At 41.0% G+C, this 57,671-nt stretch carries 48 protein-coding genes (2 of these 48 cut by a window edge); 35 read left to right on the plus strand and 13 right to left on the minus strand.

Annotated elements, in window-relative coordinates; translation table 11 throughout:
- Nucleotides 1-595, minus strand: the 5' portion of a protein-coding gene (locus tag FN809_RS06090) for a DUF4301 family protein (protein ID WP_142532602.1). Its footprint begins 920 nt before the window's first position; only the first 595 of its 1,515 coding nucleotides appear in the window; it begins with the start codon at nt 593-595; the stop codon falls past the left edge of the window.
- 123 nt (nt 596-718) lie between these two features.
- Entirely contained in the window at nt 719-1,705 is a 987-nt protein-coding gene (locus FN809_RS06095) for a dihydroorotate dehydrogenase-like protein (RefSeq protein ID WP_142532603.1), read from the minus strand.
- 157 nt (nt 1,706-1,862) lie between these two features.
- Between FN809_RS06095 and FN809_RS06100 the strand changes: the two genes are divergently transcribed.
- The gene (locus tag FN809_RS06100; RefSeq protein WP_142532604.1) at nt 1,863-2,933 is read left to right on the plus strand and encodes an anhydro-N-acetylmuramic acid kinase; all 1,071 of its coding nucleotides are present in this window, start codon (nt 1,863-1,865) and stop codon (nt 2,931-2,933) included.
- Nucleotides 2,934-2,935: 2 nt separating this feature from the next.
- Here FN809_RS06100 and FN809_RS06105 read toward each other — a convergent pair whose 3' ends face one another.
- The 3 genes from FN809_RS06105 to FN809_RS06115 all read right to left on the minus strand — a co-directional run bounded on the left by FN809_RS06105 (nt 2,936) and on the right by FN809_RS06115 (nt 6,422).
- Nucleotides 2,936-4,171 (minus strand): bifunctional 3,4-dihydroxy-2-butanone-4-phosphate synthase/GTP cyclohydrolase II, encoded by a 1,236-nt coding sequence (locus FN809_RS06105; protein ID WP_142532605.1) that lies wholly within the window; start codon nt 4,169-4,171, stop codon nt 2,936-2,938.
- 235 nt (nt 4,172-4,406) lie between these two features.
- Nucleotides 4,407-5,918 carry an LptF/LptG family permease gene (locus FN809_RS06110; protein WP_142532606.1) on the minus strand — a complete coding sequence of 504 codons (1,512 nt, stop codon included), beginning with the start codon at nt 5,916-5,918 and terminating at the stop codon, nt 4,407-4,409.
- A 123-nt stretch (nt 5,919-6,041) separates the two neighbouring features.
- On the minus strand, nt 6,042-6,422 hold the full coding sequence (locus tag FN809_RS06115) for an START-like domain-containing protein (RefSeq protein ID WP_246095484.1): 381 nt from the start codon (nt 6,420-6,422) through the stop codon (nt 6,042-6,044).
- 166 nt (nt 6,423-6,588) lie between these two features.
- Here FN809_RS06115 and FN809_RS06120 point away from each other — a divergent pair, with 166 nt between their 5' ends.
- The 3 genes from FN809_RS06120 to recQ all read left to right on the plus strand — a co-directional run bounded on the left by FN809_RS06120 (nt 6,589) and on the right by recQ (nt 10,464).
- Entirely contained in the window at nt 6,589-7,380 is a 792-nt protein-coding gene (locus FN809_RS06120) for a phosphatase PAP2 family protein (RefSeq protein ID WP_142532608.1), read from the plus strand.
- Nucleotides 7,381-7,479: 99 nt separating this feature from the next.
- Nucleotides 7,480-8,640, plus strand: coding sequence for an alkaline phosphatase (locus FN809_RS06125; protein ID WP_142532609.1), 1,161 nt, complete (start codon nt 7,480-7,482; stop codon nt 8,638-8,640).
- A 6-nt stretch (nt 8,641-8,646) separates the two neighbouring features.
- Nucleotides 8,647-10,464 carry a DNA helicase RecQ gene (recQ, locus tag FN809_RS06130; protein ID WP_142532610.1) on the plus strand — a complete coding sequence of 606 codons (1,818 nt, stop codon included), beginning with the start codon at nt 8,647-8,649 and terminating at the stop codon, nt 10,462-10,464.
- 409 nt (nt 10,465-10,873) lie between these two features.
- Here the strand turns inward: recQ and FN809_RS06135 are convergent, their stop codons facing one another.
- The 3 genes from FN809_RS06135 to FN809_RS06145 form a co-directional block, all read right to left on the minus strand.
- A complete protein-coding gene (locus tag FN809_RS06135; RefSeq protein ID WP_142532611.1) occupies nt 10,874-12,436 on the minus strand; it encodes a tetratricopeptide repeat protein in 1,563 nt (520 codons plus the stop codon).
- 155 nt (nt 12,437-12,591) lie between these two features.
- Nucleotides 12,592-12,753, minus strand: coding sequence for a YqaE/Pmp3 family membrane protein (locus FN809_RS06140; protein WP_142532612.1), 162 nt, complete (start codon nt 12,751-12,753; stop codon nt 12,592-12,594).
- Nucleotides 12,754-13,039: 286 nt separating this feature from the next.
- Entirely contained in the window at nt 13,040-13,504 is a 465-nt protein-coding gene (locus FN809_RS06145; RefSeq protein ID WP_142532613.1) for a hemerythrin domain-containing protein, read from the minus strand.
- Nucleotides 13,505-13,732: 228 nt separating this feature from the next.
- Here FN809_RS06145 and FN809_RS06150 point away from each other — a divergent pair, with 228 nt between their 5' ends.
- Complete coding sequence (locus FN809_RS06150; protein WP_142532614.1) at nt 13,733-14,317, plus strand: phage tail protein; 585 nt, start codon at nt 13,733-13,735, stop codon at nt 14,315-14,317.
- Between the two features lie 11 nt (nt 14,318-14,328).
- Nucleotides 14,329-15,303: a T9SS type A sorting domain-containing protein gene (locus FN809_RS06155; protein WP_142532615.1), complete on the plus strand. Its 975-nt coding sequence runs from the start codon at nt 14,329-14,331 to the stop codon at nt 15,301-15,303.
- A 58-nt stretch (nt 15,304-15,361) separates the two neighbouring features.
- Here FN809_RS06155 and FN809_RS06160 read toward each other — a convergent pair whose 3' ends face one another.
- Nucleotides 15,362-16,312 (minus strand): glucosaminidase domain-containing protein, encoded by a 951-nt coding sequence (locus tag FN809_RS06160; protein ID WP_142532616.1) that lies wholly within the window; start codon nt 16,310-16,312, stop codon nt 15,362-15,364.
- A 148-nt stretch (nt 16,313-16,460) separates the two neighbouring features.
- Between FN809_RS06160 and FN809_RS06165 the strand changes: the two genes are divergently transcribed.
- Nucleotides 16,461-16,943, plus strand: coding sequence for a cytidine deaminase (locus FN809_RS06165; protein ID WP_142532617.1), 483 nt, complete (start codon nt 16,461-16,463; stop codon nt 16,941-16,943).
- Between the two features lie 266 nt (nt 16,944-17,209).
- Here FN809_RS06165 and FN809_RS06175 read toward each other — a convergent pair whose 3' ends face one another.
- A complete protein-coding gene (locus FN809_RS06175) occupies nt 17,210-17,887 on the minus strand; it encodes an RluA family pseudouridine synthase (RefSeq protein ID WP_142532618.1) in 678 nt (225 codons plus the stop codon).
- 198 nt (nt 17,888-18,085) lie between these two features.
- Between FN809_RS06175 and FN809_RS06180 the strand changes: the two genes are divergently transcribed.
- Complete coding sequence (locus FN809_RS06180) at nt 18,086-18,667, plus strand: peroxiredoxin-like family protein (protein WP_142532619.1); 582 nt, start codon at nt 18,086-18,088, stop codon at nt 18,665-18,667.
- 107 nt (nt 18,668-18,774) lie between these two features.
- Here FN809_RS06180 and FN809_RS06185 read toward each other — a convergent pair whose 3' ends face one another.
- Nucleotides 18,775-19,047, minus strand: coding sequence for a hypothetical protein (locus tag FN809_RS06185; protein WP_142532620.1), 273 nt, complete (start codon nt 19,045-19,047; stop codon nt 18,775-18,777).
- Nucleotides 19,048-19,726: 679 nt separating this feature from the next.
- On the opposite strand from FN809_RS06185, the gene sufB reads away from it, so the two are divergent.
- From sufB to glgP, 13 genes are all read left to right on the plus strand, one after another.
- Nucleotides 19,727-21,175 carry a Fe-S cluster assembly protein SufB gene (gene sufB / locus FN809_RS06190; RefSeq protein WP_142532621.1) on the plus strand — a complete coding sequence of 483 codons (1,449 nt, stop codon included), beginning with the start codon at nt 19,727-19,729 and terminating at the stop codon, nt 21,173-21,175.
- 209 nt (nt 21,176-21,384) lie between these two features.
- Nucleotides 21,385-22,137, plus strand: a complete 753-nt coding sequence (sufC, locus tag FN809_RS06195) for a Fe-S cluster assembly ATPase SufC (protein ID WP_142532622.1) — start codon at nt 21,385-21,387, stop codon at nt 22,135-22,137.
- A 90-nt stretch (nt 22,138-22,227) separates the two neighbouring features.
- Complete coding sequence (gene sufD / locus FN809_RS06200) at nt 22,228-23,628, plus strand: Fe-S cluster assembly protein SufD (RefSeq protein WP_142532623.1); 1,401 nt, start codon at nt 22,228-22,230, stop codon at nt 23,626-23,628.
- Between the two features lie 21 nt (nt 23,629-23,649).
- On the plus strand, nt 23,650-24,885 hold the full coding sequence (locus FN809_RS06205; protein ID WP_317131254.1) for an aminotransferase class V-fold PLP-dependent enzyme: 1,236 nt from the start codon (nt 23,650-23,652) through the stop codon (nt 24,883-24,885).
- A 98-nt stretch (nt 24,886-24,983) separates the two neighbouring features.
- Nucleotides 24,984-25,406, plus strand: coding sequence for a SufE family protein (locus FN809_RS06210; RefSeq protein WP_142532624.1), 423 nt, complete (start codon nt 24,984-24,986; stop codon nt 25,404-25,406).
- Between the two features lie 86 nt (nt 25,407-25,492).
- On the plus strand, nt 25,493-25,810 hold the full coding sequence (locus FN809_RS06215) for an SUF system Fe-S cluster assembly protein (RefSeq protein WP_142532625.1): 318 nt from the start codon (nt 25,493-25,495) through the stop codon (nt 25,808-25,810).
- 105 nt (nt 25,811-25,915) lie between these two features.
- Nucleotides 25,916-26,860: a tRNA epoxyqueuosine(34) reductase QueG gene (gene queG, locus FN809_RS06220; protein ID WP_142532626.1), complete on the plus strand. Its 945-nt coding sequence runs from the start codon at nt 25,916-25,918 to the stop codon at nt 26,858-26,860.
- Between the two features lie 137 nt (nt 26,861-26,997).
- Nucleotides 26,998-27,915 (plus strand): GSCFA domain-containing protein, encoded by a 918-nt coding sequence (locus tag FN809_RS06225; RefSeq protein WP_262709415.1) that lies wholly within the window; start codon nt 26,998-27,000, stop codon nt 27,913-27,915.
- A gap of 192 nt (nt 27,916-28,107) precedes the next feature.
- The gene (locus FN809_RS06230) at nt 28,108-30,036 is read left to right on the plus strand and encodes an amylo-alpha-1,6-glucosidase (protein WP_142532628.1); all 1,929 of its coding nucleotides are present in this window, start codon (nt 28,108-28,110) and stop codon (nt 30,034-30,036) included.
- Nucleotides 30,036-31,334 carry a glycosyltransferase gene (locus FN809_RS06235; RefSeq protein WP_142532629.1) on the plus strand — a complete coding sequence of 433 codons (1,299 nt, stop codon included), beginning with the start codon at nt 30,036-30,038 and terminating at the stop codon, nt 31,332-31,334. Before FN809_RS06230 ends, FN809_RS06235 begins: the two co-directional genes overlap by 1 nt.
- 19 nt (nt 31,335-31,353) lie before the next feature.
- Nucleotides 31,354-32,673 (plus strand): glycoside hydrolase family 57 protein, encoded by a 1,320-nt coding sequence (locus tag FN809_RS06240; protein WP_142532630.1) that lies wholly within the window; start codon nt 31,354-31,356, stop codon nt 32,671-32,673.
- A 70-nt stretch (nt 32,674-32,743) separates the two neighbouring features.
- Complete coding sequence (locus FN809_RS06245; RefSeq protein ID WP_142532631.1) at nt 32,744-33,055, plus strand: isoamylase early set domain-containing protein; 312 nt, start codon at nt 32,744-32,746, stop codon at nt 33,053-33,055.
- Nucleotides 33,056-33,298: 243 nt separating this feature from the next.
- A complete protein-coding gene (gene glgP / locus FN809_RS06250) occupies nt 33,299-37,531 on the plus strand; it encodes an alpha-glucan family phosphorylase (protein WP_142532632.1) in 4,233 nt (1,410 codons plus the stop codon).
- A gap of 432 nt (nt 37,532-37,963) precedes the next feature.
- Here glgP and FN809_RS06255 read toward each other — a convergent pair whose 3' ends face one another.
- Nucleotides 37,964-39,979, minus strand: coding sequence for an alpha-amylase family glycosyl hydrolase (locus FN809_RS06255; protein WP_142532633.1), 2,016 nt, complete (start codon nt 39,977-39,979; stop codon nt 37,964-37,966).
- 277 nt (nt 39,980-40,256) lie between these two features.
- Here FN809_RS06255 and FN809_RS06260 point away from each other — a divergent pair, with 277 nt between their 5' ends.
- From FN809_RS06260 to groL, 6 genes are all read left to right on the plus strand, one after another.
- On the plus strand, nt 40,257-41,507 hold the full coding sequence (locus tag FN809_RS06260) for a sigma-54 interaction domain-containing protein (protein ID WP_142532634.1): 1,251 nt from the start codon (nt 40,257-40,259) through the stop codon (nt 41,505-41,507).
- Between the two features lie 207 nt (nt 41,508-41,714).
- Nucleotides 41,715-42,215: an LptE family protein gene (locus tag FN809_RS06265; protein WP_142532635.1), complete on the plus strand. Its 501-nt coding sequence runs from the start codon at nt 41,715-41,717 to the stop codon at nt 42,213-42,215.
- Between the two features lie 4 nt (nt 42,216-42,219).
- Nucleotides 42,220-43,155 (plus strand): tetratricopeptide repeat protein, encoded by a 936-nt coding sequence (locus FN809_RS06270; protein WP_142532636.1) that lies wholly within the window; start codon nt 42,220-42,222, stop codon nt 43,153-43,155.
- A 22-nt stretch (nt 43,156-43,177) separates the two neighbouring features.
- On the plus strand, nt 43,178-43,519 hold the full coding sequence (gene secG / locus FN809_RS06275) for a preprotein translocase subunit SecG (protein ID WP_142532637.1): 342 nt from the start codon (nt 43,178-43,180) through the stop codon (nt 43,517-43,519).
- A 254-nt stretch (nt 43,520-43,773) separates the two neighbouring features.
- On the plus strand, nt 43,774-44,052 hold the full coding sequence (locus tag FN809_RS06280; protein WP_142532638.1) for a co-chaperone GroES: 279 nt from the start codon (nt 43,774-43,776) through the stop codon (nt 44,050-44,052).
- A 27-nt stretch (nt 44,053-44,079) separates the two neighbouring features.
- Entirely contained in the window at nt 44,080-45,720 is a 1,641-nt protein-coding gene (gene groL / locus FN809_RS06285; RefSeq protein ID WP_142532639.1) for a chaperonin GroEL, read from the plus strand.
- 238 nt (nt 45,721-45,958) lie between these two features.
- On the opposite strand, the gene FN809_RS06290 is transcribed toward groL, so the two are convergent.
- Nucleotides 45,959-46,873 carry a glutaminase gene (locus tag FN809_RS06290; RefSeq protein WP_142532640.1) on the minus strand — a complete coding sequence of 305 codons (915 nt, stop codon included), beginning with the start codon at nt 46,871-46,873 and terminating at the stop codon, nt 45,959-45,961.
- A gap of 136 nt (nt 46,874-47,009) precedes the next feature.
- On the opposite strand from FN809_RS06290, the gene FN809_RS06295 reads away from it, so the two are divergent.
- The 8 genes from FN809_RS06295 to FN809_RS06330 all read left to right on the plus strand — a co-directional run.
- The gene (locus FN809_RS06295; RefSeq protein ID WP_142532641.1) at nt 47,010-48,917 is read left to right on the plus strand and encodes a RecQ family ATP-dependent DNA helicase; all 1,908 of its coding nucleotides are present in this window, start codon (nt 47,010-47,012) and stop codon (nt 48,915-48,917) included.
- Between the two features lie 123 nt (nt 48,918-49,040).
- Nucleotides 49,041-49,667 (plus strand): DUF5063 domain-containing protein, encoded by a 627-nt coding sequence (locus FN809_RS06300; RefSeq protein ID WP_142532642.1) that lies wholly within the window; start codon nt 49,041-49,043, stop codon nt 49,665-49,667.
- The gene (locus FN809_RS06305) at nt 49,667-50,305 is read left to right on the plus strand and encodes a 3'-5' exonuclease (RefSeq protein WP_142532643.1); all 639 of its coding nucleotides are present in this window, start codon (nt 49,667-49,669) and stop codon (nt 50,303-50,305) included. Before FN809_RS06300 ends, FN809_RS06305 begins: the two co-directional genes overlap by 1 nt.
- A gap of 45 nt (nt 50,306-50,350) precedes the next feature.
- Complete coding sequence (locus FN809_RS06310; protein WP_142532644.1) at nt 50,351-51,535, plus strand: class I SAM-dependent rRNA methyltransferase; 1,185 nt, start codon at nt 50,351-50,353, stop codon at nt 51,533-51,535.
- Nucleotides 51,536-51,574: 39 nt separating this feature from the next.
- Complete coding sequence (locus FN809_RS06315) at nt 51,575-52,825, plus strand: DEAD/DEAH box helicase (RefSeq protein ID WP_142532645.1); 1,251 nt, start codon at nt 51,575-51,577, stop codon at nt 52,823-52,825.
- Between the two features lie 235 nt (nt 52,826-53,060).
- Entirely contained in the window at nt 53,061-55,190 is a 2,130-nt protein-coding gene (locus FN809_RS06320; protein WP_142532646.1) for a Tex family protein, read from the plus strand.
- A gap of 620 nt (nt 55,191-55,810) precedes the next feature.
- Nucleotides 55,811-57,541: an alanine/glycine:cation symporter family protein gene (locus FN809_RS06325; protein WP_142532647.1), complete on the plus strand. Its 1,731-nt coding sequence runs from the start codon at nt 55,811-55,813 to the stop codon at nt 57,539-57,541.
- A 52-nt stretch (nt 57,542-57,593) separates the two neighbouring features.
- A protein-coding gene (locus FN809_RS06330) for a tetratricopeptide repeat protein (RefSeq protein WP_142532648.1) crosses the window boundary here: on the plus strand, nt 57,594-57,671 show its start. 1,560 nt of this gene lie beyond the right edge of the window; the window shows 78 of its 1,638 coding nt (coding positions 1-78); it begins with the start codon at nt 57,594-57,596; its stop codon lies off the right edge, out of view.

A 57,671-nucleotide genomic window follows, 5' to 3' on the forward strand; every position in this document is an offset into this window, starting at 1 on the left:
CGTCAGAAACGGTAAAGTGCAGGCACACCTTATTTTCTGAATCGGAACAGTATTGCGCCCCTTCAATTAAATGCTCGTCAATGGCCTTGGTTGTTTGCCCATCGGCGTACTGATGAAATGTGAGCAAAGCTTTTGGCAAGCTGCCATAGTTTAGTCCTTTCTCATTCAGCAGTGTATCGATAACTTTTTTATCGCGGTTTTGTATTAAACGATCTTTTTCGTCGCCTAAAAGTGCAAAAAGTTCTCCGGCAAAGGCAAAATTATTAATGTGGTTAAAGAATAGTTTAATGTCTTCATCTTCTTTGTCCACCCTATCTTCCAGGTACTTGTATAGGCTCTTAAACATCCGGCTGGCAGCCCCTGAAGCAGGTACAAATTTTACCAGTTTTTTGGCGGATAGATGTGTGTGGTAAAAGTTGATATAATGATTAAGTGCGTCTTGCGAAAGTATTTTTATGCCCTTGTTTTCTGAAGCAATACTGCTTAATTTAATATCCGGAAAACCATTTTTAAATCTTTCCAATTGCAGCTCAACGTCTTCGGGTAAAATCCCAAGGGTTTTTATTTGAGCCAGATCTGTTGTAGTAAGTGTCATCTGTTATATAATTGACTTTAGGAAGCAATGATACAAAAACGTAGTATTAATGCAAAATGTTTCTTGAACAGGCCTGTTATGATATCAAATTACACATTTGCTAAGTTTTAATTTCTAACATTCTTATTTTTCGGCAAAATGCTTCATAAACTGTATTCGTAAATAACCGGCAGGCTGAATAGATTTAGATTGGCTTAGGATGCCTCGCATTTCATCCAGGTGCGAAAATTCTTTGCTCACCATCCAGTTTTTTAGCTCGTCGAGCATTGTTTGGAGGTGGGCAAAACCGTTTTTGTACAATGTTGAGGCTACCTGCACCGAGGCAGCACCTGCTAATAGCATTTTTATCAATGCAGCCCCGTTGTGGATGCCTGTTGTGGCCGATAGGTCGCAGTTAATGCGTTGGTTCATGATGGCTATCCAACGCAGAGGCAATACATATTCGCCAGGTGAGCTCAGTTTGGGCGCCGACACAATATCAAAACTTTCGATGTCAATATCAGGTGAGTAAAACCTGTTGAATAGTACAATGCCTTTGATGCCGGTATCGGCAAGCCGGGTGAGCGTACCAGCCAGGTTAGTGAAATAAGAACTTATTTTAATAGAAATGGGGATAGATACTTCCTTCTGAACGGCTTTAATAATATCGAAATATACTTTTTCCACTTCGGAACCGGATTGTTCCGGATCGTCGGGCAATATGGCGATATTAAGTTCCAGTGCATCGGCTCCTGCATCTTCGAGCGACTTGGCAAAATAAGGCCAGTTATGGGAGGTAACACAATGGATGCTGGCAATAATGGGTATTTTTACCTGCTGCTTGCATTCGGTAATCAACTTTAAATAATTAGTCAGGGTGTCCTCTACGTCATAATCTTCATAAAACTCCATGGTTTCGGGGTACAGATAACTTTCCGAGTGCATCTTGTTCATATCGTGATCCATGTCGGTAACAATTTCTTCCTCAAACAGCGATTTCAGCACCACTGCGCCGGCTCCATGTTTTTCAAGTTTAATAATATCCTCTAAAGAATTGGTAAGCCCCGATGCGGCTGCGATAATAGGGCTTTTTAATTTAAGGCCCATATACGAAGTAGATAAATCTGGCATAATGTTATATTTGAAAAGATTATTAAAAATGCTCATAAAAAACAAGCATAACGAATGCTTATCGTTTTAATGCTATCGAAATTTAAGCAATATTTTATAGATGGAGCACGATTAATGTCAGGTATTTTTATAGCATGTACGTAATCTATAACAATTGATGAAAGAAGAATATACATACAAAGCGGTAGGCGTAATGAGCGGAACCTCACTGGATGGCTTGGATTTGGTGTTATGCGAATTTACCTGCCAGCAAGGTGCGTGGCATTACGCATTTTTAAAAGGTACAACGGTGTTGTATCCGGATAAAATGAAAAATGAATTGGCCATGGCACACCAACTCAATGCGTACTCTTTTGTTGAGTTGCATAGGAATTATGGTAGATTTATTGGTGATGAGGTGGCGAAATTCAGGGGGGAGCATTGCGATATCGACCTGGTTGCATCGCATGGGCATACGGTTTTTCATGAGCCGGATAATAACGTTACCTTTCAGATTGGATGTGGTGCGCAGATTGCGGCAGCGTGTGGTATGCCGGTTGTTTCCGATTTTCGCACCCTGGACATTGCTTTGGGCGGACAAGGTGCTCCTTTGGTTCCCATTGGCGATAGTATGCTGTTTGGTAAATATGATGCCTGTGTAAACCTGGGCGGTTTTGCCAATATATCGTTTGGACGCAATGGAGAGCGCATTGCCTTTGATATTTGTGCGGTGAATATTGTTATCAACGAAATTGTACAAAAGGAATTTGGGGTTCTTTATGATGAAAGTGGTCAGCTGGGAGCCGGTGGAAAGGTGGACAGTAGTTTGCTGAAAGAATTAAATAGTTTGGACTTTTACGGATGGCCTGCACCAAAATCATTAGCACGGGAGTGGGTAGAAACTACTTTTATGCCCATTTTAAAAAGTTATGATAGTTTAGATAAAAAGGATATACTGGCTACCTGTTACCATCATTTTGCTTGGCAAATAGCTGCAGTTTTGAACCAGCAACAAGTAAAATCCTGCCTGTTTACCGGAGGCGGAACCTATAACCATTATTTGATGCAGCTCATTGGCGGGTATAGCAAAGCCGGGCTTATTATCCCCGATAAACAGGTAATTGATTTTAAGGAAGCAATTATATTTGCTTTTTTAGGTGTTTTGCGAATGAGCAAACAGGTTAATTGTTTGGCTTCAGTAACAGGTGCCAGTAAAAACAATATTGGCGGAAGTGTTTTTATCCACTAAGCCTATTTTTTATCGTACTTAAAAAAATGTAGATTATGGCCCATTTTCTCTTTTTTTGTTTTCATATAAAACTCGTTGTAAGGATTGGGTTTTACTTCGATGGGTATATTTTCAACAATTTGGAGGCCATATCCTTCTAAGCCAATTCTTTTAATGGGGTTGTTGCTGATGAGTCTCATTTTTGAAACACCCAGCTCCCTCAATATCTGAGCGCCTACACCATAATCTCTTTCGTCGGCATCAAAGCCCAGTTCAACATTGGCATCCACCGTATCCATGCCCTCTTCCTGAAGTTTGTAGGCTTTGATCTTGTTCATCAGACCAATGCCGCGTCCCTCCTGGCTCATGTAAACAATAACGCCTTTGCCATCGGCTTCGATGGTCTGCATTGCTTTGTGCAGCTGTTCGCCACACTCACATCTTTTAGAGTGGAATATATCGCCTGTGGCACATGAGGAGTGTACACGCACCAGAATAGGTTCGTCAGCCGTCCACTCGCCTTTTATTAGTGCCATGTGCTCCAGTCCGTTCGATTTTTGTTTAAAAGGGATAAACTGGAAGTCGCCGTATTGGGTGGGCATATGCACCTGAACGCCCTTGATTACCAGACTTTCTTTTTTTAGCCTGTAAGCAATTAAGTCTTTGATGGTAATTATTTTCAGGTCAAATTTTTTGGCAATCTTAAGCAGTTCGGGCAGGCGTGCCATGGTGCCATCTTCGTTCATAATTTCTACCAAAACACCAACTGGTGCCAGGCCGGCCAAGCGCGCCAAATCAACAGCTGCTTCGGTATGTCCCGCTCTGCGCAGCACACCTTTTTGCTTCGATTTTAATGGGAAAATATGTCCGGGACGTCCCAGGTCTTCGGGCTGGGTTTTTTTATCGCAAAGCGACAAAATGGTTTTGGCTCTGTCCGATGCGGAGATGCCCGTGGTGCATCCTTGTCCTATTAGATCCACCGAAACGGTAAAGGGCGTAGCATGCAGAGCCGTGTTTTTACCTACCATTAGCTCTAAGTCCAATTCTTCACAACGTTTTTCCGTAATGGGTGTGCAGATTAAACCCCTGCCATGAGTGGCCATAAAGTTTACTTTTTCGGGAGTAATTAGTTCGGCAGCAGCAATAAAATCGCCCTCGTTTTCTCTGTCTTCATCGTCAACTACAATGATTAATTCTCCTTTTTTTATAGCTTCAATAGCCTCTTCGATGGTGTTTAGCGGATATGATGTATCACTCATGGCAACAAGTATAATTTACTTTAGAGTTGTTTTTTTAGATGTGCAAAGTTAATTAAATATTTCCGCCTCAACAATCAAAAATATAAAAGTGATTTATTATCCTGCTGAAAGATGCCAAAAGCCATTCAATGAAAGCCAGTGTTAACTATTCTGTGGATAAAACACGTTTAATGCAATGGATTAATATCGTAACAATGCACGTTATGCTAGGAGAGAACAGGTTTTTAATTTCGGGTTATTTCTTTTTTTTAATACTACTCCATAGTTTCTGAAAAAAGATGATGTAGGCATCCGGGTTTAATATGGCCGAATCGGTGGCTGCTTTGTAGGTGAGAAAAACCCCGATTGGGAATAAAACAACCGATGAAAGCCACATGCCCATGTAAGGAGGCCATACCTCTTCTTTGCTCACTTTGAGCCCAAAGGTATCAATGATATAATAAACAATAAAAAACAATATGGAGATGACCACCGGCATTCCCAAGCCTCCCTTGCGAATAATTGCGCCCAGGGGAGCACCAATAAAAAAGAATATAAAACAGGCAAAGGGTAAGGTGAACTTGCGATGCCATTCAATTTTATGTCGCACCAACTGATAGTTAATCTTTTCTATTTCAATCATTTGCTGATCTATCTGGGATTTGGTGTTGCGTGCTTTCCTCACCGCACTTCCCAATACCATTACTTTAGTTTGTGTTTCAAAGCTGTTAAATACGCTATCTAAATTAAGTATCCCGTAGGCCTCAATGGGCTTTTCCTTATAGCTGTTTTGAATGCTTGAGTCTTTGGCAATTTTTATATCCAGATCGCGTTTAATCCTGCGATTCATCGATTTGGTCATTGTAAAGTAGTTCGATTCCACTCTTGGTTTCAGTATGCCAATTTCTTTGTCGCGTTGCCTTTGCAATGAGTCGGAATCGGTACTTAATTGTTTCAGGTTTTTCATCCTGTTGTGGCTTTTGAAAAGCCCTTCATCGTATCGGTTAAAGTCCATGCCCTGCATAGGCATCAGCGCCACCTGCTTTTTAAAATGGTCTATCCTAAACTGTTGTTTTTCTTTTCTTCGTACACTTCTTTTTTCCAGATTGGCCTTTTCATCATAGGTAACGCCATCCCAAAGGGTTAGTCGTAATGATTTCTTGTCTTCGGCAAACTCCAATTTCCCTGAGTCGGCAAGCGTAACGTTGCTGTTTCGGGCCATATTGTTTCTGTGATCGTAAATCATAATGTCATAAAGCATGTCATCTGTTTTTGACTTACGTTCTATTTTTATACTAAAATCGGTAAGGCCATCGTAAAACACTTTTTCTTTGATGTCGAACTCCGGGCTGGCCTGCCGTACAGACCACATTAAACTCCATAGCTTTAGGTTGGCAACAGGTAAAATATTATTCGAAAACTTAAAAGCACCAAAGCATACCACTATGGTAAGTATAATTAAGGGGCTCATAATGCGGGGGAGTGATATGCCGGCGGACTTAAGAGCTGTGAGTTCATAATTTTCGCCCAAATTACCAAACGACATGAGGGAGGCCAAAAGTATGGCCAAAGGCAGTGCCATGGGTACCACCTGCAATGATGCGTAAAAAATAAGTTCGGCCAAAACATGTACTTCCAATCCTTTGCCCACCATATCATCCACATACTTCCATAAAAACTGCATCACCAAAATAAAAAGCGAGATAAAAAAGGTCATCACAAGCGGACTCACATAGCTTTTTAGAATAAACAGGTGCAATTTCTTCATGGTTGTGTTTTACGGTTATATTGCCCGGTAACAGCACGAATAATGCCAAAAAAAAAGCATTCAGGCAACCAAAGGTTTTACAGAATGCAAAGTTAAATTAATATTTTAATGTAAAGCAATAAATTATGCCGATCCTAATACCTGTTTCAGTTGATCTATCTGCTGGTTCCATAGTTCTATTGAACTCTCTTTTTCATCAGCTTCAATAAAGTCTGTAACTAATAAAGCGGTTTCGCCGGTAAGCTCATCTACGTTTATTAAAAATTCAAAATAGGTATCCTTTTCTTCATCGTCGAGCCAATGAAAGCGGATGAATTTGTTTTCTTTTTTGGCAATCAGCTCGGCTTGCTGTTCGGCTCCGTCCCATACAAAAGTATAGATTTGGCCTTTTAAATTTACATCATCAGCAAACCATTCCGACAATCCGCTTGCCGACGACAAACGGTTGTACAATATGGCAGGTGATGTTCTTAAAATAAATTCAAGTTCTATTTTTTCTTTCATCTGTGACATTGTAGAATTCTGTTAAGGATTAAAAGTAGCGTTGACAAGATACTATAATTAACGATATTTACGAAACAACAAGGTTGAATTCAAAATACTTTACTTTAAACACAATTATTTATTGTGGCTAATAAGTTTATTTTTGCAGTAAATTTTGCCGTGGATTATGAGATTAGATAAAAAAAAGGATTTTAAAATTTTAGCGCTATTTTGTTCCGTTTCCATTTTATTGGTTGCCTTAACGTTTGTGTTACCTCTTAATGGAGCCGTATCATATAGTGAATATTGGGCACCTGTGTGGGTTGCTGTTACGCATACCGGAAGTGCCACAGGTGTTAGTGTTATTATATTGGTTTTTAGCATTTTATTTGGATTGCGCTATAAAAATATAAAGCAGGGCTTGTGGCCTGCAGTGCTTACTCTAGTACTTTTGGCAACCGCTGTTGGCGGAACGGCGCTATTTAATGAGTTTGTTTTTAAGGAGCGTTTGAAAGTGTACAGACCCAGTATTTTGCAACTCGAAAAGTACGATAATTTAGATGCTACTGAATTTTATGGGCAAAATGGAAAGGCCATGCGCAGAGCATTTTTAAAAAATCATTTGGATAATGCCCATGGCGAAAGAGTTTATTTGGATGGAAAGCCACTTACTGATGTTGTTTTGACAGAATGGGTGAGATCGGTAGGTTACTCCTTTCCGTCGGGTCATTCCGTATCGGCTTTTTTGTTGGTTACTTTGATAGCTTATTATTTGTTTATTCGGAATAGATTAAAAAAGATATGGATACCCGGTGCCCTCTATCTGTGGGCAGTTGTAATTGCCTATTCAAGGGTTTTAATTGGAGTGCATAGTCCAACAGATATTTCGCTAGGAGCCCTGTGGGGAAGTACAATTGCTTTCACATTGATAGCAACGGGATTATTGGATAAGCTCTGGAAGGATAGGCCAACTGTATAAGCATTTTATTGGTTATATAAATATTTAGTAACTTGCTGGCTTAACGCAACAGGAACGAATAATTACAGTTTTTTTAATAAACATTCATATTCTATCGTAATGAAAAATAGGTTTTTACAATTGATGGCATTGTTTTTTATTTTGCCATTGTGTGCTGTGTTCGCACAAGAAGATTATAAGGTTAAGGATGCCAAACTCACGTATCAGAATGAAGATTTTTACGATGTAGAGATTTACGATCATGAACAATTAAAATTTAAAAAGTATCCTAAAAATATCATCCTTTTAATAGGTGATGGCATGGGAGTTTCCCAAGTATTTGCCGGAATTACGGCCAACAAGGGGATATTGCACTTACAAAACATGAAAACCATTGGCTTTTCAAAAACGCAAAGCGCTTCTAATTACATCACCGATTCGGCAGCCGGAGGTACAGCACTGGCCTGTGGTAAAAAAACTTACAACGGAGCTATTGGCGTTGGACCTGACAAAGAGCCAATTGAATCGATACTGGAAATAGCCGAGTCGAACGGTTTGGCAACCGGTTTGGTTTCCACTTCATCTATAACGCATGCCACCCCGGCATCATTTATAGCCCATCAGCCCAAGCGTAGCATGTACGAGGAGATAGCAGCCGATTTTCTACTAACGGACATTGATGTATTTATCGGTGGTGGCGAATCCTTTTTTAATCAACGTAAAGATGGTCGCAACCTTACCGAAGAGCTCGAAGCAAAAGGGTATCAAATATTTAATAGTTTAGATGCCGCCAGTTCGGTTAACGAGGGCAAGCTGGGCGTTTTGACCGCACCTGCACATAATGATAAATTTTCGGAAAGAGGCGACATGTTATTACAAGCAACGGACAAGGCCGTAGAGATTTTGCAGAAAAATAAAAATGGTTTTTTCCTGATGGTAGAAGGATCCCAAATTGACTGGGGCGGACATGCCAACAATACTTCGTTTGTGGTAGGAGAAATGTTGGATTTTGATAAAGTGGTAGGTCAGGTGCTAAAATTTGCCGCAAGCAACCGCGAAACATTGGTTATTGTTACCGCCGATCACGAAACCGGCGGCATGGCACTGGAAGATAGTGATATAGCGGCCGGAAAAGTGCAGGCAAGTTATACCTCTACGGACCATACGGGCGTTATGGTGCCGGTATTCGCCTTTGGACCGGGTGCGGCAGAATTTATGGGTATCTACGAAAATACAGCAGTGTTTGATAAAATGTTAAAACTGTACCGTTTCGATAAATAATGCAGTATGCTGATAGATAGGGCCAAAGAAATACTGAAAAATGTTTTTGGCTATAGCAGTTTCCGCTCCACACAGCAAAAGGTGATTGAAGCCGCCTTGCAAAAGAAAGACTGCCTTGTATTGATGCCAACAGGCGGTGGTAAATCTATCTGTTTTCAGGTACCGGCCCTGTTGTTACCGGGGGTAAGCATTGTGGTTTCGCCGCTTATAGCCTTGATGAAGGATCAGGTGGAGGCTTTAAAGGTTAATGGGGTAAATGCTGAGTTTTTGAATAGCTCACTGACCGAGCAAAAACAGCAGGAAATTATCAAAGATACCTTGGATGGTAAGGTAAAGTTGCTGTACGTTTCGCCAGAAAAAATGAATACGGAAAGCTTTTATTATACCTTGCTGCAATGCGAGCTAAGTCTTATTGCAATAGACGAGGCGCACTGTATCTCATCCTGGGGACACGATTTTAGACCCGACTATAAAAAGTTAGGTTATCTGAAAAAACAATTTGCCGGTGTGCCACTCATGGCACTCACCGCCACCGCCGACCCATTGACACAAGATGATATTGTAGTTCAGTTAAAGTTAAACGAACCCATCGTATTTAAAGATTCGTTTAGCCGGCCCAATATTTTCCTGGAAGCACGACCGGCTTATAAACGCAAGGAAGCCATACTCAATTTCATTCAGCAAAGAGCGGAGGAGTCGGGTATTTTGTATTGTTTGAGCAAAAAGAATACCGAGGATATGTCGCGTTTTTTACGCAGTAACGGAGTGTCATCCCATTTTTATCATGCCGGGATGGATGCTGTGGTTCGTAATCGGGTACAGAATGACTTTATTAACGACAGGATAAAAGTGGTATGTGCCACCATTGCATTTGGCATGGGCATCGATAAATCGAATGTGCGCTGGGTAATACATCATAACCTGCCTAAAAATATAGAGGGTTATTATCAGGAGATAGGCAGAAGCGGACGGGACGGAATGCCGGCTCATGCCCTGCTTTTTTATGGGGCGCAGGATTATAATGTTTTGGCGGGTTTTAACGACCAATCGGAGCGAAAAGCAATTTTAAATGCCCGGCTCGATCGGATGTTGCATTTTGCCCGGTCGAACCATTGCAGGCGAAAACTGCTGCTTAACTACTTTGGGGAGTGGACACAGGACGACTGCGGGGCATGCGATAACTGTAAAGATAAACGAACTTTGTTCGACGGAACGGTGCTGGCGCAAAAAGCAATGTCGGCTGTAGCACGTTTGCAAGGCAGACTACCCGACAAATTATTGGCACACGTAATGGCGGGCAACAAAACATCCGAAGTGATGTCCGGAAAACTCAATACCATTAAAACCTTTGGTGCAGGAGCAGATATATCGATTGATGATTGGCAGCGGATAGTAAATCAATTGCTGAGTTTGGGATATTTAAAGGTGGAATACCACCTGGGTAGTGTATTGGCTTTAACCCCTTTAAGTCAAAATGTACTTTTTAATGGTGAGCGTGTAATGCTCCATCGCTTAGACGAGAAAATAAAAAGAACCCCAAAGCCCATGCCCAAAAAACGTACTGCTTCCACTACCTTTAGCCGGGAAACAGGCTTGTTTGAACGTTTGCGTCAGCTCAGGCGCACGATGGCTGTTGCCCAGGGCGTACCTCCGTATATATTATTTTCGGATGCCACCCTATCCGAAATGGTAGAGTACCGTCCCACCAATGAGTGGGAGATGAAGGGTATTTCGGGCGTGGGTAATACCAAATGGGAACGTTACGGACAGGCCTTTGTAGATGAGATTAAGAGTTTTACCGCGGGTAAAGCAAAGGAGAATTAGCTGTTAAAAAAAAGTAAAAATCAGCAAAGTCGTCTGCTGGATGCAGACAGGAAGTTAATCCAAACTATACTCATGTTTTTATATTTTCTTTCAATTGCCATTACCCGTCCCGCCCGGGAGGGATAGTCTGCCCCGGATTTATAATGGGGTAACCTCCCGGGTAAATTAAACCATTCCCCTCCCATTAAGCGGTACAGCTTCTGTGTGAAGCTTGTCTGAAGGCTTGCCTTGTTCTACGGGCTCGTTTCCTGTTTTTAAAAATTACAGGTATCGTTCAGGTTAAGCTGGGGAATCGTTGAGGGCTACATTTTACATGAGTAAAAACCAAATTGCTGTAAATCAAAACATACCATTTAGTGTTCTGCTTAAGCGCTCAAAACGTGCTTTCAAGACGCTCCTCATCTGAGGTTTAGCGAGGGCTTTGCACCTTAATTGTTGGCTTTTCCAGAGTGATGTCAAAAGTGTAATCTTTATCATCAGTTTGGCCGGAGGTTGAAAACTTAACTTTTTGATTTAAATAGCCTTCCGCGGCCACCAAAAAAACATAATCGGTATCGGGTTTTAGTTTTACTTTAAAGGCTCCGTCGGTAGGGGTGTTTATTTTCATGGTGGTACCATCGCTGCCAATCAATCTTAGATAAGCCCCTTGCACAATTTCGTTATTTACGTTTTTAATGATGCCATTAAGGCTAAAGTTGAGCTTGGGCAATACAAAGCTGTATAAGTTGTCTATCCCTTTGGAGCTTCCTCGCGACGAAGAAAAGATACCCTCCTCTTGCCGACCTTTAAAAACAATACCAAAGTCGTCACTGTTGCTATTAATGGGCGATCCCATATTGCTTACTACCCACTCTTTCTCCTGGTGGGGGATGGCTTTAAAAATGTCTAAGCCGCCAAAACCAATATGTGTGTCGGAACTAAAATAAAGCAGGCCGTCTTCGCGCACGTAAGGAAACATCTCATTGCCTTTGGTATTAATTGCGGAGCCTGCATTTACGGGTTCACCCCATGCACCATCCTGGTTTTTCTTTGATATCCAAATATCCAAACCACCAAAACCACCCTCACGATCGCTTACAAAAAATAAGGTTTCCCCATCGGGGTGTATGGCCGGATGCGCTGTTGTTAAGCTGTCGTTAGCAATGGCAACGGGAGTTGGTTCCACCCACTTACCGCCACTGCGAGAGCAGGCAAAGATTTCAGCACCCATGGGTTTTTCTTTATCGTAGCCGCAGCGTGTAAAATAAAGTGTTTTGCCATCAGCACTCACATTGGGTGCACCGTCGTCTGTGGCGTTGTTGTTGATGGGCTCTTCAAAAGCTTCCGGCGCCGACCATTCGCCCTTACTGTCTATTTTAGAATAATAAATGGAGGAGGTTCCCTGACCGGTTATTTTGTTTTTTTTTCGTTTCTTGGCCTCGGTACGCATTGACGAAAAGATTACATAATCGTAGGACTGACCGGCATAGGCAGGCGAAAAATCACTGTACTTGCTGTTCAGTTTTTTTATTTTTTCCACGATATAACGGTTGTCTTTGGGCTCTTTAAGCATCATCATAGCTGAAGCAAGCCCCTTTTGTGCCCGCACATCTGCCGGTACTTCCTCCAGATAAGCTTCGTACTCCGGTATGGCTTTATCTAATTTTCCGGTCTTGCGATAGCTTTCGGCCAGATAGAATTGAGCTTCGCGTACCGGGTAATCATATCTTACCGCTCTTGAATACGCCGATGCCGCCTTACTTGCCTTGTTTGTCAACCGATAACTTTCACCCATAAAATAAGCATACTCACCCTTATTGTACCTGTTCTTTTCGCGCGAATAAGCCCGCTTAAACATCTCGGCAGCCTTGCTGTACTCGCCAATTTCAAATGCCTTTTGCGCTTGCGATACTTTTTTTCCGCCGGAACATCCTGCCAACAGAATAGGTGTAATAAATAGGGTAAATAAAAAATATTGAACCGATTGCTTCATGTTACATTTTGGTAATGAGCCGTAAAAATAGCTTAAAATAGTTTGTAATGAAAACGCAAAGGTATCGGCTTTATTTTATGATTATTTTTTACCACTACTTTATTGTGCGCAGTAATTTGCACAGTATGGTATCAGTTAACTATTGAAGCATGCATTTATTTGGGTTTGCTCAGTACAATTAGGGCGTGTATCACCCCGGGAATATATCCCAGAAGGGTCAGTATAAAACTTATCCAAAATCGCTTGCCAATCCCAAAGGCCAATGCCACGCCCACAGGTGGTATAAGAATGGCGAAAATTATTTCTATTAGTCTCATTGTATATTTTTTTTAATCCAAAATTAATCTTTAGAACCCTCGTAAAAATATATTTAGTACATCTAATAAAACTCGTAAGATTTTGAGTGGCTCGATAAAAAACGCCAAAGACAAGGCTTGTGAAGTCAGGAAAAGCGGAGTTTAACATGTGTAAATGAGTATTTTCCTGGCAAGCGTAACGCAGTATTTGGCGTTTTCTTATAGCCACTAGTTAAACATTTGCGGCTTTCCGCCATAGTAGGCGATAAGTGAAAAATGCACGTATTTTTCAGGTTAAAAAAAAGGTTTAAGATTTATTGCTTATTTCGGGTTTGGTTTTTAAAGCTACCGATAAACGATGGTTTTTCATTTCGATAAATTCAGCACCCAATTCTTCTAACTCCTTTTTGCTAAGGATTTTTTCTGCTTCCGGAAACAGATCCTCCTCTTCTTCTTTAAGATGATGATCCAATATCTCCTCAAAAACTTTAAATTTAACCATCCAACGCTCGTGCTCTTGAGGAAAATCTGCTAAATCCAATAATAATTGGTTCAGCACAACATGCTCCTCCTGCGATTCGAGCGATTCGGCTTTAATTTTTTTCTTAGTATTCAAATGACTCAGCAACAGGTCTTCTTCCAGTTCGTGATGGATATCGAGATGTTTCTTTAAAAAAATGAACTTCTTCGCGTCTTTTTTAATTTTTGACACCAAATCGCGCATTTCCTCGTGGTGTTCAATCAATGCCGTAGTAATTGCTTTTGTTTCCATATTGACTTTGTTTAACAAAATTGTTTTTGTAAATAAATGATGTACAATACTTATCCTGTTATTTCAAAGCCGGTGCCAAAAAGAAATCGCAACAATTACACAATTAAACTTGTTGTTCATGTATATTGTATTGCCCACGTGTATAAAAATATCATCGCCACCTTAGCATGTGTAGCCTACAATCTTGTACCCTAACGATTAACCCATTTTTTACTTAAACTATCTATCATGAAAAAGACTTTTACATTATTCGCTTTTGTATTGTTGGGTTTGGGCGTTTTTGCCCAAGAGGCCTATATCGGCGAAGTACGTTTGTTTGCGGGTAACTTTGCCCCACGAAATTGGGCGCTATGCGACGGTCAGCTTCTATCCATTAATCAGAACCAGGCTCTATTCTCCATTTTGGGAACGATGTACGGGGGGGATGGGCGTACCACATTTGCGCTGCCCGATTTAAGGGGAAGGGTAGTCGTACATCCGGGTCAGGGCCCGGGATTGACGCGCCGTCAAATTGGCCAAAAAGGAGGTAGCGAAACCAACACGCTTATGGTAAGCCAAATGCCGCCACATACACATACGGCCACTGCCACCAATCCGGTTTTTAACGACGAAGCCAATACGGACGACCCCACCGGGAAATATCCGGCCGTATCGGGCGAAAACATGTATTCCGACCAAACATCGGGCGATGGGGCATTGCCCCAGGTAAGTGTAGGCAACACCGGAGGGGGACAACCCGTAAATAATATGCAGCCTTTTGTTGGTATTAATTACATTATCTGTTTATATGGCACATACCCTTCACGCAATTAAAAGCATCTGCTATGAATAAATTACTATTTATTTTGGCCTTACTACTGTTGCCTCTTGTACAAAAAGCGCAAACCAAACTGGCGAGCGGCGATATAGCATTTATAGCCATTAACAGCGATGAGGGCGTGGACGATTTTTCGTTTGTGTTGCTCAGGAATATCAACAGCGGAACTTCCATTTTTTTTACCGACAATGGATGGACTGCGGCGGGTGCGTTTAATTCGGTTTATACCGAGAGTCATATCACCTGGACAGCATACGAAAAGATGCAGGCAGGAACGGTAATACAGATTAAAACCTATAACGGCAATAAGCCTGCGTTGGCTTCGGATGGAAAAATAAGCGGCGACAAAATGACGGTTTCGGTGGCGGGGGATCAGATATTAGCTTACCAGGGCAACAAAGCCGAACCCCGGTTTATAGCCGCCATCAGTTTTAATCAAAATATTAACACAGAGCCAGGTGATAATTTCGACGGCGATTCCTATTCCAATTCTACAACGGCCATGCCTCCGGGATTAGCCAAAGGCGTAAGTGCGATACACATCTATTTACCTGAAAAGTATAAGGAAGGGGATAATTCTATTTACAACTGTTCGGTGGCAAGTGGAGACAAAGAGGAGTTATTATATGCCATCAACAATGTTAATAATTGGGTGCTTGACGATGATGTTGCGTTTAAGCAGAATCCGTTTCCTTGTGAATTTAAAGTTGAGCTCTCTACGGATATTAAAGAAATCAGGGATGCAAAGTATAAGATTTTTCCGAATCCTGCATCTAATTATATTCGAGTGGTTGCAGAGAGTACCCGCGATGCGCGTATTAAGATTATAAACACGGCTGGTATGATGATGGACGCCTATTTTTATCCTGCCTATACGAAGGAACAAACCTTTAGCATCCATCATTTGCCAAGGGGTATTTATTATGTGAAGATTCGGACGAATGACGAGGAATTTACCACGGTGGTAAGTGTGGTGAAATAAAAAGAAAAAGCTGCTGGATTGACAAGCAGCTTTTTTTGATGTTGTAAACTATTGTATTTTATCTTTTCTTTTTTCTAAGCTGAATAATCTGTCCCTCACTTACCGGCTCCCCTTTTTCAATGCGGTTATACCTGTAAAGACGTTTTAATTTTACGCCATATTTTTGTGAGATATAATGCAAGGTTTCGCCAGGTTTTACCCGGTGGGTGCGATGTTTACGATGCGCTTTGTTGCGTTTGGGCTGTACGTAAATATATTTGTAATCCTGCAAGCGGGCATTGTCGGGCAGGTCGTTGTAGCTAGTTAACTCCCAGTTTTTTAAACCAAACTCGTTACTTATCTTCTCAAACGAATCGTCTGGGTGCACACTTACGTATTTAACGCCATTATTGAGTTCTACCTGATGCGATGAAAAGGCATCAATGGAAAAGTTATCGTTTGCCAGACTCTTCTTACCTGAACTATCGTTTGTTTTGTATTTTTTTACAGAGGTTCCTCCCTTATCAAAGCGATGCAAATCATTTTCTTCGATAAGGTGTATCAGCCGGTGGGCATATCTTGGATCGGTGGCATACCCGGCTTTTTTCAAACCTTTGGCCCAACCTTTATAATCAGTGGGTTTTAAATCGAAAAGTGAGGCGTAGCGTTGCTTCCCGGTTAAAAAGCTCGAATGATCGATATACGATTCATATACCGATTTATATTTTCTAAAGCACTCGCCTCTATGGTCATCATCGTGATAAACCTTTTTGCCCCTCCAGTCGTTGTGGCACTTGATACCAAAATGATTATTCGATTTACGCGCCAAAACAGAGTTGCCGTTGCCCGACTCCAGCATTCCCTGCGCCAGTTTAATGCTGGCAGGTATGCCTACCCGGTTCATTTCGTTAATGGCTAGTTTATGGTATTTTTCGATATACAAGCTCCTGGTCATAACGCCTTGCGCCGAAACTATAACTGAGGCAGATAAAACAACGAAAAAAAATGATAAACGAAGTGTACTTCTCATGTAAATGATGTTTTTTTGGAACTCGGGCAAATATAAACAATTTTATTAGCCGATAGCAATTGCTTTTTTCGATATGTTGGCTATCTTAAACAACCAGAACAGGGAATCAATCTTACAAACGTTTTTTCAATATTATTATTATGAGCTTATGAATTTGTTAAAAATAACTACTCACATAAAACGATACGATAATAGGGATGAGCTGACAACTGACGAAACAACATTGTTAAAAAAAGCACGTGAAGCAGCGCTGAAATCCTACTCGCCCTATTCCGGTTTTAAAGTGGGGGCTGCGGTTTTACTGCAAAATGGAGAAATTGTTACAGGTAATAACCAGGAGAATGCGGCCTACCCTTCAGGTCTCTGTGCAGAGCGTACGGCTATATTTTGGGCTAACTCACAGTACCCCGATGTGGCGGTAACAAAAATTGCTGTCACCGCGCTAAAAGGAGGTAAAATAGTTGCTAAACCCGTTGCCCCCTGCGGATCGTGCCGCCAGGTAATGATTGAAACTGAAACCCGTTTTAAAACACCCGTAAAAACAATAATAGACAGCAGTAGTGAGGTGTGGGTAATAGATAAAGCAAGTGATTTGTTGCCCTTATTTTTTAATGAAAAGGATTTGGGATAGCTGGTGGCAATTGCTTAGTGGCGTTTGCGGATAGCAGCAATCCCCAACCCAATCAAGCCCCATCATCGCATCTGTGGCACAGTACTTCCCCTCTTCCAAAATAGGGGAGGGAAGGGCTGTTACTTGAGATGCCTGTTTATGAATGTATATTATATGCGTCTCGCCAGATTATCATAAGCTAACAGCAGAAGTTGACTGGATGGTAAAAAAAATAATAGATTAATCCATCAGTCACAATCGAACTGCAATCCGCAAACGGCTATCAGCTAAAAAACATTCTCAAACTCACGCCATAAATTATCCTCTTTCGGAACAGGAGCGGTAATAACAATATGCGCTTTGGTTACAGGATGCTGAAACTCTATTTTACGAGCATGAAGATTAATACCCCCAGCCTTATTCGATCGGGCAGCACCATATTTTAAATCGCCCCGTATTGGGCAACCTATTTTGGCCAGCTGAGCACGTATCTGATGATGACGACCGGTTTCCAAATCAACTTCGAGCAAATGGTAATTGGCTGAACTGGAAATTAGTTTATAATTTAAAATCGCTTCTTTTGATTTTTTTCGTGGTTTATTGTAAGCGCTAGAACGATTTTTTTCCTCATTTTTTATCATATGATGAACGAGTCGTCCCGAATCGCTTTCGGGGAGGTCTTTCACCACTGCCCAATACGTTTTTTTAATTAGGCGTTCTAAAAACATTTTGCTCAGGCGTGTAGCGGCTTTGCTTGTACGTGCAAAAAGAATCACACCGCTCACCGGCCTGTCAATGCGGTGAACAACCCCCAGGTAAACATCGCCCGGCTTGTTGTATTTTTTTTTGATGTATGCTTTTACTTTATCAGATAAAGCGTCGTCGCCTGTTTTATCGCCCTGCACTATCTCGTCGTTTGCCTTGTTAATGGCAATGATATGATTGTCTTCAAAAAGTATATCCATTTTTTTCAACGGTCTGTTTAGATGTGAAAAATTGAGTGAAACCCAACTTTTCAGTATTTAGCCTTTATTTTCGGCAAAGTTAATCAAATTATTCCTCAATCACTTTGCATTTCAATAAGTGAGAAAAAGAACCACGAAATAACTTTGTCAGGTTTTGATTGTTATACCACCATACTATACAATCAAAACTTTTATACCATGAAGAGTACAATGTTTATAGCACTATTGCTGATCGTGTTTTTATCAGCCCATGCACAGCAGGCCATACCAATTGGTAGCAAGGCTCCGGTATTTAAAGCCCTTACTGCACAAGGAAAAACGATAGACTTGTCCGAAGTCAGCAAACAAAAGCAGGTTGTTCTGATGTTCTACCGTGGCCAATGGTGTCCCTATTGCAACAAACAAATGAGTGAATTGGAGGACTCCCTGCAATATATTCACGATTTAGGTGCAATGGTTATTGCTATCACCCCCGAAAAACCAACGGAAATTGCCAAGATGGTTGAAAAATCCGGCGCATCCTTCGATATTATTTACGACCAGAACCATAAAATTATGGATAGGTATAACGTAACGTTTAGCCTGTCTGAAGAGGTAAATGCCAAGTATAAAGGTTGGGGAATTGATATCAATAAAGCCAGCGGAAACGATGATTATGCCCTGCCTGTTCCAGCAACTTATATCATTGATAAAAACGGTACTATTAAAGGAGCTTTTTTTAACGAAGATTATAAAAAAAGAATGTATGTTGCCCATATTTTGAAGGTGTTGAAGCAATAATTATTGTTCCCCCATAAACTCAAAAATAAGTTTTTTGGAACTTTTTACTGTATCCCATTAATTCGGGGAGCCATGCATAGGGTGTCTTTAAGTTTAACTTCCAATTGTTATAGGAATATGGCATCCAACTTTGGTTTGGCTTTTATTGATGTAACTTTGCCCGTTTTTGACATCATCAACACTACGGTAAGGATTGACTTTTCACTTTTGGGTAGCCTGGGGTACCTGAGGCTACGCTCTATGTTACGTGCCAGCTTTTTTGCTCTACCCTGTTGGCTGGTAGCCAGGGTGTTGTGCTTATGTTCCATCATCTTTGAACCTGCTCCGGTTACATTGATTTTTCTTGCGCCCTCCTTGTTGGTTTGGAATACATGGGCCATTACTGCACTTCACCCGGAGCCAGTGAATTGGGCTCCAGAGCCAGATTGCCCAATGCTATCGTTTGTTGCCACAGCTATTATTTTTGGTTGCTACATATAACCACGGCTTAAATTTTTTTATCTGTTTCGTTTTAAAACAGCTGCGATATGCGCAAAATTTGAATCACTGCATTTTGTACCCTATCCTTGCCCTTTAGGTACTTTAAACATACCTCAAGCACAAAATCCATGTTGCGTCCGTACAGATCGCCCATGGTATCCAGTTAGTAGCTGTCTGTGTATTTTTTTTAGTAATTCTTTATTTGAGGTAGTTTTGTTTTTGTAAAAAACAGATTGCACGTAAAATAGGGTTTTCTTGACTATATAAGTATAAAACCATTCCGGGCTTTTAGCGATAAACTGTATAATTGAGATAAGGTTTTTGCTTTCACAAATTCGCAGCTTATAAAAGGACATGTAACTCTCTTATTTTGTATAGCATCAAACAAATTAAATTATTTAGCTGATAATGAATACGCTTGTACAGGCTGTTATTTAGAACAGCTTAATTTTATTTAATCTAAATAGTTTATTAATTTTGCAGGCTCAATAAGCTGTTATCGTATTTTTTTACCGGTAACAAAATCAATGAACCTTAATGATTATCACTTGTTAGGGGGGTAAACACTTAGAGTAAATTATGGCACACGATAAAGATCAAATATTAGAAGAGGTTACAGCCAACGAATATAAATATGGTTTCACAACCGACATTGAAACGGATACCATACCCAAAGGTTTGAATGAGGATGTGGTGCGCATCATATCGGCCAAAAAAAATGAGCCGGAATGGATGTTGGAATACAGACTGACAGCCTTTGCGCATTGGAAAACAATGGAGCATCCTAATTGGGCAAAGCTTAATATACCTGAAATAGATTTTCAGGATATAATATATTACGCTGCCCCAAAGCAAAAGCCTAAACTGGATAGCATGGACCAAGTGGATCCGGAATTAAGAGCCACTTTCGAAAAATTGGGCATACCACTAAATGAGCAAAAAGTACTCGCAGGGGTTGCCGTTGATGCGGTAATGGATAGTGTTTCTGTAACTACAACTTTTAAAGAAACATTAGCCGAAAAAGGAATTATATTCTGCAGTTTTAGTGAGGCTGTGCAGGAATACCCGGATTTGGTAAAAAAATATATGGGTACAGTAGTACCTTATACCGATAATTTTTTCGCGGCCCTTAATAATGCGGTATTTAGCGATGGCTCATTTGCGTATATTCCCAAAGGGGTACGCTGCCCTATTGAATTATCTACTTATTTTAGGATAAACGCCATGAATACCGGGCAATTTGAACGTACCCTGATAGTGGCCGAAGAAGATAGCTATGTGAGCTACCTCGAAGGATGTACAGCTCCGCAGCGCGATGAAAATCAACTCCACGCTGCTATTGTGGAGATAGTGGCCATGCAACGTGCCGAAGTAAAGTATTCGACAGTACAAAATTGGTATCCGGGCGATAAAGATGGTAAGGGGGGCATTTACAATTTTGTCACTAAACGCGCCTTGTGTAAAGGAGATTATTCAAAAGTATTGTGGACACAGGTTGAAACCGGATCGGCCATTACATGGAAATACCCAAGCTGTATTTTACTGGGCGATCACTCCGAAGGGAAGTTTTATTCGGTGGCGGTAACCAACAATCATCAGCAAGCCGATACGGGAACTAAGATGATTCATGTGGGTAAAAATACACGCAGTTTAATTGTGTCTAAGGGTGTGTCTGCCGGGAAAAGCCAAAATAGCTATCGTGGTTTGGTAAGAGTAAATAAAAGGGCAGAGAATGCACGTAACTTTTCGCAATGCGATTCCTTGCTCATGGGCGATAAATGCGGTGCGCACACCTTTCCGTATCTCGAAATTAATAATAGCACGGCGGTAGTGGAGCACGAAGCCACCACCTCAAAAATTGGTGAAGATCAAATATTTTATTGCAATACCAGGGGACTATCTACCGAACAGGCAGTAGGATTAATCGTTAACGGGTATGTTAAAGAGGTGATTAACCAATTACCCATGGAGTTTGCCGTGGAGGCGCAAAAGTTATTGCAAATAAGTTTAGAGGGAAGTGTCGGTTAATTCACTAACAAAAAAGGCTATGCCTACTCTTTATAGATTAGGATAGCGCAATTGCTTCTTTCTAATAATCTTAATTTATGTAATTATAATCAATCAAATAATAGCGAATAGCAAACATCCTGACAAGCCCTGTTTATAACTGACGACTTACATCGTAACCTACAGGTTTTATCATGATATATAATACGCGATACTAATAAATTAAACAAATGCTGGAAATACAAAATTTACACGCCAAAATAGATAATAAAGAAATATTAAGGGGAATCAACTTAACGGTTAAGCCGGGTGAGATTCATGCCATCATGGGGCCCAACGGATCAGGTAAAAGTACCTTGGCATCCGTTTTGGCAGGTAGTGAGGTTTTTGAGGTGTCGGATGGATCGGCCGCTTTTTATGGTAAAGACCTTTTGGATATGGCGCCGGAAGACAGAGCCCGCGAGGGTTTGTTTTACAGCTTTCAGTACCCTGTTGAGATACCGGGCGTGAGCATGGTTAACTTCATGCGTACCTCCGTCAACGAGCACCGCAAATACAATAACTTAAAACCCTATACGGCCAGCGAGTTTTTAAAACTCATGCGCGAAAAAAAGAAACTGGTGGAGATAGATTCAAACCTGACCAACCGATCGGTTAACGAAGGATTTTCGGGTGGAGAGAAAAAGAAAAATGAGATTTTTCAGATGGCCATGCTGCAACCCAAAGTAGCCATATTGGACGAAACAGATTCAGGATTGGATATCGATGCTTTGCGTATAGTGGCCAATGGAGTAAATAAACTAAAATCGAAGGATACAGCCACCATTATCATCACCCATTATCAGCGACTGCTCGATTATATAGTTCCTGATCATGTGCATGTACTGCACAACGGTAGAATCGTTAAATCGGCAGGTAAAGAATTGGCTTTGGAACTGGAAGAGAAGGGTTACGAATGGATCAAAAAAGAGTTTGAAGATTAAGGGTATTTCAATAAGGGTGAGCGATGCGCTGCATCCTGTTTGACAGGGCTTTACGTTTTCAGAAAATCAAAAAAAAGTTTTACAATGAGCATGGTGGGTACAGATATAAAATCAGATACAAAATCAGAAGTAAAGTATACGACGCTTTTTTCTGATAATAGGGAGGTGCTGGACAGTCAGGTCTCCGATACTATCGCTTCGCAACGCGATGAATCAATTCATTTATTCCAGAAGCAAGGAATTCCAACAAAAAAAGTGGAGAATTATAAATATACCAATATGCTCCCTCTTTTTGACGATAATTACACCTTCGATTTTGAGCATATCGTGTTCAAACAGGATCTCTCCCAAATTTTCAGATGCGATATTCACGACCTGGAAGCCACAACAGTTTACCTGGTCAACGGGTGGTATTATCGCCAAAACCAACTCCCAACTATGCTGCCCGAGGGTGTTTTGATGGGTAGCCTGGCAGAATATTCTAAATCTCATCCCGAAATTTTTGAGGCACATTACAACCAATACGCCAAAAACGAAGAGGACAGTCTGGTGGCCCTGAACACCTCTTTTGCCCAGGACGGATTTTTTATTTACATCCCCAAAGGTACGGTGATCGAAAAACCCATACAAATTGTTAATATCATGCATTCCGATGCTGATTTAATGGCCTTTCCTCGTAATTTGGTTATTCTGGAAGAGAATGCGCAAGCAAAAATTTTGATGTGTGAGCATACGGCTGCCGATTACAAATATTTACTTTCGGGAGTTACGGAAGTTTTTGTTGATAAAAATGCCGTTTTCGACATTTACAATATACAAAACCAACACAACCTTACCACAAACATATCGTCAATTTTTATTAAGCAAAAGCAACACTCCAGTGTTTTAACCCATAATCTCACATTGCATACAGGGGTTACACGTAATAACATCCATGTTCACATGGACGATGAACATTGCGAAGCGTATGTTTATGGATTATATATATCCGATAAAAACCAGCATGTCGATAACTTTTCATATATCGACCACGCCAAACCCAATTGTTATAGCGAAGAGTTATTTAAAGGGGTGCTGGACGATTCTGCCTCAGCCGCGTTTGCCGGAAAAATAATGGTGCGTCCGGATGCACAAAAAACAAACGCTTTCCAGCGTAACGATAACTTGTTGCTTACGGATACCGCTAAAATGAATACCAAGCCCATGTTGGAGATTTATGCCGACGACGTAAAGTGTTCGCATGGTGCTACGGTGGGGCAACTGGATAATAATGCCCTGTTTTATCTTCGCTCAAGAGGGATTGGTAGCGAAGAAGCGCGTATCCTGCTCATGTATGCCTTTGCGTACGAGGCGTTGGAAAAAGTAAGGGTGGTAGCGGTTCGCGACCAGATTAAAAATTTGGTGGAAGCGGTGTTTAGAGGGGAGTTAAACAAATGCGACTCCTGTGTTTTGTGCGATAAAGAAGCCGAGCCGGGATATTCCTGCATATAACTAGATTCATAATTTAGATAAATGAAGCCTACAACAATGGCATTGAACATATCAAACATACGTGAGCAATTTCCAATACTGGAAAGCCTTATATATGGAAAGCCTCTTGCCTATTTCGACAATGCGGCAACCATGCACAAACCCGGAAGGGTGGTTAGTAAGGTAAATGAAGTGTACGAAAAGCTCAACAGTAATATACATAGAGGAGTTCATTTTTTGAGCAATGAGGCAACTACTGCTTACGAGGAAGCACGCAAAAAGGTGCAAGTGTTTGTAAATGCTGCTCATACACATGAAGTGATTTTTACTTCCGGCGCAACCGGTGCTATCAACCTGCTGGCTAATTCATTCGGCGAAAGCTATATAAAACCGGGCGACGAAATTATTATTTCGGCCATGGAGCATCACTCCAATATTGTGCCCTGGCAAATGATGTGTAAACGACGCAAAGCTATTTTGAAGGTGATACCCATCAACCAAAAAGGCGAAATTAGGCTGGATGAGTTTGAGAAATTACTTACGCCACAAACAAAGTTGGTTGCCGTAACCTATGTTTCTAATGCTTTGGGTAGTATAAATCCAATAGCCCGGATGGTAAAAAAAACCCATGCCAATGGATCTATGATTATGGTGGATGCGGCGCAGGCGGTTCAGCATATTAGGGTAGATGTTCAAGCATTGGACCTGGATTTTATGGTGTTCTCCGGTCATAAGATCTACGGACCTACCGGTACCGGAGTGCTTTACGGAAAGCAAAAGCTACTGAATGAGATGGAGCCTTGGCAAGGGGGCGGGGAGATGATAAAGTCCGTTACCTTTGAGGAAACCACCTACAACGAGCTCCCTTTTAAATTTGAAGCGGGTACACCTAATATTGCCGGGTGCATTGGCTTAGGCGAAGCCATTGATTTTGTTACGGAATTAGGGATAGAAAATATACAAAAATACGAAGATGATTTGCTCAATTATGCCACGGAAGAATTGATGAAAATACCGGGTATGAGAATTATAGGCACGGCAGATAAAAAGGCCAGCGTAATCTCGTTTCTGGTAGGCGAAATTCATCCGTTCGATTTGGGTACCCTACTCGATAAAATGGGACTTGCCGTGCGTACCGGACACCACTGTGCCCAGCCCATCATGGATTATTATGGTATCCCGGGTACACTTAGGGCTTCATTTGCAGTGTATAATACCAAAGACGAAATAGATCGCTTAGTTACGGGAATAAACAAGGTGGCTCAGATGTTAGGGTAAGGAATGAATGAGGCAATGCCCAGGATGCTTTTGTTGCATAATGGTATTGTACAGTGCTTGAAAGGTATATGTGCATGTTTTATAAATAGACACGGACAATGACAATTGAAAAAATACAAAACGAGATAGTAGAAGAATTTGGCGCTTTTGACGAATGGATGGACAAGTATGCCTACCTAATAGAATTGGGTAATGATTTGGAACCCTTCGACGACAAATATAGAGTGCAACAAAATGTTTTGGACGGATGCCAGTCCAAAGTATGGCTACATGCCTGGATGGATGACGGTAAAGTGTATTACATGGGCGATAGCGATGCCATTATTGTTAAGGGTATTGTTGCCCTGATGATAAGGGCACTGTCGGGGCAGGAACCGCAGGATATTATTAACAGCGACCTTTCCTTTATCGACCGTATTGGACTGAAAGAACACCTTTCGCCAACCCGCTCTAACGGTTTGTTGGCCATGATCAAACAAATGCGGCTTTTTGCTATTGCCTTTAAGGCGCAGCAGGCGTAAATTGTAAGACGGTTAGGTAAGAGATAGTCAAAAGAAGAATTTTAACCGATTATCTAACGGTCCGTTATCTCAAAATTAAAAAAAATATGGACAACGAATTTTTATCAAAAGAAGAAGAAATTGTTAATGCCCTAAAAACCATATACGATCCGGAAATTCCGGTAAACATATATGATTTAGGACTTATTTACGAAGTAAATGTTAACAAGGAAGGGAAGGCTGTTGTGGTGATGACATTAACCTCGCCCAATTGCCCTGTTGCAGAATCGATGCCCGAAGAGGTGTTTGAAAAAGTGAGCGACGTGGATGGAATAACTCATGTTGACGTAAATCTTACTTTTGATCCTCCATGGACAAAAGACATGCTCTCAGAAGAAGCTATGTTAGAGCTTGGTTTGCTGTAGTACCATACAGATAGTTGTTTTAATAAGCGATAAGGCTTGTGCTAATAGTTATTTTATGGTGCCAGCCTTTGTGCATACGTAAACTTTATTGCTTAAATATTAAATGTGCAACTGCTAAAAACGGCATACAGCGATCTGATAAGGCAAAAAGCCCTTGAGTTGGGTTTTGATGCATGTGGCTTCGCTAAGGCAGAGGAGCTGGTTCCCGAAAAAGAGATTTTAAGCGATTGGTTATCAAATCAAATGCACGGTAACATGCATTATATGGCCAATCATTTCGATAAAAGGGTGGATCCGTCTAAATTGGTTGAAGGAGCCAAAACGGTTATCGTACTACTATCCAATTATACCCCCAAAATAAAACAGAGCGATCCGGAAGCTCCTATAATTGCCCGTTATGCCTTTGGGAAGGATTATCACTTTGTGATAAAAGACCAACTCAAAACATTGTTCGGTTATATTCAGGAAGAGATATATCCATCCCTAGAAGGACGCTATTTTGTTGATTCGGCCCCGGTATTGGAGCGCAGTCTGGCGGCAAGAGCCGGACTGGGTTGGATTGGCAAAAACACACACCTTATCCATAAAAAATTAGGGAGCTATGTTTTTATATCAGAGCTCATCGTTAACCTGGATTTACCCAAGGGCGAACCGATAAAAGATGCCTGTGGAGGATGTACCCGATGTATAGATGCTTGTCCTACTGAGGCACTACTGCCAGGGCGCACCCTCGATGCCCGAAAATGCATTTCTTATCTCACCATCGAAAATAAGGAGGCAATTCCCGAGCACTTTGTGGGGAAGATGGAAAATCGCGTTTTTGGTTGCGATATATGTCAGGAGGTCTGCCCCTGGACATGGAAATCCAGACCTCATGTCAACGAAAACATGCAGCCCGTCGCTAAAGTGATGCAACTCACCAAAAAGCAATGGCAGCATCTTAGTCAGGAAGAGTTTTCTGCAGTGTTCAGTAAATCAGCTGTTAAGCGGGCTAAGTTCTCCGGATTAAGACGAAATATCGATTTTCTCTTGTCAAAAAGCATAAAATAGATTGAAACTTTCTGAGCCTATTGTCGTATTTTTGCACTCTCTTACAAAACAGTTAGGGGCGAATGACAATGAGCAAGTTCAGAACCGAGATTAAACCTCAGCCGTACCGAAATAAAATAGAACCGTGTACAAAGGTAATGTTCCTGGGATCCTGTTTTGCAAACAATATGGGAAGCAAGTTTTCTGAGTGTAAGCTGGGGAACTTGATAAATCCTTTTGGTGTTATTTATAATCCTATTAGCGTCGGAAATTCCCTTTCATCAATAATCCATAAAAAAGTATATTCAGACACGGATCTTCAAAATTATAATAATCGATGGCTGAGTTTTGACCATCACAGTTCGTTTTCAGACAGTAATAAATCCAAATGTTTGAAAAAAATAAATGAAAGTATTCAGGAGGCTGCTGAATTTTTAAAAGAATGTGAGTTTGTTTTTTTCACTTTTGGTACTGCATGGGTGTATCAATTAAAGGAAACAAATCAAGTCGTGTCTAATTGTCATAAATATCCTGACCGATGTTTTAACAGATATTTATTATCCATTGACGAAGTAGTGGATAAATACAAAACATTAATGAAACAACTCCGGGCATTCAATCCTGACATAAAAGTTATTTTTACGTTAAGCCCGGTTCGCCACTGGAAAGATGGAGCGCATGAAAATCAGATTAGTAAATCAATCCTTATGCTGGCGATTGATCGCCTTTGTACGCTGTTTGATAACTGTGATTACTTTCCGGCCTACGAGTTGCTGCTGGACGATTTAAGAGATTACAGGTTTTATGCAGACGATATGTTACATCCCTCTGCGTCGGCAATAACCTATATATGGGAAAAGTTTGAAGATTGTTTTTTCTCGGTTAATACCTTGGAATATAAAAAGGAGATGCTTAAATTAACAAAAGCTTTAAATCATACACCCTTTGATGTAAAATCAGTGTCGCATCAGGTTTTTCTGAAAAAGCAATTAAAAAAAATAGAGGAGTATATTTCAAGATATCCCCATATCGATTTCACGAAGGATTTAGCTACGGTTAAAAGTCAAATTACCTAATTTATATAATCAATTTATTTAATTAACTTGAAATTTTGATATTATAAAGGGTTTTACCTTTTCTCTTATCGTTTTTGTTGCTATATTAACAGACGTAAGTACTGGCTTAAAATAGGATTATGCCTGTTTTAACAAATTTATGATACAGATTTTCATTCAACTTATTTATTGTGCAATTAACCTAATTACCCAATGTCCTATTTAACTTTTAAAAAATCCCAATTAATTAATTTGGAGCAGTCGCTTTATAAAGAGATACTCCGCACTAACCGGGCGGGTTCGTATTCCAGCTCAAGTATTGTAGGTTGTAACACCAGAAAGTACCATGGTTTATTGGTGTGCCCAATTCCCGAGTTTGACATGACACGTCACGTGCTCTTAAGTACTTTGGATGCCACTATTGTACAACACGAAAAAGAGTTTAATCTGGGGATACACAAGTACCAGGGGAACAGATATGAGCCCAAAGGGCACAAATATATTCGGGAGCTGGAATTTGAAGCCATACCCCGCAAAGTATATCGTGTGGGGGAAGTAGTATTAGCCGTTGAAGAATTACTTGTGCAGAAAGAAGAGCAGATATTAATCAAATATACCTTTTTGGAAGGTAATACCGATATTCTCTTAAAGCTCAAACCTTTTTTGGCAAATAGGAGCGTGCATGATTTAACGCATCAAAATCTTGATGCCAATACAAAATATGATGCTATCCCAAACGGTATTGGCATACAAATGTACCAGAAGTTACCCCGCTTGTTTTTACAGGTTTCAAAAGCCTGCGAATTTGTGGCAGTGCCTCACTGGAATAAAGGTGTGGAGTATTTTAAAGAAGAACGCAGAGGCTACGAATATAGCGAAGACTTGTATGTGCCGGGTTATTTTGAGGTCACTTTAAAGCCAGGAGAGAGCGTCTTTGTTTCTGCATCTACAAAGGAGCAAAAACCTGCTGAAATCAATGCTATATTTAATAAGGAAGTTGAGCGAAGGATCCCGCGCGACAGCATGTACAATAGCCTGCTGAATTCAGCATCGCAGTTTTTCTTGCAAAAAGGTGGCGAAACAACTATAGTAGCGGGTTATCATTGGTATAAAAAACGCTTGCGCGATAAGCTGATATCGGCTCCCGCCTTAACTGAGGCATTGGGAGAACACGACTTATTCCATCGGGTGTTGGATACTTCGGCCAAGGAAATTAAGGCTATTTTAACCAACAAAAATAATAGCCATATACAGGAAGTAGATACCCCATTGTGGCTGTTCTGGACTTTGCAGCAATGCTGGAAGAAAGCCTGCATCAACGACTTTTGGCGTAAATACAGCGATTTATTAGTGTCTATCATACACGCCTATACGAACGACAGGTTCGAAAATGTTACGCTGCTGGAAAACGGACTGATCTATGCCGCGGACGAAAAACGACCGCTCACCTGGATGAATGGAATAAGTGATGACAAACCGGTAACACCGCGAAATGGGGCGTGTGTAGAGGTAAATGCACTATGGTACAATGCTTTATGCTTGATATTAGAATTGGCCGAAAAAGATAAGAATAAAAAACTTGTGCAGGAAATAGAGCCTTTAAAAGAGAAAGTGAAACAATCTTTTGTCGATGTGTTTTGGAACGAAGAGGAAGGTTGTTTGAATGATGTGGTGGATGGAGATTTTATAGATGCCTCAGTAAGACCCAATCAGGTTTTTACCACTGCTTTTGAATACTCCCCTTTGAGTAAGGAACAAAAGAAACAAGTTATCGACGTTATCAAAAAACAATTGGTCACACCCAAGGGCCTGCGAACACTATCGCCTTCCGATCCTAAATATTTAGGGACAAGTGTTGGTAAAGCAAGTGTGCGGGAATTCAGCGTGCACCAGGGCGCTGCATGGCCCTGGTTGGTTTCGTTTTATGCCGAGGGTTACCTTAAGCTGCATAAGCAGGGCGGGCTGAGTCATATTAAACGTTTGGTAGAAAATTTTGAAGAGGAAATGATACAGCATTGTATCGGCACCTTGTCTGAATATTACGACGGTAACCCACCACATATAGGAAAGGGCGCAGTGAGCATGGCCTGGAATGTGGCCGGAGTTCTTAAAATACTAACACTAATCGAAAAATATAACTAATGAGGGTATTAATGTTTGGCTGGGAGTTCCCACCCCATATTAGCGGTGGCCTTGGAACAGCATGCTACGGATTAACAAGAGGTTTGTCGCACGTTGAAGATTTAGACGTTTTGTTTGTGGTGCCCAAAGCACACGGCGATGAAGACCAAAGCAGTATTAAATTGTTGGGTGCCAACAACGTATCTATCCGTCAACGCAAAATTGATCTGAAGAAGTTTCAAAAGGAAATGGACTACATAGAAGTGGATACCCATATTATACCCTATGTAGATCCCGAGGATTATTGGAAAATGACAAAAGTAAAGGTTGATGGCGAAAAAAAGATTGTACAAACCGACGAAGAAGGAAGAATAGCTTTCTCAGGTAAGTATGGCAGCGACCTTTTGCAGGAGATTGCCAATTACGGGCTGGTGGCCAGTGTGATTGCACAAGATAACGAATTTGATGTGATACATGCACACGATTGGCTGGCCTATCCCGCCGGAATTGCTGCTAAGGAAGCATCAGGTAAACCTTTGGTGGTACATGTTCATGCCACCGACTTCGACCGGAGTGGCGGTAGTGTTAATCCTACCGTATTCGAAATCGAAAAAAGAGGATTGGACGCTGCCGATAAAGTGATTACCGTAAGTAATCTAACCCGGACTATCGTAATTGAAAAATATGGTGTAAACCCTGACAAGGTGGTTACCGTGTACAATGCCGTGGAACCAAAGGATATGGGAACCGAATTACCCTTTAAAAAGAACAAAGACGAAAAAATTGTTACTTTTTTAGGAAGAATTACAATGCAAAAAGGACCGGAATATTTTGTGGAAGCCGCTTATCGCGTTCTGCAAAAAATGGACAACGTACGCTTTGTGATGGCAGGCAGCGGCGATTTGATGGAAAAGATGATTCGAAGGGCTGCTGAACTGAAAATAACCGACAAATTTCACTTTACAGGTTTTCTTAAGGGGGAGGATGTTTTTACCATGCTGCGCATGAGCGACTTATATGTTATGCCATCGGTTTCAGAACCGTTCGGTATATCACCTTTAGAAGCCATGCAGAGCAACGTGCCCGTACTTATCTCGTACCAATCGGGGGTAGCCGAGATATTAAACCATGCCATTAAAACTAATTTCTGGGACATAGAGGCCATGGCAGATGCTATTTATGGCGTATTGAAATACCCTTCGTTATCAACAATGTTTATCCATCATGGTAAGAGTGAGGTCGAATCGCTGAAGTGGGAAGATTCCGCTCTAAAGGTAAAAGAAGTATATGATTCCGTAGCTCAAATAAAAAATATCTAACCAAAAAATCTACAAGCGCATGAAAACTATTTGCTTATATTTCCAAGTTCATCAGCCATTTCGTTTTCGCCGTTATCGCTTTTTTGATATTGGTAACGACCATTATTATTACGACGATTATAGCAACGAGAGCATGTTGGCAAAGATTTCTGAAAAAAGCTATTTGCCTACCAACGATATATTACTTAAGCTCTTAAAAGCCAATAAAGGCAAGTTTAAGGTCGCTTTTTCATTGTCGGGTCTGGTTATCAAACAATTTCAATTGTACGCCCCGGAAGTGATTGAAAGCTTTCAACGGCTTGCCGATACCGGTTATGTTGAGTTTTTGGCGGAAACAAATTGCCACTCATTGGTTGCCTTAAAGGATAAAACTGAATTTGAACGTCAGGTTAAAGCGCACAGCACCACCATTAAGGAGCTTTTTAATCAGGAACCTACGGTATTTAGAAATACGGAACTCATTTATTCGGACGAGATGGGGGACATGGTAAATAAAATGGGTTACAAAGCGATGCTCACCGAAGGTGCAAAGCACGTGTTGGGATGGAAAAGTCCTAACTATCTTTATTGCAATGATATTAATCCAAAGTTAAAAGTGCTGCTCAATAATTTTAACCTGAGCGATGATATAGCCTTCCGTTTTGGTAATCAGTCATGGAATGAGTGGCCCCTTACGGCAGAAAAATATGCCCAATGGCTCTTGGATTTAGATCCTAAATCGGAAGTAATCAACTTGTTTATGAACTACGAAACTTTTGGCGAACACCAATGGAAAGAGACCGGAATATTTGAGTTCTTGCAAAGCTTACCCGGCGAAATACTCAAACACAAGGAGCTTTCTTTTTCTACCCCGTCTGAGGTAGTAGAAAAGCTTCAGCCTATATCACCCATTAGTGTTCCGCATCCCATCTCGTGGGCCGACGAAGAGCGTGACCTTACAGCCTGGCTCGGTAACGAAATGCAAGAGGAAGCATTCAATAAGTTGTACAAGCTGCTGCCCAAAATACAAAAATGTTCGGACCCCAAACTCTGTGACGACTGGCTTTACCTGCAAGCCAGCGATCATTTTTATTACATGTGTACCAAATATTTTTCCGATGGCGACGTACATGCTTATTTTAACCCATATGAATCGCCCTATCAGGCTTTTATTAATTATATGAACGTTTTGAGTGACTTTAGCTTGAGGTTGAATGCGGCCGTACCCGAAAATACGCAAGAAGAATCTATCTCCAACCTCACTAATATGTTAAAAGAAAGAGAAGATAAAATAGCGGAATTGGAGCAAAGTCTAAAAAAACTCAGAGCTAAAAAAACAAAGAAACAAAACATCGTTTAACCATACCTTAAGCATGTTATTACAATTGTGCTTTACGTAGTATTGTCAAACCTATTTAACAATAAATATCATGAGTATCAAAAAACAATTTTTAAAGAGTAAACCAGAATGTAAGGTTACCTTCAAATTTGTGAAGAAAGCCGACTTAAAACCAAAGACAGTAAAAGTGATTGGTGATTTTAACAATTGGGACGAGAATGCGGAACCAATGAAAGCGTTAAAATCAGGTGACTTCACGCAAACAATCAACCTAAGCACTAATGCACAATATCAATTTAGGTATTTGGTTGACGGTAGCCAGTGGTATAACGATGAGCAAGCCGATGGATATAAAGATGCGGGTTTAGGTAACTCCGAGCAAAACAGCGTTTTACATCTTTAACAAACGATTGCTCTACCTTAGCCTTTTTCAAAAAACATAATACTTTTTTGTTTGCCTAAAGGTAGATTAGAACAAAAAGCGCAAAAATAAACGTATGTTTATTTAGTATTGCGCTTTTTATGTGAACATACCAATGGTAAATAACAGAATAAAACTTAATTTGTATGGTAAAGCTAAAGCAATTAGGATGAATTTCATTTTATTGTTAATGCTTGACCTTAAATTGATTTATAGCACAGTAAGATGGAAAAAAATTATTTAAAACCCGATTATGTTTTTGAAACAAGTTGGGAAGTTTGCAATAAGATGGGCGGTATTCATACTGTTTTATCTACCAAAGCCTCTACCATGGTGGAGAACTTCGGAGAACAAGTTATTTTTATAGGTCCGGATATATATACGGGCAGCAAGTTATCACCAGAATTTGAAACGGACAATACCCTTTTTCCTGAGTGGAAGGAAATGCTTCTGCAAGAAGGCCTTGGCGTTAGAACAGGAAGGTGGAAAGTAGTGGGTAAACCTATTGCGCTATTGATTGACTTTAGTTCTTTCATCCCCCAAAAAAATAATATCTTATCCCGATTTTGGGAGCTGTATAAAGTTGACTCTTTATCGGGCCAATGGGATTATATTGAATCATCCTTGTTTGGGTACGCCGTGGGCAAGGTGATAGAAAGTTTTTATAAGTGCTATCTTAATGTAAATCATAAGGTGATAGCACATTTTAACGAGTGGATGACGGGTAGTGGTGCACTTTATCTAAAAGAGAAGCTACCGCACGTGGGAACGGTTTTTACCACACATGCTACTGTTGTTGGTCGTTCGCTTGCCGGACACGGCGAACCCTTGCACGATAAGCTGCAAAGCTATAATGCCGATGTACGGGCGCACGACCTTGGTGTAGTGGCCAAGCATTCCATGGAAAAAAATTGTGCCCTTAATGTGGATTGCTTTACCACTGTTTCGGAGATTACCGCCCAAGAATGTGCTCAATTTACAGGACGTAAAGTGGACGTTGTTACACCTAACGGTTTTGAGAGCGATTTTGTGCCTAAAGGTAAGGAGTTTGATAAAAGGCGCCAGAATGCGCGCACGCAGTTAAAAAAAGTATCGGAAGCATTGCTCGGTCATAAGATAGCCGATGATGCTCTTTTTGTGGCCAATAGTGGCAGATACGAGTACCGGAATAAAGGTATAGATGTGTTTTTAGACGGGCTAAAAAACCTTAACGACCAAAAGGACTATAAAAGAGAAACCATTGTATTTGTACTGATACCAGCCAACACTTACGGTGCCCGAAAGGACTTAATGGCCAAGCTAAATGGCGAAAATGACAAGGTACTCGAAAACCCTTTTTTAACCCACGGATTGAACGACCTGGGTTACGACCCCATTATCAATAAATTGCAGGATATTCATCTAAATAACGATAAGGACGATAAGGTGAAATTAATTTTTGTGCCCTCGTACCTAAATGGAGATGATGGTATCTTTAACCTTTCTTATTACGACATTATCATTGGGATGGATTTAACTGTTTTTCCATCTTACTACGAACCATGGGGTTATACGCCATTGGAGAGCCTTGCTTTTTGTATCCCCACCATTACCACTAACCTGGCCGGCTTTGGAGTTTGGGCTTCGCAGTTCTCCAAAGGAATCGAAGATGGCGTGGCCATTATCAATCGTAACGACCATAATAATACAGAAACGTCTCTTGCAATAGCTGATACTATTGCCCGCTTTGCTGCGATATCCTCAAGTGAGCTTAAAGAAATAAGAAAAAAAGCCCAGATGATTTCCACTCGTGTAGAATGGAATCTGTTGTTCGAAAACTATTTTAAAGCCTACGATTTTGCCCTTATGGCAGTGGATAGCCGAAAAGATAAGATAGGGGAATTGAAGGTAGAAAAACGTATTCATGTAAAAGCAGAAAAGTCAGCTCTACCCGTATGGAAAAAGCTTTTCATCAGCTCTAAGCTTCCCCAAAGGATACAGAGCCTGCATGAATTGTCCAGAAATCTTTGGTGGACATGGAATTATCAGGCGACTGAGCTATTTGAATCCATCGACCTTGAAACTTGGTACAAGTGTGGTAAAGATCCTATTAAGTTGCTGCAACGTGTTAGTTACGATAAGCTAATTGAGTTGTCGGAGAAAACTGATTTTGTAGAAGAATTGGATCGTGTTTACGCCATGTTCCGCCAATATATGGATCGACCACAAAAAACAGATCCCTCGATTGCTTATTTCAGTATGGAGTACGGCATAAATGACGTGCTTAAAATATATTCAGGTGGACTGGGTGTGTTGGCAGGTGATTATCTGAAAGAAGCCAGTGATTCAGGAGTAAATATGACCGCTGTAGGTCTGTTGTATAAATTCGGCTATTTCAGACAGTCGGTATCGGTACACGGCGACCAGGAGGCCAATTTCGACAGGCAGGAGTTTTCAAATCTGCCTTTAACCGAAGTAACTGGTCCCGATGGTAATCCTATTGTGTTAAAGATGTCGCCTCCCGGAAGAACCGTATATGTGAAGGTATGGCGCGCCGACGTAGGACAAATTCCTTTGTACTTGCTCGACACGGATCATGAACGGAATAACGAAACCGACCGACACATCACCCACAGTTTATATGGAGGAGATTGGGAAAATAGGTTGAAACAAGAGATACTGCTCGGAATGGGAGGTATTCAGCTATTGGACCGCTTAGGTATTAAAACCAACCTTTATCATTGTAACGAAGGGCATGCTGCACTCATTAATGTATCCAGATTGGTAAAGCACGTAGCGAAAGGACGTTCGTTCCCCGAAGCTATGGAAATAGTGCGGGCTTCCTCATTGTTTACCACACACACCCCCGTGCCCGCAGGTCATGATAAATTCGATGAGGACTTGATTCGCGTTTATTTCCGTCATGTACCGGAAAGGTTACAAATATCGTGGGACGATTTTATGGCTTTAGGTCGGGAGAATCCTGAGGATAAACACGAAAAGTTCTCGATGAGTGTGTTGGCCGTAAAAACATCACAGCAAATAAACGGGGTGAGCTGGCTGCATGGCGAAGTGTCGCGCAACATGTTTCAACATCTCTGGAAAGGCTTTTTCCCGGAGGAAGTACCCATTGGCCATGTAACAAATGGTGTTCATTATGGAACTTGGACTTCGGCAGATTTTCAACGACTCTATGAAGAGAAGTTTGATAAAAATTTTAAAAACGACTTGTCTAACAAAGACTATTGGAGGCAAATACAGCATGTTGACGACAAAGACATCTGGAAAGTAAGAACTGGACTTAGAACAAGACTTCTTAATTATGTGAAAAAAAGGATGGCGGCAAACATGGCACAAAGCCATAGTGATCCGGCTCAAATATTAGAGGTGTTGGACGCTATGGATCCGAATGCGCTAACAATTGGTTTTGCGCGTCGATTTGCCACATACAAACGTGCCCATTTGTTATTTACAGATGAACAGCGTCTGTCAGAAATTGTAAACAATCCGGAACGACCGGTTCAATTTCTTTTTGCCGGTAAAGCGCACCCTGCCGATGGCGGCGGGCAGGCATTGATAAAGCGTATAGTGGAAATATCAAAGAAACCTGAGTTCCTGGGTAAAATCATATTTTTGGAAAACTACGATATGAAGCTGGCCAAAAGATTGGTAACAGGTGTTGATATTTGGCTTAATACGCCTACTCGACCACTTGAAGCTTCGGGTACCAGTGGCGAAAAAGCCGAATTAAACGGAGTGCTTAATTTTAGTGTTTTAGACGGTTGGTGGTACGAAGGGTATCGTGAAGGTGCAGGCTGGAGCCTCTCAGATAAAAGGGTTTATGGCGATCAAAAACACCAGGACGAACTGGATGCAGCCATTATTTACGGTATGCTCGAAAATGAGATAGTGCCTTTGTTCTACGATAAAAATGAGTATGGCATATCGCGCGGGTGGATTCAGTATATTAAAAATTCTATTTCGGAAATTGCTCCTACTTACACAACAAAGCGTATGATGGACGATTACCTGGAACGGTTTTATTTAAAGATGGATAGCCAGGTAAAAGAGCTGGTTAAAAATGATTATGCTAAAGTGCATGATATTACTGCATGGAAAAGAAAAGTGAAGTCTAATTGGAATAACGTAGAGGTTGTAAATGTAGATATGCCCGATATTTATACCCATCAGTTGGGTATTGGCGAAATCTATAAAATAAATCTGGTGATAGATTTAAAGGCCTTGGAAGGCATAGACCTATCAGTACAGGTTATTTTTGCTGAAGTAAACAGTGAGGGGGTAGCCAAAATGTTGAGCATTGAGGACTTTGAATTAGTTAAAAGAGAAGGCTCAAAACTTTATTTTTCCATTGCTCATAAATTGAATATTCCGGGGGTGTATAACTTCGGTATTAGGATGTTCCCTGTAAACAAGGATTTAAATATTCAAACAGACATGTCCTGTGTAAGATGGATATAGAAACAGGTGAGCGTGTTGATTAAAAATGCCCAACCGGATATTTATCTGGTTGGGCATTTTGTTTTTTTTAGCTCAGCGTTTTGCCGCTATGGAGGCACGGGTTTAAACATAAAGTAGGATGCCGGAGCCAATATAACCTTGGGGTTCAATGGCATATTATCCTTAATGCTGGGTTCGGCCGTTGTACTATTTCACTCTATAATGAACGACTATGCACCTTGTCTGCTGCATAAGCACATGGAATGCAGAACAGATGGGTATTATAGCATATATATATATGTTAACAATTGATTATTTACGCTACCAGGGTGCCATTCTATCTGAATTGCGCGAAATATTGCTTATCCTTAAATACCTATATATTCTTTTTTTTTATAAATATTTCAGCGATTATAAATTGTTAATCATAAAAATGTGCGTTCACATTTAATTTTAATGTACCCTTTTAGTTGGCAGACGCTCCATTACAAAGGCGGTGCGTGCCGGAATGTAAAGTTTGAGCTGATACTGGTCGCTATTAAAAGGCATACGTTCCGCAAAATAGGTGAGCGATTCATCAACATTAGCATAGCCTCCAAATTTAGAATTATCGGTGCTGAGTATAATACGGTATTTTCCCGCATCTGTAAATATCCCGTAATCGGTATAGGAGTTGCTTGGTGACCAATTAAATATAAAATAGAACCTACCACGCTTAAAACACATCAGTTGATCCGATTCGTTTATGTTAACCCCATAGCAAGGCATGTTGTCGAGTAGAAAATCAGTTTTCGCTTTTTCAATCATTGCTTTATCAAAAGCGGCAAGGTATTTAAATTTAAGTTCGCTATTGTCCATCAATCCCCATTGACGACGCGCGTATTTATACGACCAATTGTTACCCTCCCTGGGGAAGTCGATCCACTCGGGATGACCAAACTCGTTGCCCATAAAATTAAGGTATCCACCATAGGCCGTTGATAGTGTAGCCAAACGGATCATTTTATGTAAGGCCAATCCCCGATCAATGATAAGGCTCTCTGAGGCCAAATCCATTTTATCATACATCTCTTTATCAACCAGACGAAAAATAATGGTTTTGTCGCCTACCAGAGCCTGATCGTGCGACTCGGCATAGGATATGGTTTTTTCTCCATAGCGGTGTTGCGATAGCTCATGGAATATTTGACCTACGTTCCAGTGTTCATCACTGTATTCCTTTATCATTTTTATCCAAAAATCGGGTACTCCCATCGAAAGACGATAGTCAAAACCCAAGCCACCGTCCTGCACTGCACTGGCCAACCCGGGCAGGCCACTCATGTCCTCTGCTACGCTAATGGCATGCGGATTTATATGATGGATCAGTTGGTTGGCTAAGGTGAGGTAGGTCATGGCGTCGGTATCTTCCGTTCCGTTGTAATAATCGGAATAAGAAGAAAAGGAATACTCCAGACCATGGTGTGTATATAACATACTGGTTACCCCATCAAACCGGAATCCATCGAAGTGAAATTCTTCAATCCAGTAGCGACAATTCGAGAGCAGAAACTGCAATACCTCCATTTTTCCGTAGTTAAAACACTTACTGTCCCATGCAGGGTGCTCCCCTCTGGGGCCGTCATGAAAGTATTGATACACGGTGCCGTCAAAGAATGCCAGGCCTTCTTCGCGGTTTTTTACCGCATGCGAATGAACGATGTCCATGATGACGGCAATGCCGTTTTTATGCGCTTCGTTAATTAGGTCTTTCAGCTCTTCGGGTGTTCCAAAACGTGACGAAACAGCAAAATAGTTCGATACGTGATACCCAAAGCTGCCATAATACGGATGTTCCTGAATGGCCATGAGCTGGATAGTGGTGTACCCGGCTTTGATGATACGCGGCAGCACCTTATCCTTAAACTCGGAAAACGTATTCACTTTCTCCTCTTCTGACGACATGCCCACATGCCCTTCGTATATGAGTAGGGGATTTACCTGAGGTATAAAGCCCTGGTCGTCCCATTTATATTTCTCTTGCGGCTGCCATACCTGTGCACTAAATATTTTTGTTTTTTCATCTTGCACCACGCGGTTAATATGCGATGGCAATCGTAATCCGTCGCCACCTTGCCAAAACATATGAAGTTTAAACAAGTCGCCATGCTTTATAACGGATTTGGGGATGAGCACCTCCCAATTGCCATTGTCTTTTTTCTCAAACTCGTACCTCTTGTCGCACAACCATTTGCTAAAGTCGCCGATTAAAAATAGTTGCGTGGCATTAGGTGCCCATTCCCTTAAGCGATAGGCATCACCTATGTCATGCAAGCCATAATAATCGTAACCGCCTGCCATTTGGTACAGATTGCCAAAAATACGGTTTATGTCAGCGAGTGTGGTCTGATAATGTTTAATCCTTTTTTTAATGGCATGCTCAAAAGGCTTTAGCCAAGGGTCGTTTTTTATAAAAGTAGGTGTTTCCATAAAAATATAATAAGGTGTAGTTTGTTATTTATGCCGTTGCTAAAGTTCAATAATGGATCATGCAACGCTAAGATACCGAAGATAGCAACACATTTTGTCAAAGCCCCTATATTTTTAGAAAATTTGATATTTTATTTGCCTTAATAATTGACTGGAGAATTGTAACTTTGTCAGGATTTACTGAAAAAATTTCATGTATTGATATTTATTGGCCATATTACATGTGTTATACCATGATGTATATGCGCCTGTTTTTTCAATCATAAACGATATAAAAATGGATATACAACCTATAAAACAACGTTATGGTGTTATCGGAAATTCCTATGGTCTTAATCGTGCCATTGATGTGGCAGTGCAGGTAGCACCCACGGATTTAACGGTGCTGATAACGGGGGAAAGCGGTACGGGAAAGGAGGTTTTTCCTAAAATTATACATCAGTTTAGCGCCCGGAAGCACGGGCCTTATATTGCAGTTAACTGTGGAGCTATACCTGAGGGAACCATTGATTCCGAGCTTTTTGGCCACGAGAAGGGTTCTTTTACCGGGGCGCTATCGGATAGAAAAGGATATTTTGAAGAAGCCAATAACGGCACTATATTTTTAGATGAGATAGGGGAGCTGCCTTTAGCTACTCAGGTGCGGCTGTTGAGAGTATTAGAAGCCGGCGAATTTATTAAGGTAGGTTCGTCAAAAACCATCAAAACCGACGTGCGCGTTGTGGCAGCCACCAATGTAATGATGGAAAAGGCTACCCATGAAGGTAAATTCCGCGAGGATTTATATTATAGGCTCAGTAGTGTTCCCATCAGCATACCACCCTTAAGGGAGCGGACTGAGGATATATATTTGTTGTTCAGGAAGTTTGCTAATGATTTTGCCGAGCGGTATCGTATGCCGGTTATCAAGTTGCAGCCCGAGGCTAAAGAATTACTGTGCCGTTATCGCTGGCCCGGAAATATACGACAGTTGAAAAACATTACAGAGCAAATATCTGTTATCGAAGAAAATCGTATAATTAGTGGTGATGTGATGCGTAGTTATATTCCATTTAATGAAGGATCGCAATTGCCCGCTGTTATGGAAAATGCTTCGCCAGGGGAAGCCTCTTTTGCCAACGAAAGAGAAATTTTATATAAAGTACTTTTCGACATGAAAAGGGATATGGGTGACCTGAAAAAGTTGGTGCTCGAAATGATTCAACAGGACGGTAGTGTAAATACTAAAGGTGAGAATGCGCATATAATCCAAAAGTTATATCAAGACAAAGATTTTTCGACAACACCGGCCACAAGATCGGATACGCCGTTTATTATAAATAACAGAAAGGAACGCGACTTAAACGACCGTATTGAAGATACAGAGGAGTTTGTGGAGGAATCCCTGTCGCTGGAGGAACAGGAAATTGAGCTGATTAAAAAAGCTTTGGATAAATACAACGGCAAACGTAAATATGCCGCACAAGAGCTCGGCATTTCCGAGCGCACGCTTTACAGAAAAATTAAAGAGCATAGTATAACTAACTAACTCGGTAAAGCTGTGTTACTATTTGCTTTCGGCGTATTCAGCTTGGGCTGTAATCACTTCGTATAACAGATGATTCAGAGCTAAATGCCGTGAGGGCCGGCCGGGGTCCGGGCAGAGTAGATTCTATGATATTGAATTGGGTTTTTACGGGGAAATGCAGATAGTTAATTTATAATGATAATAGCTTGTTGAAAAATAGATAATTTTATGAAACAAATACTGCTTGGCCTAATCCTGATTGCAGGACTAACGGCTTGTTCGGTTCGTTTTACTTTGAAAGGTTCCTCGGTACCCGACAACCTGAATACTTTTACCGTACAATATTTCGAAAACAGAGCACCCCTTATAAATCCCACACTGAGCCAGAGCTTTACTGAAGCATTAAAAGACAGGGTAACCCGTGAATCGAGATTAGTTTTGGAAGCTGAAAATGGTGACGTCGATTTTTCGGGTGAGATTACCGGATACAGTATTCGACCAATGGCTATTCAGGCGGATGCGCTATCGGCCGAAACACGTCTGACGGTATCGGTAAAAGTGAGGTATAGGAATTTTAAAAACCCAAAGGATAATTGGGAATCGCAATTTAGTGCTTACGAAGATTATCCGAGCGAACAAAACATTAACGATATAGAGGCAGAACTGACTACCCTTATTATTGAGCAGTTGACAGAAGATATTTTTAACAAGGCTTTTTCGGATTGGTAGAATAATGAATAAAAAACACTTTATTAAGATATTGAAAAATCCGGATCGGCTTAATGATAGTACGCTAAGCGGGATAAGGGAAATTGTAGAAGAGTATCCTTTTTTTCAGATAGGCCGAATGTTATGGCTTAAAAACTTGCATAAGTTACACAGCATTAAGTACAATAGTGAGCTCAAAATGGGGGCTGCTTATATTGCCGACCGCGCAAAGCTTTATCAACTTATTAATAATGTTACCAAAGCGGGTGCTAGGTTAAGCCAAGGCAATGTGGATGTATCTAACGAGCAAGATACAGGGGATGCAGGACAACAACAAAAGCAACAAACCAAAACTGCGGGCACAAACCAAAACAGTAGGGATAGTGAAGCTGTATGGCCGCGAACTGCGTCTGATAACTATTTAAATGCCTCCGAAGAATTTACAGATGAGGATGGCTCTTCCTATCGTTTCTCCTTCAACCCTACATCTGAGCTAAAGACTCCAAAGGACAGCGAGGATGTGCTGTTTCCGGCAGCCGATTTGTTAGATTACGAAATAACATCCTCAAGGGGTTATACTTTGCCCAAAGTAAGTGATTTGGAAGTGGATCCTGAGGAAAATCGTTCATTCTCCGATTGGCTTCATATTATGCATTATTCTGCACCAAAGCAAAAAGAAGATAACACGCAGCAGCCGAAAAAAGGAATGGATTTAATAGACAACTTTTTAAATGCCAAACCAGAAATACTTCCCCAACCCGATGCCAAGGTAAAAGAAAAGGACCTGGGGCATAAGAGTGTAAGCCCGCAGGAAGAGATTTTGTCCGAAACAATGGCTAAAATATATATCAAACAGGGAAATAAAAGTAAAGCAATCGCAATTTTTGAAAAGTTACGCTTGAAATATCCTGAAAAAAGTGTTTACTTTGCACGTCAAATTACGGAGTTAAAAGAAAATTAATATTTTAAAATAACAAAAAGATATGTATTCAGTTATATCTGTACTGGTAATCATCGTAAGTATCGCATTAATACTCATTGTGTTAGTTCAGGATTCAAAAGGAGGAGGCCTGGCTTCTAACTTCTCTTCATCAAACCAAATAATGGGTGTTCGCAAAACAACGGATTTTTTAGGAAAAGCAACATGGTATTTGGCTGGTGGATTGTTGGTGTTATCACTGGTGGCGGTGATGGTACTTGAAAAGCCGGGTGCTGCCGGAGATGCTGATTTAGATGAAAAGCTGAATCAAATTGCTCAACCGCAAAGCGAATTGCCTAGCTTCCCATCTTCAACTCCAATAGAAGATGCTGGTGAAGAAGAATAGGTGGTAAGAACTTTAAAAATATTAAAGTGTCGGTATATTTAATATATCGGCACTTTTTTTTGCCTGTATTTCTCAGAAGGCAGATTCTGCCAGTTGTGACAAGGCATCTACTTTTGTCACTTGCTTTGTCAGTGTTGTGCAAAATTGTCAGTACGAAACGGAAAAAAAGGCTCATTTTGCAATTGGCACAGTTTGTGAAAACTCCCATCGCAGCAATTAAAATTCGATTGTTTAACTTTTAAATCATTTTAAATATGTCACAAGTAAAAGGAAAAGTACTTGCCGGTAAAGTTCTGGTAAAGCCACAAGCTGCTGAAACCAAAACCGCAAGTGGAATCATTATCCCCGATTCAGCTAAAGAAAAGCCACTTCAGGGAGAAGTAATTTTAGTAGGTGCAGAAAAAAAAGATGAGAAAATGGAAGTTGCCGTCGGCGACCTTGTTCTTTACGGAAAATATGCAGGAACAGAATTGAGTATCGACGGACAGGATTATCTGTTGATTTCTCAATCAGACGTATTATTTATAAAGTAATCAACTAACAAGATAAAGCTTAAAAAAATGGCTAAAGAAATTAAATTTGATATTGAAGCCCGCGACCTTTTAAAGCAAGGGATCGACGAACTGGCAAATGCGGTAAAAATTACCTTGGGCCCTAAGGGTAGAAATGTGATCATCGATAAAAAATTTGGCGCACCGGCAATTACCAAAGATGGTGTTAGCGTGGCCAAAGAAATTGAACTAAAGGATCCTTACTCCAATATGGGTGCGCAAATGGTGAAGGAAGTAGCCTCAAAAACTGCCGACAATGCAGGTGACGGTACTACCACGGCAACTGTTTTGGCGCAATCAATCGTTAACGTTGGATTAAAAAACGTTACTGCAGGCGCTAACCCAATGGAGCTTAAAGCAGGTATCGATAAAGCAGTTAAGGCGGTTAAAGAAAGTATTACCGCACAATCTAAGGAAATTGGCGACCACTTAGAAAAAATTGAGCAGGTAGCCAAGGTGTCTGCCAACAACGATGCCGAAATTGGCAGGTTGATTGCAGAAGCCATGGAGAAAGTTGGTCAGGAAGGTGTGATTACCGTGGAAGAAGCTAAAGGTATAGAAACAACGGTTGAAGTGGTGGAAGGTATGCAGTTCGACAGAGGCTATATCTCTCCTTATTTTGTGACCAATACCGAGAAAATGGAGGCCGAATTGGAGAATCCTTACATCCTTATCCACGATAAAAAGATTTCTACCATGAAGGATCTGTTGCCCGTATTGGAAGCTACCGCCCAAACAGGCCGTCCTTTATTGATTATTGCGGAGGATATTGACGGGGAAGCTCTGGCTACGCTTGTGGTAAACCGTTTGCGCGGATCGTTAAAAGTGGCGGCGGTTAAAGCTCCCGGGTTTGGCGACAGAAGAAAAGAGATGTTACAGGATATAGCTATTCTTACCAATGGTACTTTAATTACCGAAGAGGTTGGTTTGTCGCTTGAGCAGGCAACACTCGAAATGTTAGGGGAAGCCGAAAAAGTATCGATAGACAAAGAAAATACAACTGTTGTTAACGGTGCCGGCGGAAAAGAAGTAATCAGCGAAAGAACAGATCAAATAAAAGCGCAAATTGCTAATACTACCTCCGATTACGATAAAGAAAAACTACAAGAGCGTTTGGCCAAGTTGGCAGGCGGTGTGGCTGTATTGTACGTGGGTGCGGCCTCCGAAATGGAGATGAAAGAGAAAAAAGACCGTGTGGATGATGCTTTAAGTGCAACACGCGCTGCCGTTGAGGAAGGTATCGTTCCGGGTGGTGGTGTCGCATTTATTCGTGCCATACAAGCATTAGAGGGATTAAAAGGTGAAACAGATGACGAATCTACAGGTATTGAGATAGTGAAAAGAGCTATTGAGGAGCCATTGCGTCAGATTGTTACCAATGCAGGTAAAGAGGGTGCTGTTATTGTACAAAAAGTGAAAGAAGGAAAAGACGACTATGGTTACAATGCTCGTGTAGACGAATACCAGAATTTCTTTTCGTCAGGTGTTATAGATCCAGCTAAAGTAACCCGTATTGCACTGGAGAACGCAGCTTCTATTGCCGGAATGTTCCTGACAACAGAGTGTGTTATTGTTGATGCTGCCGAGGATGAGCCTGTGGCGCCACCAATGGGTGGTGGAATGGGCGGAGGAATGCCCGGTATGATGTAAAAAAAACATAAATTTATATCTGCTGTTATGCCGATAGTTAAGTAAAAGCCCCGATAGAAGGAAGGGCTTGGCGCTAATGTAAAAAAATCGGCATTATGCAGGAGACTATTTAGAATTTAGTTTTAAGTGGTCTGGAGATTACATTCAAGCCGATACGATAAAAATCGTATCGGCTTTTGTGTGTGAATTAAAATTATTGGTATTACCGTAAGTAAAATTTATACATGGAATAGATGGGCTAAAATATGGATGATTCTGTGCGTGTTGTAAATAACTCCAAAAACTTTATGCCCCTATATGAGTTACCCTTTGTGTTTAGTTTAGGGCTCCAAACTGCAATGCTGTATTTATCGGGGAAAATAGTGATGATGCCGCCGCCAACACCACTCTTGCCGGGTAATCCAACAGTAAATGAAAACTCCCCCGATTCATCATAAAAGCCACAAGTTTGCATTAAGGCATTCATGCGTTTGGCCTGACTCAGATTTACAATTTGTTGGCCATGGACGTTGCGGAAGTTATCATCAGCAAAAAATAAAAAGCTTTGGGCGAGCTCCTGACAGGTCATTTGGAGCGAACACATAGTAAAATAAAAATCGAGCACCCTTTGTGGCGAATTGTAAATGTTATTATACGATTTTATAAAATTACAAATGGCAATGTTCCTGTAGCCTACTGCTTTTTCTGATTCGGCGATGGATTTGTTGTAATTGATGGCTGTGTTCCCGTTGATATCGTGAATAAATTGAAGGAATTCCTTTTCAGGTTCTTTAAAGGCACTTACCAGCATATCTGCAACCACTAATGCGCCGCCGTTGATAAAGGGATTTCGCGGAATGCCATTGTCGTATTCTAATTGAATGAGCGAGTTAAAAGACGAGCCGGAGGGTTCAACGCCTACACGCTCCCATACTTTTGCACCCAATAGTTTGTATGCAAGGCACAAAGAGAGCACTTTGGCGATACTCTGTATAGAAAATTTAACATACCTGTCGCCCGTGCCAAACTCCTGGCGGTCGCATGTAATTAAATGAACACCAAACCTTTCGTCGTCTACCCTGTCCAGTTCGGGAATATAGGAAGCGGCCAGGCCAATATTGCCTCCAGATTTAATTTGATGATAAATATCGTTGATGATTTGTTGATAGGGCATAGCGTATTTTTGTTTAGCAAATAAATAAACATCGAATACAAAAAAAATGACTTTTGGAGGTGGATGGCGCTAAAATTTCACGCAGAATTTTTTTATAGAATACAGGTCATATTTCCTTATCTTCACCCACTCAAACATGGCACATTTGAAAAAGTACCTGCACATATTAAAAAAATACTGGGGCTTCGATGAATTTCGTTCGTTACAGGATCAAATTATTCAGTCAATCGGATCCGGAAAAGATACCCTGGGTTTAATGCCCACGGGAGGAGGCAAGTCTATTACTTTTCAGGTTCCGGCGCTGGCTATGGAAGGTATTTGCCTGGTGGTTACGCCATTGGTGGCTTTGATGAAAGATCAGGTGCTTAACTTGCGCCAAAAGAATATAAAGGCCATGGCTGTTTATTCGGGGCTTACCCGTGAAGAGATTAATACAGCCTACGATAATTGTATTTTTGGCGATTATAAATTCCTGTACCTCTCGCCGGAACGTTTGTCGAGTCCATTGTTTTTAGAAAAACTGGTACACTTTAAGGTGAGTATGATAGTGGTTGACGAGGCACATTGTATCAGCCAATGGGGTTACGATTTTCGGCCGTCCTATCTGAAAATTGCAGAGCTACGTAAAGAGTTGCCGGGTGTTCCCATGCTGGCCTTAACGGCAACAGCTACGCCACAAGTAGCCAACGATATACAGGAGCGGCTGCTTTTTGAGAAAAAAAACCTGTTCCAAAAAAGTTTTGAGCGCGAAAACCTCGCCTACATAGTACGCCAAACCGATGATAAATTAAATCAATTAATAAAAATTATTAAGTCCGTTAAGGGCTGTACGGTGGTGTTTGTACGTAATCGTAAAAAAACCAAGGAATATGCCGAGCGTTTAATCGAAAATGGTATTTCTGCCCATTATTATCATGCCGGACTTGCCTATAAATCAAAGGATATAAAGCAAAAGGAATGGATGAGTGATCAAGTACAGGTAATGGTGTGTACCAATGCTTTTGGTATGGGCATCGATAAACCCAATGTACGTTTGGTGGTTCACATAGATGCTCCTGATAGTATTGAGGCTTATTTTCAGGAGGCGGGCAGGGCAGGTAGAGACGGTAAAAAAGCCTATGCTGTGCTGCTATGGGCACCTGCCGATAAAATCCGGCTAAAAAAGAATGTAAAGGTTTCCTTTCCAGAAAAGGAGGTTGTTTTTAGGGTTTATAATGCACTCGGTAATTTTTTTCAGTTAGCCGCAGGGCATGGCGAAGATAGTGTGCACGATTTTAATATGGTGCAATTTTGTAAGGCATATCATTTTAACCTACTCACTGTGTTTAATAGTCTTAAAATATTGCAGCGAGCCGGTTACATCGAATACAGCGAAGAGGCCAACCTGCCTTCAAGGGCACATTTTATGGTGCAAAAAGTGGAGTTGTATAACTTTCAGGTTAAAAACAAACAGTTCGACTCTTTTATTAAGCTTTTATTGCGCTCTTATACCGGCTTTTTTACCGAGTATGTGCTCATAAATGAACAACTCCTTGCGCAACGAGCCAATGTGTCCGTCGATTTGATTTATCAATATCTCAACAAACTCAATCATCTTAAAATAATCCATTATATCCCTCACAAAAAAACACCTTTGATTCAATTTATACGGTCTCGCGAAGAGTTGCGTTACATGAAATTACCGCACGAGGTGTATCGCGACCGCAAAAAACAATACGAAGAAAGAGTACAGTCTGTGATAGAGTACGCCGAATATACGCACGTTTGTCGTAGCTGTTTTCTGTTGCATTATTTTGGGCAAAAAAATAAGCATGACTGTGGGCAATGCGATGTGTGCATCGAAAAAAAGAAACGTGGATTGAGCAATAAACAGGCCGATGAAATAGAAGCCCTGCTAAAAAAGACACTATCTACCCCTACCGCTTTCATTCAAATAGAAAGTGCGCTGAATCTTCCGGAAAGTAAATGGTTGGATATATTTAATTGGTTGGCTGATAACCAAATTATTTATCCGCTTGATGACGGGATGTGGCAATGTAAATAAAATGTTAAGTGAAGCACTCAACAGCTATGTAAAATCGGTTGGCTGTCCAATCTGTATTTACTATTACACTCAATACCATATATTTTCAGTTTAATTTGTTAATTTTGCACATAATAAAAAGTAATGGAGAAGAAATTAGACCATATTGTATATTCAAAAAATGTATTGGAGTTTGTAACCGTAGCAAATGAGTTCTGTAATCAGCTCGAATCGGTAGAAAAGCTCAGTACAAGAGATTTTTTTTCGGTGGCAACGCGCATTTTACCGCTGCTGTATATTAAAGCTTCCGTGTTACCCAAAACAGAACCTGTGCTGGACGAAAGCATAGAAAAAACGGTGTACGAAGAGGATTACCTCAGAATACAACATGCGCTAATGATCAAAATAGGACGGTACGATGACTTTTTAGAGGTGTTTGTCCCTAATAACGATTTAGACCAAAAAGAGGTGGCTTCAAGTATTTCTGAAAATCTTACCGATATTTATCAGGATGTGAAAGACTTTTTATTTGCATATAGAATTGGCATTAACGAAATAATGAACGATGCCCTGTTTGAACTGGTGGATGCCTTTGAGCTTTACTGGGGACAAAAATTAGTTAATGTGCTGCGAGCCTGCCACAATGTTTTATATGGTGATAACAATTTGGATGAAGATGTTGACTTTGAAGGGCACGAAAATGAGGTAGGTGAGAAAAATAACAGTTGGTTCAATAAGTTTCAGGACCAATGGAATGAAGAAGACAATTAATGGAAAAAGAAAGTAATTGGATAAATAATAAGATATCGAAAGAAGCACTTAGTGATTTGCCCTTAAAACATTATACCGGCGAAATTGTGGTTGTGGAAGACGAACAGGGTATATCCAAAGTAATAGAGGAAATTAACGGTGAAAAGGTATTGGGTTTTGATACCGAAACACGTCCTTCGTTTAAAAAAGGACAAACTAACTTAATTTCGCTCATTCAACTGAGTACAAAAAAATCTACCTTTTTAATAAGAACCAATAAAACCGGGCTTTCCGGTCAATTGCTTCAATTGCTTAGTAACCCAAATGTAAAAAAAGTGGGTGTGGGAATACGCGACGATATCAGAGGTTTGCAAAAAATAAAAGATTTTACACCCGCTGGCTTCGTAGAATTGCAAACGATGGCCTTAGATAAAGGATTGAAGGATTTTTCATTAAAAAAATTAGCAGGAATATTATTGGAAATACGTGTCTCTAAACGCCAGCGCTTATCTAATTGGGAAGCGGATGAGCTAAGCGAAGCACAAATGGTTTATGCCGCCACCGATTCGTGGGTAGCTTTAAAAATATTTAAAAAACTCGATGCCCTCGATCAAAATAGGGTAGTTGACGTTGAAACTGACAACGAGGCAAAAGCATAGCAAAAAGTAAGCTGAACTATTCATAAATATTAACGCATTAAATAAATGTCATACGTAAAAGTTGTTCTTAAATCAGGGAAAGACCAGTCTTTGCTTCGATTTCATCCTTGGGTATTTAGTGGAGCTATAAAAAAAATATACGGTAACCCGGCCGAAGGTGATGTAGTGGAGGTGTTCGATAATAAAGATACCTTTTTAGGCTTGGGGCATTACCAAATCGGTTCCATTGCTATCCGTATCCTATCGTTTAAGCAAGTGGAGATAAATGATCAATTTTGGTATGAAAAAATACATGTGGCTTATCGCTTGCGTAAAACACTCGGTCTTATTGACGATCCCAATACCAATGCGTATCGGTTGGTACATGCCGAAGGCGATAATATGCCGGGTCTTATTATTGATATGTACGGAGATACCGCAGTGGTACAAATGCACTCGGTGGGTATGTTTTTGATAAAAGATACGATAGACTCTGTTCTTAAAGACTTGTTTGGTAATGATTTAAAAGCCATCTATAATAAATCAGAAGCTACTTTACCTTTTAAAGCTCCGGTAGAACCCCAAAACGGATATTCCTTTGGCAAATCTGTTGCACGCACAGCCGTCGAAAATGGGCTTCAATTTAAAGTGGATTGGGAAAAAGGACAGAAAACAGGCTTCTTTGTCGATCAACGCGAAAACAGGGCTTTACTCGAAAAGTACAGCAAAAACAGGTCGGTACTTAATATGTTTTGCTACACCGGAGGTTTTTCATTCTATGCCATGCGTGGGGGTGCAAGTGTTGTACACTCTGTGGATAGTTCGGAAAGAGCAATGGATTTAACCAGGGAAAACGTAGAAATGAACTTTCCGGGCGATCCCAGGCACGAGGCCATTACGGCCGATGCCTTTAAATACCTGGACGATATCAAAGACCGATACGACCTGATTGTTCTGGATCCTCCGGCATTTGCCAAACATCACAACGTGCTCAATAATGCCTTGCAAGGATACAAGAAATTGAATGCAAAAGCCTTTGAGCAAATTAAACCCGGAGGCATTGTGTTTACCTTCTCCTGCTCGCAAGTGGTAAGTAAGGATGCGTTTAGAAAAACAGTTTTCTCAGCTGCTGCACGATCGGGTCGCAAGGTGCGCATTTTAAACCAATTGACCCAGCCAGCCGATCATCCGGTTAATATTTATCATCCCGAAGGAGAATACCTTAAAGGACTGGTGTTGTACGTAGAGTAAGCTATTGCAAGGCCATAGATAATTACAGAAATAAAATGTATGAAATTTAACGAATTTGATTTTACGCAGGAAGTCCTCGATGGATTAGATGCCATGCGATTTGAGCAGGCTACGCCGGTTCAGGAAATGGCTATACCTGTAATAAAAAATGGTACCGATTTAATCGCTTGTGCTCAAACGGGAACAGGTAAAACAGCAGCGTACCTGCTGCCCATATTAGATCGCATTGTAAGAGAGCGCAATACCGGAACTACAGCTTTGATATTAGTTCCAACGCGCGAATTGGCTTTGCAGATAGATCAACAAGTAGAAGGTTTTAGCTATTTTCTTAACGTAACATCCGTGTCGGTGTTTGGTGGTAACGACAAGGGATTATGGGATCAGCAAAAGAATGGCCTCACCAAAGGTGCCGACATCATCGTGGCTACTCCGGGTCGCATGATTCAACACCTAACCATGGGTTATGTCGATTTTGCAAAGGTTAAATATCTTATCCTGGATGAGGCCGACAGGATGCTCGACATGGGGTTCCATGAGGATATTATGATGATAGAAAGTTATCTCCCCAAAACCGCCCGTCAGGGCTTGTTGTTTTCGGCTACCATGCCACCTAAAATAAGGGAACTGGCTAAAAATTTGCTGAATAAGCCGCACGAAATTAATATAGCCATTTCAAAACCTGCCGAAGGTATATTGCAAGCAGCCTACTTGGTACACGAGTATCAAAAAATAGACCTTACAGTGGAGCTGCTCAGGGATAAGGACTTGCCTAGCATCCTTGTGTTTTCGTCACGAAAAAGTAAGGTTAACGATATTGTGAAGGCCTTAAGGAAGAATAAATTTAATGCACGCGGTATCCACTCTGATTTGGACCAAAGCGAGCGTATAGAAGTGTTACGCGAGTTCAAAAACCGGAACGTACAAATTTTGGTGGCCACTGATATTGTGGCTCGTGGTATTGATATCGAAAAAATAGATTTGGTCATTAATTTCGACGTTCCCAATGATGCCGAGGATTATGTACATCGTATTGGACGTACTGCCCGTGCCCAAACACAAGGCGTAGGCATCACTTTTATAACGGAGGATAAGCAATATGATTTTAGTAAAATTGAAGAGCTTATCCAAACCGAGATTTACAAAGTACCGCTGCCGGCCCATTTTGATGATGCCCCAAAATACGACCCTAAAGGCAAAAGGGGCAAGGTTGGAAGCAGGAAAAAAGGTGGCGGAAAAGGCAAAGGCGACAAAAAGCCGAAATACAAAAAAGGAGGGGGTAAGAGAAAATAGCCTGCCAATTACCTACCTCATTTTTTTTTATTCCCGGGAAACCCGATAGCCATGTGGCAAATATTGGAAAGGCAATGTTTATCGTATAGCACGGCTTTAGTTTTAAGGAAATGCAAAACTAAGTTCGCGAAATTTGTGAATTTCGTGGCTTAATTAGAAGTATATTGCGCAACAATTTGTGCTTGCCAAAAGCTGCTTAGATAGTCTCTTGCTTAAATAGTCAGATTTTTTAATTATGTCTTCTCAAATACATCAAATCATTTCCGATGAGCTGCAACTGCAACTCAATCATGTTAATAATACCATTGAGCTTTTAAACGAAGGAGCTACCGTGCCCTTTATCAGCCGTTACCGAAAGGAGCGTACCGGAACTATGGACGAGGTGAATGTGGCTTTGATTAAGGAACGCTACGAAAAGTTGTTGGAAATCCAGAAACGAAAAGAAGCGATATTAAAATCGATGGATGAACAGGGGGTGCTGACAGCTGAATTGGAGAAGAAAATTAAGGATTCGTTTAATGCCAACGAAATTGAGGATATCTATTTACCTTATAAGCCCAAACGTGTAACGCGTGCGGTAAAAGCCCGCGAAAAAGGCCTGGAACCATTGGCTAAAGTGCTGATGAAGCAATACGAACGTGATGTGCATTCTAAAGCTGCACAGTTTGTGAACGATCAGGTGCGTGATACGGATGAAGCGCTCCAGGGTGCCCGCGACATTATTGCTGAGTGGGTTAACGAAAATGCAGTGGCACGGGATATTGTGCGTTCGGCCTTTGATAGAGGTGCTGTTGTTAGCGCCGTATTGATAAAGGGTAAAGAGGAAGACGGGGTAAAGTATAAAGATTATTTTGACTTTAGCGAGTTGTTGAAAAAATGCCCCAGCCATCGTTTGTTGGCTATGCGGAGAGGAGAAAAAGAAGGTATACTTAAAGTGAATATTTCGCCCGACGAAGAACAAGTATTGGATCGTTTGAGACGCTACTTTGTAAAAGGAAACACAGAAGCATCGGAACAGGTAGAGTTGGCTGCCAAAGATGCTTTTAAGCGCTTGCTAAAACCTGCTATCGAAACTGAATATGCTAATTTATCCAAGGAAAAAGCGGACGCTGATGCTATTCAGGTTTTTGCCAATAACCTGCGTCAGCTCTTATTGTCGTCGCCCTTAGGACAAAAAAGGGTGCTGGCTATCGATCCGGGTTTTAAATCGGGGTGCAAGGTGGTTTGTTTGGATGCACAGGGCAACCTGCTGCACAACGAAAATATCTATCCGCATCCGCCCCAGCGCGAAACAAAACAGGCTGCCAAAAAAATATCCTCCCTGGTGGATGCCTATAAAATTGAAGCGGTAGCCATAGGTAACGGAACCGCCTCGCGCGAAACGGAATCATTTATCCGAAACTTAAAATACAATGCCGATATTCAAGTGTTTGTGGTTAGCGAGGATGGTGCCTCTGTATACTCTGCCAGCAAGGTGGCGCGCGATGAGTTTCCCGAGTACGACGTAACGGTGCGGGGTGCCGTAAGTATTGGTCGCCGATTGATAGATCCATTGGCTGAGCTGGTAAAGATAGACCCAAAATCCATTGGTGTAGGGCAGTACCAACATGATGTAGATCAGGGTAAACTAAAATCGTCATTGGATCAAGTGGTGGAATCCTGCGTTAACAAGGTGGGTGTTGATTTAAACACAGCCAGTCGGCACTTACTTACCTATGTTTCTGGGCTTGGTCCTCAATTGGCAAAAAATATTGTTGAATATCGTGCGGCAAACGGTGCCTTTAGTTCGCGTAACGAATTAAAAAAAGTTACCCGTTTGGGAGCCAAGGCCTATGAACAAGCTGCCGGATTTTTGCGCATTACCGGTGCGGCTAATCCTTTAGACAATTCTGCGGTGCATCCGGAATCGTATCCTATCGTCGAAAAAATGGCCAGCGACAATGCCTGCAAAGTAATAGACCTAATTGCAGATCCGCATATTAAGTCAAAGATAAAGTTGGATGCTTACCTCACGGATCAGGTAGGGCTGCCCACCCTAAAAGATATCATAAGCGAATTAGAAAAGCCCGGTCGCGATCCTCGTCAGCATATTAAAGTGTTCGAATTTGATCGGAATGTACGAGCTATTGAAGATTTGCATCAAGGAATGGTATTGCCCGGTATAGTCACTAATATCACTAATTTTGGGGCTTTTGTGGATGTGGGAGTAAAACAGGATGGCCTGGTACACATCTCTCATCTTGCCAATAAATTTATTAGTGATCCCAATGAAGTGGTAAGCCTCCATCAGCATGTAAAAGTAAAAGTACTGGATATTGACAAAACGCGTAAGAGAATACAATTATCGATGAAAGAAGTGGACTAAGGTTCAAGTAGACAGGATAAAATGGTGTTTAGCTTTATGAGCTATTGGGGCATAGCTTGGGGATCTTTTTTTTGATGATGAATAACCCATTTGTAAGAGCTGGGAATTGTTTTTAATAAGTATGACTTTTGCAACGGCTTACCTCCTTTTAATAGGGAAAAGGTGCTGATTTAACCAACTACCCTAAAGCTATTGTGGCAGCACGAGTTGAGGCAGTGGAAGGACTGGTTTTTAAGCCTTGCTGTTAAGGCGGGTCTTTCTTCATAGAGCCATACGGTCTCCCGCATATGAGGGAGATTACAATCTGTTAAAAAATGGCAGATGCTGCTTGTTTATAAACCTGTCCGAACAGGTCGACGCGTTCAGCTTACATAGTCTTTGAAAGTTCAACTGATACCTAATGCGTCCAAAAACTGGTTCGGAAAGCCTGAAAGTAACGCATCGGAGCGAAGTTAAATAAAAAAGGTTTAAGGTGCTTGCTAAGAGGGTATTGTCCGTGCTGCCTGCATGATAAGATAGCTGAAGTTTTTTCTGTTCGTGGAAGATCCGGATTCTTCCATTGGAGGATTATTTTTCTATATTTGTAGTTATTCACTCAAAAGAGATACGAAAAAGTTCCTATGCAGAAGTTCAATGATATGCTGTTACTGATTGATTCTTATATTGGTAGCAGTGCGTGGTTTGTTTATTTATTATTAGGTGTAGGTCTTTTTTTTACGCTTTATCTCGGTTTTCCTCAGCTTCGGTATTTTCGTTACGCCCTTAAAATTGTTAGGGGAAAGTTTGATAAGGAAGACGATGTGGGCGATACTTCCCATTTTCAGGCTTTGGCAACTGCCTTGTCTGGCACCGTAGGTACGGGAAATATTGCCGGAGTGGCATATGCCATCTTTTTAGGTGGGCCGGCGGCTCTCTTTTGGATGTTGGTAACCGCATTAATTGGTATGACCACTAAGTTTGTAGAGGTTACCCTGTCGCATAAATATCGTGGAAAGGCCGAGGATGGTACCATATCCGGAGGGCCTATGTACTATATGAAAAGGCGCTTGAACATTAAGTTGCCATCGGGTAAGCTGCTTAAAACGGGTAAAATAATGGCCATCCTTTTTGCGGTGGCTACAGTACTGTCTTCATTTGGTACCGGAAACCTACCTCAAATTAATAGTATTGCCAATGCCATAAACACTACTTTTGGAATTCCACATATCCTTACCGGCCTCATTTTATCCATACTACTGGGGACCATTATTATTGGTGGAATTAAGCGAATTGCCTTGGTCACTTCGCGTTTGGTGCCCACCATGGCTGTTATATACTTTATTGGTGCACTCGCTGTTATACTCTATAATTATCAAAATGTTATTCCCTCTCTTGTTGCCGTTTTTGCCGATGTATTTACAGGGACTGCCGCCACCGGTGGTTTTTTAGGTGCCTCGATTGCCTTTGCTTTTAATAGAGGAGTAAACAGGGGTCTGTTTTCCAATGAAGCCGGACAGGGTTCTGCTCCCATAGCACACTCCTCGGCCAGAGCACACGAGCCGGTTTCAGAAGGTCTGGTGGCGCTCCTTGAACCTTTTATCGATACTATTATAATTTGTTCGGTAACCGGAATTACCCTATTGGCATCGGGCGTTTGGTCGCAAAAGCATCAAAATGAATTTCAACGAGCCGACCTGCAATTCCTGACGGGGATATATAATGATCAATCCTCAATCGAAAAAGCAAAGCTAGGGAAACATGTGAACAGGCTTAACACCTTGCCTCTTTTTACAGGTGAGTTAAAGGTGAATGAAGGGAAGATAATGGATGAGGTATCATTGATTCACGCCCGATCGCTGGCCGAGCAAGTAAAGGTATTCAGCGGCCAGCAGTTGTATTCGGGAAGCCTTACAGTGGATAATGGTATTGTTAGGGCGGAAGGGAAAATTCGATTTGTAGGTAAGTCGCTTATTCATAGTGCGCCTTTAACTACCCTGGCATTTACCCGGAGCTGGTTTGGCGATTTCGGAAAATACATTGTTTCCATTGGCTTGCTACTGTTCGCATTTTCTACCGCTATTACCTGGTCGTATTATGGTGGAAGGGCAATTATTTTTTTGGTGGGTATTAAGGGATTAAAGTATTACCGCCTGGTATATGTGCTTGCTTTCTTCTTTGCTTCATTTACAGATACCACTATAATTTGGACTTTCTCGGGTATCACCATAGCCCTGATGAGTATTCCTAACTTAATTGGTATATTTTCGTTACACAAGGAAATGAAAATGGAGGTTAAGAAGTTTTGGGTGGAATATGGAAAACGTTTTCCGAATGAAAAATTGCCATTGCTTGAACGAAATAAACAGAAATAGTTCATCAAGTATAATGTTATGAATAGTACTATTAATTTATATTAAGTAAGTTATGTGTCGTTTTAAAATCCATCTGTTTCTATTTGTGTTTCTGTCGGCAATAGCTTTTGCAAGTTATGGTCAACAGTCA

The sequence above is a fragment of the Saccharicrinis carchari genome (assembly GCF_900182605.1).
Lineage (GTDB): Bacteria > Bacteroidota > Bacteroidia > Bacteroidales > Marinilabiliaceae > Saccharicrinis > Saccharicrinis carchari.

Coding starts and splice junctions, on each gene's coding strand:
- FN809_RS06095 (WP_142532603.1), bottom strand. CDS start 1,705: ATGCCAGATTTATCTACTTCGTATATGGGCCTTAAATTAAAAAGCCCT.
- FN809_RS06100 (WP_142532604.1), top strand. CDS start 1,863: ATGAAAGAAGAATATACATACAAAGCGGTAGGCGTAATGAGCGGAACC.
- FN809_RS06105 (WP_142532605.1), bottom strand. CDS start 4,171: ATGAGTGATACATCATATCCGCTAAACACCATCGAAGAGGCTATTGAA.
- FN809_RS06110 (WP_142532606.1), bottom strand. CDS start 5,918: ATGAAGAAATTGCACCTGTTTATTCTAAAAAGCTATGTGAGTCCGCTT.
- FN809_RS06115 (WP_246095484.1), bottom strand. CDS start 6,422: ATGAAAGAAAAAATAGAACTTGAATTTATTTTAAGAACATCACCTGCC.
- FN809_RS06120 (WP_142532608.1), top strand. CDS start 6,589: ATGAGATTAGATAAAAAAAAGGATTTTAAAATTTTAGCGCTATTTTGT.
- FN809_RS06125 (WP_142532609.1), top strand. CDS start 7,480: ATGAAAAATAGGTTTTTACAATTGATGGCATTGTTTTTTATTTTGCCA.
- recQ (WP_142532610.1), top strand. CDS start 8,647: ATGCTGATAGATAGGGCCAAAGAAATACTGAAAAATGTTTTTGGCTAT.
- FN809_RS06135 (WP_142532611.1), bottom strand. CDS start 12,436: ATGAAGCAATCGGTTCAATATTTTTTATTTACCCTATTTATTACACCT.
- FN809_RS06140 (WP_142532612.1), bottom strand. CDS start 12,753: ATGAGACTAATAGAAATAATTTTCGCCATTCTTATACCACCTGTGGGC.
- FN809_RS06145 (WP_142532613.1), bottom strand. CDS start 13,504: ATGGAAACAAAAGCAATTACTACGGCATTGATTGAACACCACGAGGAA.
- FN809_RS06150 (WP_142532614.1), top strand. CDS start 13,733: ATGAAAAAGACTTTTACATTATTCGCTTTTGTATTGTTGGGTTTGGGC.
- FN809_RS06155 (WP_142532615.1), top strand. CDS start 14,329: ATGAATAAATTACTATTTATTTTGGCCTTACTACTGTTGCCTCTTGTA.
- FN809_RS06160 (WP_142532616.1), bottom strand. CDS start 16,312: ATGAGAAGTACACTTCGTTTATCATTTTTTTTCGTTGTTTTATCTGCC.
- FN809_RS06165 (WP_142532617.1), top strand. CDS start 16,461: ATGAATTTGTTAAAAATAACTACTCACATAAAACGATACGATAATAGG.
- FN809_RS06175 (WP_142532618.1), bottom strand. CDS start 17,887: ATGGATATACTTTTTGAAGACAATCATATCATTGCCATTAACAAGGCA.
- FN809_RS06180 (WP_142532619.1), top strand. CDS start 18,086: ATGAAGAGTACAATGTTTATAGCACTATTGCTGATCGTGTTTTTATCA.
- FN809_RS06185 (WP_142532620.1), bottom strand. CDS start 19,047: ATGGCCCATGTATTCCAAACCAACAAGGAGGGCGCAAGAAAAATCAAT.
- sufB (WP_142532621.1), top strand. CDS start 19,727: ATGGCACACGATAAAGATCAAATATTAGAAGAGGTTACAGCCAACGAA.
- sufC (WP_142532622.1), top strand. CDS start 21,385: ATGCTGGAAATACAAAATTTACACGCCAAAATAGATAATAAAGAAATA.
- sufD (WP_142532623.1), top strand. CDS start 22,228: ATGGTGGGTACAGATATAAAATCAGATACAAAATCAGAAGTAAAGTAT.
- FN809_RS06205 (WP_317131254.1), top strand. CDS start 23,650: ATGAAGCCTACAACAATGGCATTGAACATATCAAACATACGTGAGCAA.
- FN809_RS06210 (WP_142532624.1), top strand. CDS start 24,984: ATGACAATTGAAAAAATACAAAACGAGATAGTAGAAGAATTTGGCGCT.
- FN809_RS06215 (WP_142532625.1), top strand. CDS start 25,493: ATGGACAACGAATTTTTATCAAAAGAAGAAGAAATTGTTAATGCCCTA.
- FN809_RS06225 (WP_262709415.1), top strand. CDS start 26,998: ATGTTCCTGGGATCCTGTTTTGCAAACAATATGGGAAGCAAGTTTTCT.
- FN809_RS06230 (WP_142532628.1), top strand. CDS start 28,108: ATGTCCTATTTAACTTTTAAAAAATCCCAATTAATTAATTTGGAGCAG.
- FN809_RS06235 (WP_142532629.1), top strand. CDS start 30,036: ATGAGGGTATTAATGTTTGGCTGGGAGTTCCCACCCCATATTAGCGGT.
- FN809_RS06240 (WP_142532630.1), top strand. CDS start 31,354: ATGAAAACTATTTGCTTATATTTCCAAGTTCATCAGCCATTTCGTTTT.
- FN809_RS06245 (WP_142532631.1), top strand. CDS start 32,744: ATGAGTATCAAAAAACAATTTTTAAAGAGTAAACCAGAATGTAAGGTT.
- glgP (WP_142532632.1), top strand. CDS start 33,299: ATGGAAAAAAATTATTTAAAACCCGATTATGTTTTTGAAACAAGTTGG.
- FN809_RS06255 (WP_142532633.1), bottom strand. CDS start 39,979: ATGGAAACACCTACTTTTATAAAAAACGACCCTTGGCTAAAGCCTTTT.
- FN809_RS06260 (WP_142532634.1), top strand. CDS start 40,257: ATGGATATACAACCTATAAAACAACGTTATGGTGTTATCGGAAATTCC.
- FN809_RS06265 (WP_142532635.1), top strand. CDS start 41,715: ATGAAACAAATACTGCTTGGCCTAATCCTGATTGCAGGACTAACGGCT.
- FN809_RS06270 (WP_142532636.1), top strand. CDS start 42,220: ATGAATAAAAAACACTTTATTAAGATATTGAAAAATCCGGATCGGCTT.
- secG (WP_142532637.1), top strand. CDS start 43,178: ATGTATTCAGTTATATCTGTACTGGTAATCATCGTAAGTATCGCATTA.
- FN809_RS06280 (WP_142532638.1), top strand. CDS start 43,774: ATGTCACAAGTAAAAGGAAAAGTACTTGCCGGTAAAGTTCTGGTAAAG.
- groL (WP_142532639.1), top strand. CDS start 44,080: ATGGCTAAAGAAATTAAATTTGATATTGAAGCCCGCGACCTTTTAAAG.
- FN809_RS06290 (WP_142532640.1), bottom strand. CDS start 46,873: ATGCCCTATCAACAAATCATCAACGATATTTATCATCAAATTAAATCT.
- FN809_RS06295 (WP_142532641.1), top strand. CDS start 47,010: ATGGCACATTTGAAAAAGTACCTGCACATATTAAAAAAATACTGGGGC.
- FN809_RS06300 (WP_142532642.1), top strand. CDS start 49,041: ATGGAGAAGAAATTAGACCATATTGTATATTCAAAAAATGTATTGGAG.
- FN809_RS06305 (WP_142532643.1), top strand. CDS start 49,667: ATGGAAAAAGAAAGTAATTGGATAAATAATAAGATATCGAAAGAAGCA.
- FN809_RS06310 (WP_142532644.1), top strand. CDS start 50,351: ATGTCATACGTAAAAGTTGTTCTTAAATCAGGGAAAGACCAGTCTTTG.
- FN809_RS06315 (WP_142532645.1), top strand. CDS start 51,575: ATGAAATTTAACGAATTTGATTTTACGCAGGAAGTCCTCGATGGATTA.
- FN809_RS06320 (WP_142532646.1), top strand. CDS start 53,061: ATGTCTTCTCAAATACATCAAATCATTTCCGATGAGCTGCAACTGCAA.
- FN809_RS06325 (WP_142532647.1), top strand. CDS start 55,811: ATGCAGAAGTTCAATGATATGCTGTTACTGATTGATTCTTATATTGGT.